This is a genomic window from Rhizobium sp. AB2/73 (assembly GCF_020871915.1).
Classification (GTDB): Bacteria; Pseudomonadota; Alphaproteobacteria; order Rhizobiales; family Rhizobiaceae; genus Rhizobium; species Rhizobium dioscoreae.
Window position 1 is genome coordinate 745,536 of record NZ_CP067072.1, and the last position, 57,371, is coordinate 802,906.

The following is a 57,371-nucleotide window of genomic DNA, read 5'->3' on the forward strand; positions in this document are numbered from 1 at the left end:
GGCAACGCCAGGCCATGAGCGAAATGATTGGCGACGGCATGCGCAATCTTGCGCAGCTTTTGCGTATGAGCCTGCCCTGCTTTTACTTCCGACGCCGACTGCCACCTGATCTTGCCATCGATGGCGGCGAAAATCCGTTCGAGAAGGGCGGACTGTGCGGGCGATATCTCCGTTGCTGCCCAGCGGCTGTTAAGCATGGAGACCAACTCGTCCGCCCGCTTCGACGGAACGGTGACGGCGCTGTTATGACCGGTTTCGACAAACCACGACGGTTGCGGAAACGCACCGAGATCGGTCAAGGCAGTCCGTTTGCGGCGCTCGTTCAGCCAATTCGCATAATGAAGCTCATAGCGATCGATGCCGGTGGGCGTCGGGCAATGCGACCGTTCCATCAATCGCGAGATGTCCATAACGACCGGCTTCATCATTTTTTTCTTGCCTCGAGCATGTGGATGACCTGTGCCAGCCAGCGCCGCCGCGACGGATTGGGAGCGATGCCTTGGCGGGAACGATAGAGTTCGGCGACCACGTCTTCCGCCTCGCACGAAAGATTGGTGATGTTCGACCAATATCGCGGATAGAGGATGAGTGTGCCGGCCACGAGGGCGTCGAGCGTTAAAGCGCGCTTTCGCCGCAACGAAACGACCGAATCCCGTGTGAGGCCCCAGCCGGCATAGAAGGGGAGACCGTGACACCATACCGGCTTTTCTCGCAGCAGGGCTTCGAACCCGATCTGCGATGTTGCGACATGAACCTCGTCGACAACGCCGAGGAGATTATCCAGATCAACATTGCCGATGACGAGATCGGCGGCTTCCGCCTCCGCCGGTGGCCATGGAGGCGGATGACGGCCAGCCGCCTTCGCCAGAAGATCGGGGTGTTGTTTGTAGATGATGAATGCCGCAGGTCTTGCGCGCCGGACGGCTTTGAGCAGTTCGATATCGGATGGATGACTTGCCATGCCGAACCGCAGCGAGGCGTCGTTCGGCACCTGCCCGGCCACCAGAACGATGTCGCGGTTTTCGGCGAGAGCACGATAATCCGGCGCCGGCTGCGGCGGCAGATTGTATTTGGTAATGCCCATCGAGACGATGGCTTGCCGCAGGCGCTTTGCGCGCGCAAGAAGCGCATCGTCGAAATTCGCCCCGTTCAGGATCGTCTCCAGCCGGCTTGGAGCGGAGGCATCGAAATAGATGCCTTGGTCGTCGAAGCAGAGCGAAGATGGGGGCACCAGCGAGCTGCCGAGGCCGGAGGAGCGAATGAAGCCATCTTCAACCCGAATGATCGGCAATCTCTTGCCCTGCTTCCACAAAATGGATTCATCGGGAGGAGTGGCGTTCCCCCAAAGGACGATGGTGTCGGCACTCTGGATCTCCGAGGCGCTCGGATTGGTGGCGAACTGCACCTGCGACCGGGGGCTGCTTAGATAGCGGCGCATGACCGCGCGTTTGTGAAGCGAAAAATTGACGCAAAGGTAACGGCCGGAGAGCGATCGGGCGCGCGTGCGCCATTCCAGCAGCCGTTCGACTGCCTGCTCGGCCGTGATCGGGCTGCGCGAGACGGGATCGACATAACGGGAATATTGAAAGAACGCAGCAGCAGCAAACTCGTCTATGCTGACATGGCGTCCACGACGCGAGCGCGCCGTCGTTGCGACGGTGCCCACGGCGCGGTCCGCAGTCAGTCCCCAGCCGGCATAGGCGGGCATGCCGAAGGTAGTGACGGGTATTTCCCGCAGAAGCGCTTCCAGCCCGAGTTGACTTGATACGGTCCAGACCTCATCCACCATATCCAGCAGGGAATGTGTCGAGACAGGGCGGTCCACAAGCTGCACGCCTGCCGTTCGGGCGTGGGGTTGAAGGAAACCCCGGGCCCGGCCCGCGATGACGTCGGGATGGCATTTGACGATGATATCGGCATTTTCCACGGCAAGAGCCGCCGTCCACATTCTTGCGAAGGTCGCGGCATCGGCACCGGCGCTTTCCACAGCGTGATTTCCCATCACCTCGTCGACAAGCAGGATGCGCCTGCGACGGCTTTGGCGAAGCGAAATGGTCTCGTCCCGCAGCTGATTATCTTGAGACAGCCGTTCGCGAATGATCCATCGCCGCAGATCGCGGGCGCGCTGAATATCCGTGTCGGATGGCGCATTTTGAAGCAGCGCTTCCAATCGGGAGGGCTGGCGGGCAGAAGAATGAATACCGAGATCGTCTGCGACGATGGAGACCGGCGATGTGGCGTCCTGACCGGTCGATTGCAGGAAGCCGCCCGCCACCGTCCAGAAGGGCAGACCTTGCACCTGCGCATAGAGGCGTGCCAGGCGGGCAAGCGGCCCGCCTCCCCAACTGACGACACCATCGGCGGCACCCATCGTCAATTCGATCGGCTTGAGCGAGGCGGAGAAGGCGGGGCCGATGAGAGGAAACCGTTGACGTGTCGGAAGGAAAGCAAGCAGTCGTGCGTTGATCGGGGGCAACCAGGACGGCTGCTCGTCTGCCTTTGTCGAGGACCGCGCCTCCTGGGGAAAAATCGTCGAATCTATGTGCATATAAGTCCCCCCAAAAGATGATCGCTAAGAGCGATGGCTCGCGCCTGAGCGAAACAGCCCGCGATGTCTGCTCACGGCCGGTTGCATGAGCGGAACCGCTTTGGGAGACATGAAACGCAACGGTAACTGGAGGACATCTTCCGGTATCGAAAATGGGAGGCTGCGCCGCCTACCCAGGAGAAGTTTCAAGAGGCTTCGGTCGATGAGCAGGTCTATACGGCCATCCGAGGCAAGGTTACTGCCGATATGCTGCAAGATGCCTCCGAACTTTCCCATTCCGAATTCCTTGAACCAGCAATGAGGGTGAAACGGCTAATCGAATGGCAGTTATCGCCGCCACAATTCGGCCTCGCCATACGGATCGCGTCGCCAAAGTATTAATTGCGACAGAAGGCAAATTATTCTTGTTTCTGTATGTAAAAATTTCGAAAGCGCGGAAATATATTTGACTTTCTAAGGATATATGGGAATCTTTTGCAAAGTAAATTGCCATCGACATCGTCGTGCCCGTTGTTCGGAATGGCGAGCCGACACGATGGAAACCGGCTGACTGCGGTTGCTCGATCGGAGCTCCGGAAGGGCAGCGGCGGAGTGGTCCTCACCATTCCAAGAGAGATTTGATGGTCCCAAATGAGCCGTATCGAGAATAACAAGGAATTCACTGATTTCGTTAGGCTGGTGAATGCACGCTCATCCGGCGTTGTCATAGGTCAACCGGTTTCCTGGCCGCGTTCTGTCGCGCAATGGGCCCGATCGCAATTGCTGCTATTGCTGATCGTCGTCGTTCCCGGCTTGCTCGGGGCGATTTATTACGGTTTCATCTGCTCCGATCAGTATGTTTCCGAAACGCAGTTCGTCGTGCGCAGTCCGAACAGGAATGCCGCGGGGCTGCTCAGCGGGTTCCTGCAGAGCACCGGATTCGTTCGCGCGCAGGATGACAGCTACATCGTCACCGAGTTCATCAAGTCGCGCGCCGCCGTCGACGCCTTGGTAAAGAGGGATGGTCTGACGGAAATCCTCTCTCGCCCCGAAGGAGATCTCCTCAGCCGCTACCCGCTGCCTTGGGCGGAAGCCAATAATGAGGAGTTGTATCAGCATTATCTTCGTTTCATCAATGTACACACTGATAGCGGCAGCGGCGTGACGACACTGGATGCACGCGCATTTCGTGCCGAAGACGCCTATCGCCTGGCCAATGCCCTGGTTCAGCACGCGGAAGAACTCATCAACCGTCTTAATGATCGAGCGCGCGAAGATGCCGTCCGTTACGCGCAGATCGAGGTGAACGACAGCCAGATAAGGCTGTCCAACATGCAAAAGAGCCTTACGGAATTCCGCAATCGCGAAGCGCTAGTCGACCCGAGCAAGCAGTCGTCTGCTGCCTTGGACATGATTGCCCGGCTTTCGGATGATCTGGCCGACAGCAAGGCGCGTCTTTCTGCGCTGCAAGAACAGGCGCCGCAAAGTCCGCAAGGGGAGGCGCTGAGCGCGCGCGTGGCGGCGATGGAACGGCAGATCAGCGATGAACGGGCACGTATCGTTGGGAGTGACGGCTCGATGGCGCCTCGTATCGCGCAATATGAGCAGCTGTTGCTGGAGAGAGAAATGGCAGCGAAGATGCTGACATCGGCGACTGTTTCCCTGGAAAATGCCAGGATTGATGCGCAGCGGCAGCAATTGTATCTGGAGCGAATCGCCGATCCGAATTTGCCCGATCATGCGCTGTACCCGAAGCGCCTCGGTTCGTTTCTGATGCTGCTTGCGGTTTGTTTCGCGACTTTCTGGATCGTGCGCTTCTTCATGATCCAGGTACACGAGCACGCGACTCAGCAATGACCGGTCTCCCTTCCAGTCTCACGCAGATCGCCTCCCCGGGCGCGCCGGCGCCGAAGAGCGAAATACCCTGGCATGAAGATGGCATTGTCGGCGTGTTCGACCTCGTCAAGGAATATGAGGTGCATGGCCGGATGCGCCGCGTGGTCGACGGCGTGACATTCAAGATTGGCCGCGGTGAAAAGATCGCCGTCCTCGGACACAATGGGGCCGGCAAGTCAACGCTCGTGCGCATGATCGCAGGGATAGAGGAACCGACGTCGGGCAAGGTCGTGCGCAACATGTCGATGTCGTGGCCCATTGCCTTGAGCGGTGGCTTCGGCGGTTCGATGACTGGCTACGACTGCATGCGCTTCCTGTCGCGCATCTATGACAAGCCGTTCGATGAAATTCGCGATGTGGTAGAGGATTTCAGTGAGCTTGGCCGTTACCTGCGCATGCCTCTCAGGACTTATTCCTCAGGCATGCGAGCGCGGCTCGCCTTCGGCATGTCGCTTGCCATCGATTTCGATTGCTATCTCATCGATGAGGTATTGGCGGTTGGCGATAAACGCTTCCAGCTCCGCTGTTTTGAGGAGCTTTTCGTCAAACGCAAGGATCGCTCGATGATCATTGTGGGACATAATCTCAATGTGATCGGCGAGCTGTGCAAGTCGGCGCTGGTGTTGAAGAATGGCCGCGGCCGCGTCTTCGACGACATCGAAGCGGCATTTCGCATTTACTCCACATTGTAAGCCGGCCGACGGCTGGTTGTGTGGATCGGCAACAGTAGTGCACGCCATGTTTGCAAATTGACACAATATCAAGCGGCAGAATGCACCGCGTTTAAGCGCTTACCGGGACCCGATCGTATATAGATAGCGGCATTCCGGGCGCTGAGGCAGCGCTCTTAGCTAAGCCCCATCATGTATTAGAATAATTGAAATGAATATAGCGCGCGGTTTGTTTTAGCCGCAAGCCAGCGTGGCCGCTTGGCTACTCCTTTTTCCAGCGGACCTTGTGCATGCAACAAACCCTCCAACAATTCGATTGAGGTAAATTAGTAACTACTTCTGCAACCTGTGCCCGTAGACATGTCGAATATGTTTGCCGAGAGCGATTAATTTGTCCGATATCGTCGCTCGACATTTTCAACCTGTGGCCGCGCTACGAAGAGGTAGGATTCTGTATAACATCGTCACTATCTGTACTGTCTCGCTAAAATTCATCGTGCTAATTTAATTGTAAGTAATGCAACTTGCGATGAATGGTCTTGCCTCTCGAAGTGGGCGCGAGAGCAAAGGAATGGAGTCGTCAAAACGAACGCTAGAAAAAAGTGGCCTAGATAGAAATCACGTCTTAGCGATTGCTAATATACAACCTGAGATTTTGAGTAGGATTAGCGGATGGCGATGTTGGAAAGAGTTGTCGAGCAATGCGTTGGCACTTTCGAGGTGTATTCCCGGGATGCAATCATACGCAACCTTGACATGCTTGAACCAAACTGGAAATGGGCGGTTCCTTCGGAAACCTCAGGCGATTATTCCTTCAAATTCAGCAAGCAACCGCTTCAGTCGGCCTCGATTATAAGCGCCGAGCATTCGGCCGGCCTCGAGGGGACCGCGAAGCAGGACTTGCCGCGCGTCAGCATCGTATTTGTTCTCGCGGGGGAAATAGAGATCAATCACCGGCGAATGCGCAAGTCCTTGCGCATTCCTGCCAATTATGTCGCCAGCATCAGCGATCGGGCGGGCAAGCGGCTGGAGATCAAGCCGCGCAGCTCCTGGCTGCTGTTTCAGATCCCGGAATCTGTAATCCGTCAGCATTTCGAGGAGCTGACCGGCAAGCCCTATGTGCAGGAATTTGCGCTGGCACCCGTGAGCTTCCGTCAAGGCGGTGCGCAAGGACTCTATCAAACGCTGCGCCAGGCCGAGAAGGACTTGACGACCGCTCGCCAGACCGAACGGATGATGCTCGCCAAGGCTTACAGCGAGCTCCTGCTGGTCAAGCTGTTCGCCAAGCTGCCGCACAATCTGTCCGATGCCTTCAATCGCGGCACGCTTGAAAACGCGCCACGGCAGCTCCTGAGGGCCGAGGCCTTCATGCGCGACAATCTGCACAATGCGATCATGTTGGAGGATCTCGCAAACGCTGCGAGCTGCAGCCCGCGAGCGCTGCAACGCATGTTCAAGACCTACCGTGGCGATACGCCCATGGGAATCCTCTGCAACTACCGGCTGGCTGCGGCGCATGGCGCCATCAAGGGTGGTCAGGCCGAAAGCATCACCGATCTCGCCATGAGCCTGCAATTCTCCAATCCCGGGCGATTCTCCGTGCTCTACAAACACGCTTATGGCTCCAGTCCTTCGTCGATCCTTCGTTTTACCCGGGAGCGCAGCGACGATGCCGGAACGGCCTAGCCTGCCTCGCGCGAGAATGCCTCGCCAAAACTGCCTCCATGCCATTCAGGATCGTCGATGCCGTTGAAGTTCGGATTGTTGTGCGTTCTCGCCTGCGTTCTTACGGGCTGTGGACTACCGGAGGCTGGCCCCAAGGCCTCCCGCATATTGGAAGAAGCGGCCGCGCGCGCCATGCCACCATTCGCGGTTGTCGATGTGACGTCGACGGCGATGGTCAAGAGTGTCGCTCGACCGGTAGCCAGCTTCGCGGCATATTTCGGTGAGGGCGCACGGGATCCCGGCCTCAGGATAGCGGTTGGCGATGTCGTTTCCGTCAGCCTTTGGGAAGCGCCTCCGGGGAGCTTGTTCGGGATGGCGTCGAGCGCTTCGGGACAGCAACAGGCGACGGGTAGTTCAGTGACGATCCCGCCGCAAACCATCAACAGCGATGGCACAATCAGTATTCCTTATGTGGGCCGGATCACCGCCGCTGGCCGCACTCCGGCTTCCGTTGAAAAGGCGGTAGTTTCCGGCCTGATGGGCAAGGCGGTGCAACCACAGGCGTTGGTGACCGTCCAGCAAAGCTCGTCGAATACCGTCACGGTTACAGGCGAGGTGGCCGGCGGCGCGCGCGTCGCGCTTTCGCCCGCCGGCAGCCGAGTACTCGATGCTATTGCCGCCGCGGGAGGACTGCGCGCCGGCGTCAACGATAGCGTCGTCTACCTGACGCGAGGCGGGCGAACGATGCATCTGCCTTTTACCGCGATTGTTCAAAATCCGCGCGAGAACGTGAGATTGCGGCCCGAAGACGTCGTTACGGTCGTGCGCGAGCCGGTTACTTACACGATTCTTGGCGCATCAGGTCAGAATGGCGAAGTCCCCTTCAGCGTTCAGCATTTGACCATGGCGAATGCCGTCGCACGAGCCGGAGGCTTGCAGGATAGCCGCGCCGATGTTTCGGGCGTCTTCCTTTTCCGCTACGAGCCGTTTGAGGTTGCCCGCCGCATCGTTCCACCAAGCAATCCCTTGCTGCGCCGCGGCGGACCTGTCCCGATCGTCTATCGGTTCAACCTGAAAAACGGCTCGACGCTGCTTGCCATGCAGAACTTCGAGGTTCAGCCGCGAGATATAATCTATATCTCCAATGCCTCGTCGATCGATATTCAAAAGTTCATGGGCCTCTTCCAAGGTGTCACCGGAACGGCTTTGTCGGCAGCCTCGGTCGGCATCTCCGCGTCGGCAGCAAACTGAAGACGGCAGAGCAAAGGCGAGGGACAGGCCGGAGGCGGATAATCTCGCTGCGATCGAGGGAGTTTCCTGATGTTGCCCGGCCTGCGGAATGCGTTACGGGCATGCAGGAACGAGAGAGGTACAATGAGTTCTTCGGCACTGCTACATCTTCATGAATTGATGGCGTTCGATCGGCATCAGGCCGAAACGGCCATCTTGCAGCGCGTGAACAGCGCCTACCTCGGAAACCACACGGCCTTGGTGCGCGTACTCGGTCGCTACAAACTTTATGTAGACACTCGAGACAGAGGTTTCGGATCCCATGTTCTTCTGGACGGTTTTTGGGAGATCTGGCTGACATTGTTTTGCGCGCGCAACGTCAAGCGCGGTATGACCGCGATCGATGTCGGCGCGAATTTTGGCTATTACTCCCTTCTGCTTGCCGAGCTCGTCGGCACAAGGGGCGAATTGATCGCCGTCGAACCAAATCCCCATGCCGCCGATTTCCTGCGTCGCAGCGTCGAACTCAACGGGCTGCTCGGACGGACGCGGATCGAAACATCGGCGCTCGGCGCAACGATATCGGGAGAAGCCTCCTTATATGTACCCCATAACGAGCCGAAGAATGCGCTGATCGTTTCGGAATTGTTTCAACCTCGCTCGCAGGATGGTGTCATCATCAAGGTTCCCGTGACGACCCTCGACGGGATGAGCGCCTCCTGCTCGCGCGTTGACTTCATCAAGATCGACGCGGAGGGGGCGGAGGAGGTGATACTCGAAGGAATGGCCGAGACCATTGCCCGCCATAAGCCGATGCTCGTCGTTGAATTCAATCCTGCCCGCTATGCCGACGCATCCGGTTTTCTTGAACGGCTCGCCGGCATCTACGGGACAATGCGACGTCTCGATTTCAGCGGTGAGGCGGTTCCCATCACTAGCGAAGACCTGCTTTCGAAATATGGGGCCGACGATTCGCTGCTCGTCCTGTCGCGTGACAAGCCGGCTTGAGAGTGACGAGGGATTTTCAGATGCTGAAGGAGAGATGGGAGTGAGCCAGACGATCCTTTACGACGGCCTCAATCTTTCTCTGCAAAAGGGCACAGGTGTTGCGACCTACACCCGTAGCCTGCTCTCGGCTTCCCGTTCGCTTGGTTATCAGACCGGGGTTGTTTACGGAATTCCGGGGAAGGTTCCGAAGGACCCGGTATTGCGGGAGGTTGTTCTCTTCGATGCATCCGGCGCCCGCCCGCGCGGAGCATTATCCGAAGCTCGGCATTGGCTGCGCCGTCGCATTGCCGCGCCCTTCGGTGTGAGGCCGGTTCCGATCCCACTGGGCGGGACGGTTATTCTTAAATCTCTTCAGGCGCAACTCGGCGATGCGGCCCTGGCCTATGCTTCCAGCGACTTGTTCCATCTCGCGCGTCATCATTTCAAGCGCTACGGCAATAATCTAACAATGAAGTTCGAGGCACGGCCGGATCTTCTCCACTGCACCTATCCGATGCCGATCGCGGTTAGGAAGGCGCTGAATATCTATACGATCCATGACCTGGTGCCCTTGCGGCTGCCCTATCTGACCGAGGACGACAAGCGCTATCATTACAAGATGCTGCGCTCCCTGGTCCGGCGAGCGGATCATATCGTGACGGTATCCGAAACGTCGCGGGCCGATATCATCAAGGTTCTCGGTGCCGATGAGGCGCGCGTCAGCAATACCTATCAGGCCGTTCACGTGCCGGAGCGACTTCGCGAGAAACCGGTCGATGTGGTTGCGGATGAAGTCGCCGGCATCTTCCATCTCGATTGGAAGGGCTATTTCCTCTTCTTCGGCGCTTTCGAGCCGAAGAAGAACATTTCACGGCTGATCGAGGCCTATCTCGCCGCAAAAACATCCAAGCCGCTTATCATCGTCGGTGCTCCGGGATGGAAAGGCGAGGAAACGCGGCAGCTCATCGATGATGACCGGTTTCGCTTCTATCTTCGCGCGGAAGACCGTATCTTGCCGCAACGGCAGATCCAGCGCTTCGATTTCGTATCCTATCCCTTGCTGATCAGCCTGATCAGGGGAGCGCGGGCGGTGCTGTTTCCTTCGCTTTATGAAGGTTTCGGCCTGCCGGTGCTGGAATCCATGCAGCTTGGAACGCCGGTCCTGAGCTCCACGGAGGGATCGATCCCCGAAATAGCCGGAGATGCCGCGCTGCTGGTCGATCCTTATGACACGGAGGAGATGCGCAAGGCGATCGTCAGTCTGGATCAGGATGACGGGTTGTGCGCCTCGTTTGCCAGGTCCGGTCCCAGGCAGGCCGCCCGTTTTTCCACGGATCGATATCAGCAGAAGGTGAGCGCGCTTTATGACAGCCTCTTCAACGGATAATCGCAGAAAGAGCGGATCATGACCATCCTCTTTGCATTCGGGATGCCGGGCGTCATGTCCTCGTGGGGTGTTGCCGCGGTGCATGCCCTGGCCCGCGAAGCCTTCGGCGATTACGCGATCATCGCAACCGATACGGTGGAGGACCTCAAGCAGCATGTCGTAACGCGATCCGGCATGCATGCGGTTCTCGTCTCGCAATTTCCGGAAGCCAGGCTTTCGGAGTTGATCCTCAGGGTCAATGTGCCGTTTCTGTTGTTTCTCGAAGATCCGCTCGACGCGGTCTCATATCTGGCTCGAGCGACCGAGCAGCGGGATATCGGCTTGGTCAGGGCCGTCTCGGCCAGCCTTGCCTGCCTCGAGCCGCTGGCAGGCGCTTCCGGAGCGCTGGTCTTGCGTCGCAACGACATCGGTCAAAAGAGCAGCATAGATCTGCTTTTGAAGACGATAGACCGGCATTTCAGTACTGATCTCAAATTTGAGCAAATCGCGAATGCGCTGCTGCATGTCGGAATGGCGCCTGCCGGACAGCCGTCGCATGCCGAGCCGCCGAAACTGGAGGAGGCAGCAGCGGCGGTGATCGCGGGATATCTGATGCCGCAGGAGGCTGTCCCGGAGGTTAGCGAGGCACTGCGCGAGACGGCAAGGAAGGTTCTTCGCCCTCTGGAATTCGACCGCCGGAAAAGCTCGCGCGCCACGATTTTCTGGCCGCAAGAGACATTTCTGTCAGGCGACAGCCTGGGGCAGGCACTGGACGATCTTGTCGACCTCACCGGAGGAGCCCGGTGCCTCATCTATGGTCCCTATCTTCACCTGCCTCCAGGCCGCTGGAATGCGAAATTTGCCTTCGATGTCGACGAAGATTGTCAGGGGCAGATCCTCACCCTGGAGGTACATGCCGCCGAATTGCTGGGGAGGCTGCGTGTCTGCCCGGAAGGCACTGGCTCTTTCGAGGCGGCGGTGCCGGTCAATATTGTTGACCCACGTACGCCGATCGAAATTCGGCTGATGATGGACAGCGGCGCCATTGAAGGGCGGCTTTCCGCCTGGAGCGTCGAATGGCTGCGAGCGGCTTGACAGCCGGCTTGCGGATTGGCTTTGACGACCGCGGGTGAGCAACGGCTCTCGACTCGTTGATGCGTCATCGGCAGCGGTTTCCGTTTTCCGCGCATTATTTTGTTACCCAATATTTCCAGCATCGGGAATTTTGTAAACGAACGTTTCTCGGTCAGATTTTTCCGTATTGGCGCCGCAAAACCCTTCTTTTCAGGCAATCCATAGTTTGTATAAGAATTGAGAAAACGGAATGAATCCTATGAACGCGAATGCCGCACCCGATGTTCTGATAGTCGATGACGACCACGAAATACGCTCCCTCTTAAGCAGATACCTCGAGGAGCAGGGTTTCCGCGTATCGACGGCAAGCGATCTGCGCGGATGCAACGATGCGCTCAACCGACGTCATCCCGATCTCCTCGTCCTGGATGTCATGCTTCCCGATGGGTCTGGCCTCGATCTTTGCCGCGATCTGCGAAATCGCCGTCCTCGGGTGCCAGTCATTCTCCTGACTGCCCTGAAAGAAGATATAGATCGCATTCTCGGTCTCGAGATCGGCGCCGATGACTACCTCGGCAAACCGTTCAATCCGCGCGAACTGGCCGCGCGCATCCGTGCGGTCCTACGCCGCACGAACGAGGATTCCTCATTGGAGCCCGAGCAGAGGCGCTATCAGTTCGCGAACATGATGCTCGATCCGCAGCTTCGTCGGGTCAGCAGAGAGAGCGGCGAGGCGATTTCGTTGACAGGCGCCGAATTCGACCTTCTGAAGGCGTTCCTGGAACGTGCCGGCCGGCTCCTGTCGCGAGATCAGCTGCTCGACCTGACGCAGGGACGTGATCGCGATCCGGCCGATCGCTCCATCGACGTCCTGATGAGCCGGTTGCGCCGCAAGCTTGGAGAAACGGTAGAGGAGCCCATCTTCAGGACGATCCGCAATGGAGGCTATCAGCTCGTCGTTCCGGTAACGGCCATCAAAGGCGATTCATGAGGTCGCTCGGCGCGCGCTTAGCGCTACTTTTGATGACCGCCATCGTTCTGGTGGTCATTTCCTCGTCTTTCGTAGCAAGCCTCGTCATGCGCGGGCCGCGGCCGGACATGACGATCGAACGGATGGCCCACCAGCTTTCCATTCTCGCCACGTTCGCAGAGAAAGATAGAACCACTGCGGCATCGGCGGGATTGGTCGTTACCCCCGGACCCGCTGAAGGCCAACGCGACGAAGAACTGTCCCGCTTCCTGATGGAAGCCCTGCTTCGAATATCCGGCATGCGCGAGGCCGTCATAGTACGCCAGTCGACGGGCGAGATGATCGCGTCGCTGAAGCTTTACGACGGCAGCTGGCTGATCATGCCGATGCCGGACCATGGCCCGCCGCCGGGCGGGTGGAAAATCCTTGTGGGATGGCTCGGTCTTATCATCATCGGCAGCGTGCTCGTCTCCATCTTTGCCGCCTCGAAGATCATGAAGCCGCTGCGTCTGCTGGAGGAGGCGGCGGCGGCGATCAATCCCGACGGTACCCTGCCGCATATAGCGGAAAGCGGACCGGGAGAAATTCGCGCGACCGCGCAGGCGCTCAATGGCCTGTCGGCGCGAGTGAAAGCCGCCACGGAAAGCCGTATGCGGCTCGTTGCCGCCGCCGGACACGACCTGCGGACGCCGATGACCCGGATGCGCCTGCGGGCCGAGTTCATTCAGGATGATGAAGAGCGGCGCAAGTGGTTTGCCGATCTCGAGGAGCTCGACAGGATCGCCGACAGCGCGATAGGGCTAGTCCGGGAAGAGATTTCCAAGGACAGTCTGGAGCAGGTCAGGCTCGACAAGATCGTCGGCGATATCGTCACTGAGTTGAAAGCGATCGATATGAACGTCACGAGCGGCGAACTGGAGCAGGCAACGATCAGCGCAGGCCCTCTCGCCGTCACCCGAGCCTTGCGGAATCTGCTCATCAACGCGGCAACGCACGGCCAGTCGGCGACGGTGACGGTGACGCACCTTGGCAATAGAGCCGTTGTGCGAATTGTCGATACCGGGCCCGGTATTCCGGAGGATCGGCTCAATCAGGTGTTCGAACCCTTCTTCCGGATCGACATCGCAAGGCAAAGGTCTTTTCCGGGAGCCGGCCTTGGCATGGCCATTGCGCGCGAGATCGTTACCCGATTCGGGGGCGAGATCACGGTGCGTAACCGTCAGCCGTGTGGATTGGAGCAGGTCGTGTCGTTCAAGAGCGCCGAGGCTAAAGTCGCAAGCTAGAGCGTTTCCAGGAAAAGGGCACAGCGGTTTTCCGTCAGGAATTGCGTGAACCAAAGAGATAGAGCGGTTCAGAGATTCCGTGAAGAGCTGAACCGCTCCAGCACGAGCGAGGTGACTCACATCATCGTGGCATCGCAGACTTGGCCATCCCCTGCGGGGATGGGATCAGCTGACGGAATATCCGCGCTGTCAAACAGGCTTTACTTACGTAGAACTCTTGAAAATTCTACATAAACCAATATTGAAAGTAAGATTACAGAACTTATCGAATAGTTCGCGCCGGCGGAAAAGCCGAGACATTAAATATCGCCAAAATGCCTTGTTTCAGCAACATTCAGAAATGTCAGTGCCGGCAACTGATGTAAAATCGTGGTCGATCAGCAGCTTGGCTCGAGCAGGCTTTGGTCGCCCCGCATACCCGGCTTCGCCATAACGCCCCCAACACGAATGGCGGAGCCGGATTGCTTTCCGGCTCCGCCGTTGATTTTTCCCAGAAATATCAGTCTCTTGATAATGCCGCGACAGGGTCCAGCAACGATGCGTTGCGGGCCGGCAGGTAGCCGAAGGTCAGGCCGATCGCGCAGGAGCATGCGAAGGCCAGAATGATCGAACTTGCGGAATAGACGAGCGTGAAGTTCGATCCGAAATAGTTGAAGGCGAAGCCGAAGCCAAGCGCCGTCGTAATGCCGAAAGCACCGCCCAGCAGACATACGAGGACGGCTTCGATCAGGAACTGCTGGAGAATGTCATGACGTCTCGCGCCGACTGCCATACGTACGCCGATCTCGGCAATACGCTCGGACACCGAGACGAGCATGATGTTCATGACACCGATACCTCCGACCAGCAGCGATATGACGGCGATCGCCGAGACGAGCAGGGTCATCGTCCGGGTCGTGCTGGTAATGGTCTGGCGAATATCGTCGGTATTGAGGATAAAGAAATCCTTGGTGCCATGGCGGAGCTCCAGAAACTGGGAGACGGCCGCCGCCGCGGCAACACTTTCGGTATTGTCGGCGACCCGTACCGTGATGCTGCGCAGCGACATATCGCCCAACAGGCGGGCCTGGACACTGGTATAGGGTAGATAGACGGAAAGATTGTCACTTGAGCCGAAGCCGCCTTGCTGGGAGCCAATGACGCCGATGATGCGCGCGGGAACCTTGCCGACGAGAATGGTTTGCCCGAGCGGATCGAGCCCCTGATCGGCGAACAAGGTCGTCGCCGTGTTCTGATCGATTACCGCATCCTGCGACAAGCGTTTCACGTCGTCCGCGTCGAAGAACCTGCCCATGATAAGTTTCGATCCTTTCACGGAAAAATACGCGTCTCCCACGCCATTGATGAGGGCGTTCGCCTCCATCGAGCCGAATCGCACGGTGCTGCTGGTCGAGACGGTCGGTGTAACAGCCGCGACATAGGTCAATTTCGCCAAAGCATCGGCGTCGGCGACCACCAGGGTCTTGATGCGGCCTGAGCGCGTATCGCCGAAGCTCTTGCCGGGAAAGATTTCCAGCGTGTTGGTGCCGAGGCTATTGATATTTTCCAGAACCTTTCGCTGCGATCCCTCGCCGAGCGCGATGACACTGACGACCGAGGCTATGCCGATGACGATGCCGAGCATGGTCAGGAACGTGCGCAGCCGATGGGCCTTGAGTGCAAGGACCGCCATCCGGAAGGCTTCCGTCAGCCGGCCAGCCATCTCCCGCCAACCGGATTTGCCGAAGCCGGCCGCGGTAGCGGAGGCTCGCAATGCCGGAACTTTGCCGCCCGTACGCCGATCGGCAACGATCCGTCCGTCGGAGATCTCGATGATGCGATCGGCACGCGCGGCGACATTCATGTCGTGGGTGACGATGACGACCGTGTGGCCTTCGCCATGGAGCTCGCCAAGAATACGCAGGACTTCCTCGCCGCTCTGCCGGTCCAGGGCGCCCGTGGGCTCGTCGGCAAGAATGACGTTGCCGTTGTTCATCAGGGCGCGTGCGATCGAAACTCGCTGCTGCTGGCCGCCCGAAAGCTGGCCCGGGCGATGGCTGTTTCGTTCGCTCATGCCGAGCCGCTCAAGAAGCGCTGCCGCGCGCGCTCGTCTTGTTTCACCTGACTGCCCGGCATAGATGGCCGGTACCTCGACATTGCCGATCGCCGTCAGCTCGGAAAGCAGATGATAGCGTTGAAAGATGAAGCCGAAATGCTCTCTGCGCAGTTTGGATAGCGCATCGCTGTCTAGGCGATGCGTCTCTTCGCCGGCGATCGCATACGTGCCGGAGGTCGGGCGGTCCAATAGACCGATGATGTTCATCAGTGTGGATTTCCCCGAGCCGGAAGGCCCGACGATCGCGACCATTTCGCCTTCGGCGATGTCAAGATCGACGCCCTGCAAGACTGCGATCGTGCGGTCCCCGGATTGATATTCGCGGCGCACGCGCTTCAGTTCGATAATCGGAGAAGGCATGGGTCAGAACCCCATTGGAGGGGGAGGGCCGCCACTGCTGCTCTTGGTGGTCGCCGTGCTTGCCTCGCCGACCACGACATTCTCTCCTTCGGAGAGACCAGAGAGGATTTCGGCAGAGACGTTGTCGTTGAGGCCGACCATGACGTTGCGGCGGATCCTCTTGCCGTTGTCGCTCACGACCTGAACCGTGCGGGATCCCTCGGCGGATTTGCCGCCCAATGCGGAGGAAGGGATGGTGAGCACATTCTTGGCCTGTCCGAGAACGATGTGAACCTCCGCCGACATGTAGGTGCGAAAGTAATTATCGGGGTTCGGCACTGCAAACACACCGTTGTAGTAGATCGCCGAGGTGGAGGATGACGATGTCGTGCTGCTGCTTGATGACGCTGTTGTGGACGATGAGGTGATGCTGCTGTCGCTGGTGATCGATTCAGGTGCCGGCTCGATCGACTGCAATGTGGCCTCATACCGGGTATTCGGATCGCCAAGGATGGTGAAATAAACCGGTTGCCCCACCTTGACCTTGACGACATCGGCTTCGGAGATCTCCGTGCGAACGATCATCGTATCGACTTGTCCGAGGATGACGATCGTCGGCGCCGATTGCGCCGCGTTCACCGTCTGGCCCTGCTGGTTGACGATGGCGAGCACCGTGCCATCCATCGGCGCCGTGATGTGCGTATAGGAAAGATTGGCGCGCGCGGTTTCCACCGCGACTTCGGCCGATGTGATTTGCGCGTCGAGAGCGGCAATTTGGGCAGTAATCTTCTTGACGTTCGCTTCCGCACTGTCGAGGTCCGCCTTGGAGCCTGCCTGGTTGCGGAATATCGTCTGCTGGCGGACAAGCGTCGTCTGTGCGTTTTCAAGATCGGCCTCGCTTTCCTGGCGCTGTGCCCTAACGTTCGCCAGGGAAGCTTGAGCGGTCTTCAGGTCGTTGCTCTGTGTGGTCGAGTCGATTTCGGCAACAAGGCTGTCTTTCTTGACGGTATCGCCAAGCTTGACATGAAGTGCCGTGATCCGACCGGAGACCTGTGCACCGACCGCGACCAGCTTGATCGGCCTGAAGGTGCCGGATGCGAGCACGGCTTCCTCGACATTGCCCCGCATCACCCGCGCCGTGATGGCCGATGCCGTCTGCCGGTCGGAATAGCCGTATCGGAAAGAAAGGAGACCGACTGCGGCAAGGGCAAGGAGACCTGCATAGAGCATGTATCGCGGTCTAATGCTCCGCTTTGGCAGCGCTCTGGCGGGAAGAGGGCTTGCGTCCTTGGCCCGTTTCGGATTGACGGTCGGCGGTGCCTTATGTTCCAGGGTGTTCAGCATGAGATTATTGGACCTTGGCCAGATGGGGACCGGTATCGGCGTCAACGACGACAGGCGTGGAGACATCGACTTGTCCGTCCCAGCCTCCACCCAGCGCCTTGTTGAGGGAAATGTAATTTGAAGCAATATTTGCGGTGCTTTGGATAAGCGAGCTTTCGGCGCTATAAAGTGAGCGATCCGCATCAAGCACGTTAAGGTAATCGACTGCGCCGGCCTTATTTAGCTCGTGGGACAAGTCTGCCGCCTTGCGATAAGATGCGGCGGAAGTGATAAGCTTGGCGTTTTTCAGTCTCTCTTGCGTCAGTGACACAATGCCATCTTCGACATCCTGCATAGCCGTCAAGACCGCGGACTGGTAGGCGATATAATATTGGTCGCGTTGTGCCTTGGCGACATCCACCGCAGCCTTGAGCTGACCACCCTGGAATATCGGTACGGTGAGCGATGGGCCGAACGACCAACCGATCGTTGACTTCTTGCCAAGGTCCGAAATGCTTGTGGCAGATGATGAGATGCTGCCCGTCAACGAGACTGAAGGATAGCGATCTGCCTCGGCCTGACCGATCTTGGCGGTATATTGTGCGAGTTGACGCTCGGCACCGCGAACGTCAGGACGGGACAAGAGGATATCGGCGGGAATACCTGCCGAGACATCAAGCTTCGGTCGTGGAATGGCACCGCCGGTTTTTAGACGTTCGTCGAGGGCTGCTGGCGGCTTGCCAAGGAGTACGGCGAGCTTATGAACTGCCTGCGCATAGGAGGTTTCATAGGTTGGAATATCTGCCTCAGTGCTGGCCGCCTCGCCTGCTGCTTTCGCAGCGTCAATGGCTGTTGCTGTCCCGGCCCCGAATTCAGCTTGAGTGAGTTCCGCCGTCCTTCGCTGTGAGACGCCGGTGCGGTGCGCCAGGTCACGCAAGGCCTGATACTCACGGGCCTGAACATAATAGGAAGCAACATCCCCAACGAGCGTTACCAGCGTATCGCGCAAATCCTCTTCCGCAGCATCGACGCCGTATTTCGCAGCTTCGGCGGCACGTTTGTTGCCGCCGAACAGGTCGAGTTCCCAGCTTGCATCGAATCCCGGCTCGTACTCATTGTAGACGCTGGCAGGGGTGCCGTCAGAGGCAGCCGTTCGGTTGCGGGTTGCCGATGCTGTCCCCTCAACGGTTGGAAAAAGTGCGCCTCTTTGCTCGCGATAGGTCGCGCGAGCTTCGCGTATCTTTGCTTTCGCTGTTGCGACATCGAGATTGCCTGCGACGGCCTCCTCAACCAAAGCATCCAGCGTGGGATCACGAAGCTGTTTCCACCATTGCGACAATTGCGGGGTTTGCGGGGGCTTGCTTGTGGCCTTGCTGCCCCAATGCGTCGGCACGGCAAGGGCGGGTGTCTTATAATCCGGCCCTACGACACAGCCTGTCAATGTTCCGACGAATATGGCGGCAATGGCAATATTCGACGGTCCCTTGTTTGAGCGCAAACATATCGGCAAGATTTCCATCCCTGGTTTGTTGATGCAATGCACTGGCCTCGACTGGGGCCAGGAAGACGCGCAGCGTGAGGGAGACCATCGCTTTTCCTCTGCGAAGAAGGAGTGGCGGCGCTCACACGCCATTGGTCCGGGAGCGCCGGGCGGGGCATTCCCGGACCAATCGGCCCGGCGAAGGGCCGCTCCTTCCAACCAACAGGAGCGTCCGGCGGGATCTCGATTGGCTGGAAGCGGAGAGGAAATGGTCTGTCGTGGTGAGGTGGAGGGTTTCGCCCAGAAAGACCCTCCATTGATGATCAGTGGAACGGATGCGGGCCGGGAACGAGCGAGCGCTCCGCGTCCGCCAGTTTGGTGAGCTGATCGGCGTTCAACATGTTGCGCAGAGCCACAGCCTTGTCCTTGAGAGCCTTGGCCTTCGCGGCACGATCCAGCACGCGATCGGCTAGGCGCTCTCCGAAAAGTTGAGCTTGCCCGTCGCTCTGATGGGCAGCCTGGGACGCGGCATCGTCGCCGGGCGCCGGCAGGTCTGGCAGCTCGTTCTTTGCGGGAGCCAAGAGATCGATCAGGGCGCTGGTATAATCCCGCCAGGCGTCGAGCTGGTTACTGCGGACGCCGATCAAGGTTTCGAGCGCTGACAATTTTTCCGCGATCATCAGGGCGGGGTTCGGTCTATGCGGAGGCCCCGGGGGCACGGGCATACCCCCGCCAGAGGCCATCATCGGCCCTTCGGGATGACGGTCCTGGAAATACCAGCCGTCCGATGGCGGGCCGACCGGCCCCGGTTGCGCGGTCTCCGCGCCTGCAGGCTTTTGCTGCTGGGATGCGATTTCTGCACCGGCTGCATAAGCCGAAGCGGTTGCGCCGCCGATTGCCGTTGTCAATAAAGCCGCGACGATAAGTCGTTTGTTCATAATCAATGCCTTCGCTACGAGTAACTGCAGCAAAAGCTAATGCGACCTTATGAATGCAATACGTCGATATGTTTCCTAACTTTTCCCGCAAGGGGAATATTGCGAACGAAGTTTGCTGACGGCCTGGCAGCAATACTCCATTACAATTTCCTTTATTGTCGCCTTAAAGTTCGACTTGCAAGTGTAACAGCAAGCGACATTCGGGGTCGATCGCAGGTCGCAGATAGAGAGAGCTGTCGCTTGGCGACGGCTCTCTCCACAGTGTTCGCTATTCCTTGCTTCCGGAAGCAGCAGATGTCGATTGATCCGCCTCCTTCAACGCGGCCGCACATTCCTCGCAGCACACTTCCACCGATTTGCCGCCGAGATTGACCTTGATGGTCTCGGCGCCGAGTTCGCAATCGCAAGCGGCACATGTGGTTCTCTTCATCTCGTGATCCTTTCCTGATCGATCCCCTTGCCAGGGCAGGATCATGAGAGCATCGATCATCATGTCGGCGCTGTCGGAATCTTTAGCGAACCGCGTAGCGCTTGGGCTTCAGCTGTGCGGAGCGCTGGAATTCCGCTGGCGTCAGGCCGTAGGTCTGTTTGAACGCGGCGCTGAAATGGCTATGGCTGGAAAACCCGAGATCGAGCCCGAGCATGGTCAGGTCGTCATAGGAAGCGAGGAGATCGAGCGCGCGTGCCAGCCGAAGCCGCAGCTGGTAGCGGTAAAGAGGGATGGCTTCTACCTGCTGGAAGACCTGTGTCAGGTAGACGGGCGAGACGCCGACATCCCTGGCGATCTCTGCAAGCGTCCAGCGCCGTGCAAGATCGGAGGACAGAACGAGCTTTGCCCGGTCGACGAGCTTCTGCCGGCCGGAACTTGCGCCGGCCGCATGCGACGTCCGCTCGCCCAGAGAACGGCGCACCAGAGTCAACGCCAGTGTTTCGCCTTCAAGGCTCTCGGCTAAATTACGGCTGAGCCCATGGCGAAGCATAGCCACGAGTGCCTGTGCGCGGGGATCGATGCGTCGGCGCTGGCGGCGAAAGATAACGCTTTCGCCGGATTGAACCTGTTCCTTCGGCGCAAGCTCCTGAAGAACGCTCTCGTCTATACTAAGATCGAGACAGGAATCACCGCCGTCAACAGGATGACTGATTCGATATTCCTGTCCGTTGTTGAAAAACAACACCTGGTTTGCTTCCGCAACGGTATCACTCTGGCCGACGTGGCGCTTGAAAACGCCACGATAGGGATAGACGAGGCTCGTCTTGTGGGCGCATTCCTCTCCGCTCTTATGCCGGCATTCACCGTTACAGACGATATCGCGGATGACGACGGTTTTCGTCTTCAGCAGCAAGGCGGTCGAAATTTCTGACATGCCGAACTTCCCCATCCCGGCGTTAATGCCCGTCGCACCAGCGGAGCTTAGCACATCCTGCGCCATTTTTAGTAGCGACTGTAAATATGAACATCGCTCCCCTTCTGACCACGGGAAAGGCCAATGTCCTTCAACTGATCGTCCGAAAGTTCCAGAAGCGCATTGCGGTTCCTGCGCTCGACCATCTTGCGTGCGAGCATGCGTGCAAGGTCCTGCAGCGCCGAAAAAGGCTGGCGTCGAGCCTTGCGGAAAGCGCCGGCCGGTTCGGGAGAGGTGATGATGTTTGTAGCTTGCATGGCGATACTCCATCGGTTGCTTCGATGAGAGCAGTGAACCACTGGAGCCGTGTTCGCGCTGTCAGATAATTTAGCAATCGAACGGCGGCAGCCTTTCGGGAAAGTGATTATATTTGTATTTTCCTTGTCGACATGAGTCTTGCAGCAACGATAGTGTCGGCGCTGCTCCGCATGATGCGACAATCACACTATGCAGGGCGACGATCATTAAGGAGAGTAGGAATGTCGTGGCAACATCCAGTACCCCGGATCACCGCGGAGGAAAGACAACAGCGCCTTTCGAGTCTTCGAAAGCTGCTCGATGCAAAGGGATTGGCCGGCATGTTGCTCGGGCCGACCGAAAGCCTCCGCTACTTTACCGGTCTGGTCTGGCACGCGAGCGAGCGCTTTCTCGGCGCGCTGGTGACGCCCACGGCGCTCTATTACATCGTCCCCGGCTTCGAGCGCAGCAGGGTGGAAACCCTGCCGCATCTGCCGGCGGAAATTGTTGAATGGCAGGAAGAAGAGAGCAGTGCGGCATTGATCGCCCGCTTGCTCGGAAATGCCGGCATCTTGGCGCTGGACGATAACATGCCGCTTTATTTCTACAACGCGCTGGCCGCCGAGCTTGGAGCTGAAAGACTTGTGAATGGCGGGCCGACCATCAATAGTCTGCGCCGCATCAAGTCTCCGGCCGAAATTGCGCTCATTCAATATGCCATGAACCTGACGCTGGACGTACACAGGCAGGCTCATGCCTTACTCAAGCCGGGAATTCGCGCGTCGGAAGTCGTCGAATTCATCGACCGGCGGCATCGCGAAGCGGGCGCCGATGGAGGTTCGACCTTCTGCATCGTGTCCTTCGGCGAAGCCACGTCCCTGCCGCACGGCGCCGACGGCGACCAGACGCTTGGCGAGGACGACGTCATCCTGGTGGATACGGGTACCCGCATCGACGGTTATCATTCCGACCTGACGCGGACCTACAAGCTGAAGAGCGGCGACAGCGCCTTCGAGGATGCATGGGCGATCGAACGGGAGGCGCAGCAGGCCGTTTTCGACGCGGCAAAGCTGGGCGCTGCCTGCTCCAGCCTGGATGATGCGGCGCGCGCGGTGCTGGCGAGACATTCGCTTGGCCCCGACTACAAGCTGCCGGGACTGCCGCATCGCGCCGGTCACGGCCTTGGCCTCGAAATTCACGAAGAGCCTTATATCGTGCGCGGCAACACGACGGTGCTGCAGGCCGGAATGTGCTTCTCAAACGAGCCGATGATCGTCTTTCCGCGGAAATTCGGCATTCGGCTGGAGGATCATATCTATGTGACGGCGGACGGTCCGCGTTGGTTTACGCAACCATCCAGCGGCCCCACGAAGCCATTTGCGAGCTGAGAGTCTTAGACAGGGCGGCCGTCAAGCCGCCCTTTTTCCACCCTCATCGAAGACATGCAGATGCTGCGCCGGGAAGGAGACGTTCACTTGCGTTCCCATGCTCAAAGCAGTGCGATCGAGGGTGAATACCTTGAACGGAAGGCCGTGCAGCGAAAGATGCAGGATGATGCCGAAGCCGGTGGGTTCGATCAGTTCGACATTGGCGGTCATGTCGGACGGGTTGGACGACAACACGACATGTTCAGGCCGAATGCCGAGCGTGATCTTCGCAGCGGTTGCCAATTTGAGCGGCGCCGGAAGCGAAACGAACGTGCCATCCTTGAGCTTGACGGCATTGCCCTCGTAAGTCGCATCGAGGAAGTTCATACCGGGTGAGCCAATGAAGCCGGCCACGAAGAGATTGGCGGGACGGTCGTAGAGTTCGAGCGGGCTGCCGACCTGCTGAACCACCCCGCCGTGCATGGCGACGATCCGGTCCGCCAGCGTCATCGCCTCGATCTGATCGTGGGTGACATAAATCGACGTCGCTTTAAGATCTCCATGCAACTTCTTGATTTCCGCTCGCATCTGCTCGCGCAAGCGGGCATCGAGATTCGACAGAGGCTCGTCGAACAGGAAGGCTTTCGGCTGGCGCACGATGGCGCGGCCCATGGCGACACGCTGGCGTTGGCCACCGGAAAGCGCCTTCGGACGGCGTTCGAGCAATGGATCGAGGCCGAGCTTGGATGCCGCGCCCGCGACAGCCTTAGCAATGCCATCCTTAGCCACCTTCCGCAGCCGCAGGCTGTAGCTCATGTTGCCCGCGACATTCATATGCGGATAGAGCGCATAGGATTGGAAGACCATGGCGATGTCGCGGTCTTTCGGATGCAATTCGTTGACGCGATTGTCCGCAATGCGGATTTCGCCGCCGCTGATATCCTCGAGGCCGGCGATCATGCGAAGCAGGGTGGACTTGCCGCATCCGGAAGGGCCGACAAGAACGACAAACTCGCCATCCTTGATCCTGAGATCGATGTCATGCAGCACCTGCACGTGACCGTAGGCTTTCTTGACGTTCTGAATATCGATCGATGCCATATGACTAACCCTTGACCGCGCCGGCCGTCAGGCCTTGCACGAGATAGCGTTGGATGAGCAGGAAGAAGAGCGCAGCTGGAATGAGCGCCATGACGCCCGCCGCCATCATCTGCCCGAAATCCACGGAGAATTTCGAGACGAAGGTGAGAAGGCCGACCGGGAAGGTCGCTGCCTGATTGCCGTTGATGAGCATCAGCGCGAAAAGCAGCTCACTCCATGCCGCCGTGAAGACAAAGCCGAGCGTTGCGGCAATGCCGGGCAGGGTCAGCGGGAGGATGATTTGCCGGAAGGCGGTGAACTGCGTCGCGCCGTCGATCATGGCTGCCTCCTCCAAATCCTTCGGAATGCCGTCAAAGAAGGACTGCATCAGGAAGGTGGCGAAAGGCACATTGAAGGCCGTGTAGACGATGACGAGGCCGGTCAGGCTGTTGGTCAGGTGCAGCGGCGTCAGGATCTTGAAGATCGGCGCCACCAGCATGACCAATGGAAACATCTGCGTCAGCAGCATCAGGGCCACGATCCAGTATTTGGCGCGAAAATTGAAGCGCGAGAGCGCATAGCCGGAGAGTGATGCGCAGATGGTCACCGCGATCGCCGTCGAGGCGGAGACGATCAGGCTGTTCTTGAAGAAGGTCGGAAAGTCGCTGTGCTGCAGCACGAAGGCATAATGTTCCCAGGTCGTGCGCGACGGCCACATGCGTACACCCTCGGTGTAGAGCAGATCATTCGGCGTCACGGAGACCTTCAACAGCCAGAAGAGCGGGAAGAGCGCGAAGACCACGTAGCAAAGAACGGCCAGACGATGGGCGATGGTAGGAAGGACGGATCGTCTCATGGCTCAATCCTTGTTCAGCAGGGTCTGCCGCAGCAGGATGATCAGCATGGAATAGGCAAGCAGGAGGACCAGCAGCACCAGGGCAATGGCCGAGGCATAGCCGAAATCCAGCCGCTTGAAGGCCTGGGTGAAGATATAGCTCGCAACGATCTGCGTCCGATCCGCCGGGCCGCCGCCCGTCATGACAACGATCAGATCGGCGAAATTGGAGATCCAGACCGTTCGCAGGAGGACCGTGATGGCGATGGTCGGCGCCAGGAAAGGAAGCGTGATCGAGCGAAAGCGCTCGAACCAGCCGGCGCCGTCGATCGAAGCCGCCTCATAGAGATCGCGCGGGATCGCCTGAAGGGCGGCAAGGAGTGTGATCGCGAAAAAAGGAATGCCCCACCAGACATTGGCGACAATCGGCCCCCACATCGCGTAGTTTGGATCCGAGAGAATATTGCCCGGCTCGCTTATCAGGCCTATGGCATAGAGCCAATGCGGGATCGGTCCGATGACCGGGTTGAACAGCCAGGACCAGTTGAGGCCGGCGAGGAAAGAAGGAACGGCCCAGGGCAGGAATACCAGCGCCTGAACGATCGATCTGCCAAAAAACGGTTTGTCCAACAGAAGTGCCAGGATCAGCCCGAAGATGAACTGCAGCACCACGGAGGCGCCCGTCCACCAAAGTGTATTCTTCAGAGCCCAGTAGAAGGCCTTATCCTTGGAGAGATCGCGAAAGTGTTCCAGGCCGATGAAGCCGCCGGAAAACGGATTGAGCAACTGAATATCGCGAAAGGCGTAGGATATGCCGATTGCCAGCGGCACCAGCATCACGGCGATGATGAGGATTAGGGCAGGGGCGCTGTAGAGATAGGGCTCCGAGGCGTCGGCGAGGCGCTTTAGCCACGGCCTGCGGTCGTGACGCCTGTCGAGCGTGTCGGTGATCGAAGTCATCTGCAAGAGTTCCCGTTCGCGGCGTTCGAACGCCGTCTGTTTCAATTGGGCAGAGATGGCGGCGGATCGCTCCGCCGCCGCGTGTGCGTTCTATTTCTTGGCCAGGAATTTCTCCTGGGCCTTGGTCAGATAATCGGCCCATTGGTCGGCCAGATCCTTGGCCGAGATATCCCCGAGCAGCGCCTGCTGCGACGTCTTGATGGCAAGCGAATCCTTGAAGAAGGCGAATTCCTCAAGATAGGTCGGCATGACGGTGGGAACGGTGTCCTTGTCGGCCAGTTCCTGGAACCAGCCCTTGAACTGATCGCCGGCGTAGAAGGGGTCCTTTTCCGCGGCGGTATAGGCGGGCAAGGCGCCGATCTTCTTGTTCCATTCCAGATTGCCTTCCTTGCCCTCAAGGGTCGCGATCAGCTTCCAGGACAGATCCTTGTTCTGGCTCGTCGAGAACATCGACCAGCCGGCATAGCCAATGGTCGGGAAGGACTTGCCATCCGGACCCTTCGGCAGCGGCGCTACCCCGAAATCGTCCTTCTTCATGCGCTGGGCGACTGCGATCAGGGCGTCCGGATCCTGATCGAGGAAGGCGCAGGTGCCGGAATAAAAGCCGGCGACGACTTCGTTGAAGCCCCAGTTGACGCTATCCTTCGGCGCATAGCCCTTCTTGTAGAGATCGACCATCCACTCGATGCCCTTGGCCCAGCCGGGGCTGTTCATCGTCGATGTGCCGTCATCCTTGAAGTATTTGTTGTCGCCGGCCATGGAGGCGGCAAAGATCATCCAGCCGTTGAGACCGCCCGGACCGCCACGCATGCAATAGCCGTACTTGCCGGGCAGCTTGGAGATCGCCTCGGATGCCTTGACGAATTCGTCCATCGTCTTTGGCGGCTCGGCGATGCCGGCGTCCTTCAGGATCTTCTTGTTGTAGAACATGGCGCGCAGGTAGAAGCCATAGGGCAGCATATAGGCGGTGTTCTTGACATCCCGGCCGAGCTGAAGCGCGCGGGGCGTCAGTTCACTCGTATGTTCCCACTTGGCGAGGTAAGGCTCGAGGCTTTCGAGCATGCCGTTATTGCCGTAGAGCGACAGCCAGGTGTCAGGCATTTCCATCACGTCGGGCGTATCGCCGGCCGAGACCATGGTGGCGAATTTCTGGAAAGCCTCGTTCCAGGGCAGGGAGATGATGTCGACCTTGGTGCCTGGGTTCGCGGCTTCGAACTTTGCGACGATCGACTTGAGAGTCTCGGTGCGCTCCGGGCTCGTGATGACTTCCACGAGCTTCAGAGTCGTATCGGCAAAGGCGGTGCCGCCCATCAAAGCGGTAAAGAGTGCTGCCGTTATCAGTCTTTTCATGTTGGTTCCCCTTTTTGGATTTTCCTCTCAGATTGACGATGTCACGAGGCGGCGGCGATTGCCTCCTCGAGTTCCTTCCACAGGGCCTCGGTTCCTTCGAGGCCGACATGGAGACGTACGGAGCGCGGATTGATGCCAAAAGTATGCGCCGAATTCGGCTGCGCCTTCTGCTGCAGCACGACTTCGCCCGGCACGATCAGGCTCTCATGTCCGCCCCAGCTCACACCCAGCTTGAAGAGCGTGAGGCGATCGGCAAAGGCGCGGATATCGACACCCTCGCGGAAGATGAAAGAAAACAGGCCGGAAGTGCCATTCAGGCCGGGTGGCAGACGGTTGGCCAGGCCCGGGTGGCAGACCTGCTCAACGACATCGAGCTCCTGCAGGCGTTTGGCGATGGTCAGCGCCGCCGCCTCATGCGCCTTCATGCGGATCGGCAGGGTGCGAAGGCCGCGGATCAGGAGCCATGCGTCGAAGGGCGAAAGCTTGCCGCCGAGATAGGGGTAGGCTTCGGCTTTCAGGCGAGCGATCATCTCCTTCGAGCCCGCAACGACACCCGCGACCACGTCACTGTGCCCACCGAGATATTTGGAAGCGGAATGGATGACGAGATCGACGCCGAGCTTCAGCGGCTGCTGGAAACAGGGAGTTGCCCAGCTGTTGTCGATCATCGAGACGACGCCGTGCTGTTTGGCGAGTGCAGCGAGCGCGCCGACATCATGCGCTTCCATGACCCAACTCGTCGGGCTTTCCATGTAGAACACCTTGGCGCCGGGAAGCGCCTTGGCGACAGCTTCTTCGTCGCGACCATCGACATAGGTCACGTCCACCTTCATGCGCTTTAAAACCGTGCCGAAGAGGCGGAAGGCATCGGGATAGACATGCTTAACCGCAACGATCCGATCGCCCGGCTCGACAAAACTCAGCACTGCAGATGAGATCGCCGCCATGCCGCTGGCAAAACCGAGCGCATCCTCGCCGCCCTCCAGCTTCGCCAGCATCTCCTCGAACATGCGCACCGTCGGGTTGAGACCGCGCGTATAGATCGGCCGCACCTTTTCGCCGCGATAGGAGGCGATCATCTCGTCATAGTTCGAGAAGGTGAATAGCGATGTCTGGAAAATCGGCGGTACGACGGCTTCGGCAAAATTGCCGTCGTCGTGAGCGGTGATGAGGGATGCAAGTTCGAACGGCTCTAGCCCGTCGGTCATTGGGACATTTCCTTGATGTCTTCCTCGACGACGTCGAGAATTTTCAATGTTTCGGCGCGCGCTGCCTCGGGATCCTGGTCGACGATCGCGTTGAACAGCGTGCGGTGATAGGGAAAGGAGCGGCGAGCAAAATCCTGCCGATCGAAGGGATGCTCCCAGAAGCGCTCGAAGGTTTCGCGCATCTGTTCGAGAAGCTGCCGGAACAGTGGATTGTGCGTGGCGTCGTAGACGGCAAGATGAAAGGCCAGATCCTCGGGCCCGGACGTGCCCTTGGCCATGTGAACGCGCTCCATCTCATTGAGCTTCTCCTCGATGATGACGAGGTCTTCATCGGTGCGCTTCCTTGCAGCCGCCATGCCGGCCTCGCATTCAATGCCGCGGCGGACCTCCAGCGTCTGCAGCAGTGCATCGCGCAGATGTGACGGGTTGAAGGAAAGCGGCATATGGATCGTCGCCTTCGAAACCGGCTTCAGCAAATAGGTGCCGCTGCCTTTGCGGGTCTCCATGACGCCGAGCGCCTGGAAATAGGTGATCACCTCGCGAATGGTGGAACGTCCCACCGAAAGCGCCGCCATCAGCTCGCGCTCGGTCGGAAGCCGGTCGCCTGCCTGTAGCTTGGACGATTCGATGAAGGTCGACAGCGCCTCAATCACTTGCTGCGTCCGGTCGATGGAAGGAAGAGGGGTAAGCAAGGGTTTTATCATGAGATAGTAAATTGGTCTGACATCTGCCATCAGGTCAATATTTTTTTGTTGGCACGGTCATTTTTCCAGCCCTTAAATTTTTAGGACGGAAAGCGAGCGGTAACGAAGGTTGTTTGCGGCCTTCAAGAGCACCGGCAGCGCTGATAGAAGGAACGCATTGTGAGTCCCCGAGCAGGAAAAGAATGGCCGCAAGAGATCGATATTCACGCAAGCTGGAATGCGCGAAATGCGACCACACCGGCTTCGCCGAAGTGTCCGAAACTGACGATCGGCGGGCGACGAGCCGCGATTTCAAGATAGACGAGATGCCGCGCGGCTTTTCCACGGAACGGCCATCGGCCGATCCGCGCAAGCATATGGTGCGCTGCCGGTGCGGCTCGGTATTTCCTTTCGAGCAGGACACGATTTATGCACCGGGCGGCGAGCCGCGGCGCAGCAAAGCATAGGCCGAAAAGAAAAAAGCCCCGCACGGGCGAGGCTAAGCTTGTGTCGCTCCGGGGAAATCGGAAGCGACGCGGAATTGTCTAACGGTCGTCTTCTCTCCCGGCTAGGTCAGTTTTGCCGATAGCGGTACGCTCAAGTAAAAAAGCTCTTCATTCGTGGAATGAGATTGGTTTGCGGGCTCTCTCCTAGTGGCTGCAAAGATGCGAGGAAACTATCGTGCCGTGCAATATGTTCAGCCAGCGTTCATTTTTCCACGGGCAAAAAGGCAATCACCGCAACGCCTTGCGGTCGTCGAGGCCCGGCTTCCATTGGTTTTTGCGCCTGGCTGCCGGGCCTCGCAGATACTGAAAACTTGGATACCCACATGCGGTTGCTTCGCGCCTTCATCGATTGGATACGCCGCAGACGGCGGCCGGAACAGGAAACGATCCAACATTCCGCCGACGACCCATGGGTTCTGCAGCAGATCGAGAAATTCGAGAGAGAATTGAAGCGGTAGCAGGCTGCCGATTCGTAGTCCTGATGCCTGATCAGCCCCGCAGGACGGCCCCATCTTTGGCGACGAGTTTGCCTGCCTTGTAGACCGCGCGTCCTTTCGGCACTGCGACGACCGCCTCGGGAATATGCTCCGCCTTCAAGGTAACGAAGTCGGCTTTGGTGCCGATCTTCAAGCCATAACCCTCCAGGCGCAGAGCCTTGGCGCCGCCTTCCGTCACGACGTCGAACGCAACCTTCAATTCTTCGTCGGTATAGAAGCCGGACCGATAGCCGATCATCATGGCGCGGCCCAGCATGTCGCCGTCGCCATAGGGCCACCAGGAGTCGCGGATATTGTCGCTGCCGCTGAAAACGGTGACACCGGCAGCCCGAAGCAAGGCGACGGGCGGGAAGGAATGGGCGCCTGGCGCATTCGTCATGATGGAGACTCCGCTCTCGGCGATCAGGGCCGCAGCGCGCTTGGCCGCTTCAATCGAGAGATCGCCAAGTCCGTAGGCGTGGCTGATCGCGACGTGCCCGCCCATGGAAAGACTGCGTGTGCGGGCGCAGATTTGCTCGATGGTGAAGAGTCCGAGCGTGCCGCCGTCATGAAGATGGATGTCCACATCGACGCCATGCTTCTCGGCGACGCCGAAAACCACATCGAGATGTTTTTCGACATCGCGATCGAAGCTTGCCGGATCGAGCCCGCCGACGAGATCGGCCCCCATGGCGATCGCCTGATCCAGAAGCTCCGGCGTGCCGGGGCTCTTCAGAATGCCGCTTTGCGGAAAGGCAACAAGCTGGATATCAATCAGGTCGCGGTATTCTTCGCGCACGGCAAGCACGGTCTCCAGCGATTTCAATCCAACGGAACCGTCCACCATAACATGACTGCGCATATGCGTGCTGCCGTTGGCAATGCAGAGTTCGAGCTGGTTTCTGGCCCTTTCGTCCATCGGCGCGGCCTGCGCCATGTTTTGCGCCTGGAAGGCAACACGCTCGTGGACGTCGAAGCCGTTGGTGCACGGCTTGTGCGATATCCAAGCATCACCGTAAAAACTGGTGTCGAGATGAATATGCCCTTCGACGAAGCCCGGCACGACGAGGGCGCCTTCAAGGTCGATGAGCTCGGAGGCAGAGATCGGCGCTCCAGTCTCCGTGATCGACACGATCCGCCCGCCCGTGACGCCGATGTCCTTGATGGAGCCGTCGGCAAGCTTGGCCCGGGTAAAGAGAGTTTCGATCGTGCTCAATTTTTGCTCCATGAATCGATGGCCACCGGTGGCGCGCGAAATGCTTGGGCAGCGGGTGTCCTACCGCTCGAAAGCCTCTTTCAGGCCGAAGCTTTTGCGCTCACGTAGGTCAAGATCGGCTTCGATATGCGCAATATGATGCAGCATGAGATGACAGGCCGTGTCGACATCCTTGCGCTCCAGCGCGGTGATGATGTCCCCATGCTCGGAATGGCCGCAACTGGAGGCGCTTGACTGTCCATAGAGTGCAATCACCAGCGAGGAGCGAGCAACAAGCTCCTCCATGAAGCGCTGCATGATGAGATTGCCGGAAATGGCCGCCAGCATCAGATGGAAGTCGCCCGAGGCCTTGATTTCGGCTCTGCGGGCGGATTGACCCCGCTCTCCCATAAGGCGGCCTTCTTCCACGAGGAGCTGCCGGAGCTGTGCGAGCTGAGGTGCGGTGATATGTTCGGCTGCCGATCGCACTATCCCCGGCTCAACCAGGCGGCGCGCGGCGAATATCTGCCTGGCTTCCTCGGGCGATGGATAGGCGACGAAAGCGCCTCGGTTTTTCTCGACGCTGACGAGCCCCTCATAGGAAAGGGCCTGCAGGGCAGCACGTGCCAGTGTCCGGCTGACGTTGAAGAGAGCGCCAACATCGCTCTCCGACAGTTTCGTGCCCGGCGCCAGCCGGCGCTCCACGATCGCGTCGCGAATGGCCTCGCGGATTTGTTGCGCGCCGCTATCGGTGGCGTCGCTGGGCGTCAAAAGCGCATCTGTTGAAGAGTTCATGATCGGTAGCCTGAGTAACTGGCTGCGATGATAGACAGGTTTGGCGCGGAAGTTAAACGAAATCTGATGCAAATGAGCCGGTAGAAGGTATACAATGTTTTGCATAAATCGCGCACAATAGCCTATTTCCTGTGCAGATCCGCAATTGCCCATCAGAAGGCAAAATTTCTTCACTAAGAAAAAATTCAGAAATTCCAGTCAGTTAGTCGACCCCGGCAAAACTGGCACGATTGATGCAGTGTCTTTCCCAAACCAAAGGGGAAGATGATGTCGAAAGCGGCAGAGATCGATATAGTATCCGTTTCGAAGGTCTACGGCACGACCACGGCTGTCCATGCGATCAGCCTGAAGATACCGGCGGGTTCCTATTGCTGTTTCCTCGGCCCCTCCGGCTGCGGCAAGACATCGACTTTACGCATGATCGCAGGCCATGAGGGCATTTCCTCTGGCAATATCAGGCTCGGTAATACCGTTGTCACGGACTTCCCTCCCGCCAGACGCGGCACGGCGATGATGTTCCAGTCCTATGCGCTGTTTCCTCATCTGGATCTTATCGACAATGTCGCCTTCAGCCTGAAGATGAAGGGCGTTGCCAAGGAAGAGCGCCGCGCCAAGGCGCTCGAAATGCTGAAGCTGATGCAGATGGAAGCCTATGCCACGCGCCGTCCGGCCCAGCTTTCAGGCGGCCAGCAACAGCGTGTCGCGCTTGCTCGCGCCCTGATCACCGATCCGGAAGCGCTGCTGCTCGACGAGCCGCTTTCGGCGCTCGATCCCTTCCTGAAGATCCGCATGCGTGCGGAACTCAAGAAGCTGCAGAAGTCGCTCGGCATCACTTTCGTCCATGTCACGCATAGCCAGGAAGAGGCCATGGCGCTTGCCGATATCATGGTCATCATGAATGACGGCCGGATCGAACAGGCGGGGTCGCCGCGGGAGGTGTTCGAACACCCAGCGACAGCCTTCGTTGCCCGCTTCATGGGTGATCATAATGTCTTGTCCGGCCGCGTAACGTCGAGCGAAGATGGCTTGATCACCATGACCGTGCCGGAAGGGCAGGGCTTCTCGGTAAACGGGTCAGGCCGCGCCGTCGGCGAAGCCGTCGATATCGCGGTCCGCACCGACCGCGTCCGCCTTTCGCCGCCATCGGACAAAGGGTTGGGCTTCAACGGCGTCGTCTCCAATATCGAATATCGCGGCGCAACGCTGAAGATCACCGTTGTCGGTGCCGGCAGCGATGATTTCACCGTCGTCGCAAGCAATGACGACGATGCGACTAGATCGATCGCCGTCGGCGATGCCGTCTCACTGAGTTGGGTTCAGGAGGATGCAATCCTTCTCGGCCGCGTATCCGCATGAAAATCCGAAGCATTAAAAAAGGGGAACTGACATGACGACTGAAACCAAGACTGAGAAGACCACGAAGGGCATTTCCCGCCGCTCGCTGCTCAAGACCGGCGCTGCCGCTCTCGGCGCCATGGCCGGCTCCGGCGTAATCACCGGTTTCCCGACCATCTGGGCGCAATCGAATATCACGCTGCGCCAGTTCGGAACCGGCGTTTCGAACATCAATGCCATTGCGGAGAAGTGCAAGGCCGATCTCGGCATCACGCTCGAGATGACCGCGACCGATTCCGATGCTGCCGCACAGCGTGCGGTGACGCAGCCGAACAGCTATGACATCGCCGACGTCGAATACTGGATCGCCAAGAAGGTCTTCCCGACCGGCGTGTTGCAGCCGATGGACGTCAAGAAGCTGAAATATTACGACAAGATCGTACCGCTCTTCATCAACGGCAAGCTGAAGGCCGATAGCGTCATCGCGCAGGGCACCGCACCGCACACTGTCGGCTTCGTCGAAGGGCAAGGCTCCAAGAAATTCGCCAAGGAGCCGACGCAGTGGATGACGATGGTTCCAACCATCTACAACGCCGACACGCTCGGCATTCGTCCCGATCTCACCGGCCGGCCGATCACCAGCTGGGCCGATATTCTCGATCCCGCCTTCAAGGGCAAGACAGCGATCCTTAATATCCCGTCGATCGGCATCATGGATGCCGCGATGATCATGGAAGCTGCCGGCAAGATCAAATATGCCGACAAGGGCAACATGACGAAGGCGGAAATCGACAAGACGATCGACTTCCTGATCAAGACCAAGGGCGATGGCCAGTTCCGCGCCTTCTGGAAGTCCTTCGACGAAAGCGTCAACCTGATGGCATCAGGCGAAGTGGTCATCCAGTCCATGTGGTCGCCGGCGGTTGCCGCCGTCCGCTCCAAGGGCATTGCCTGCACCTTCCAGCCGCTCAAGGAAGGCTATCGCGCCTGGGGCGGCGGTCTCGGCCTTGCCTCGCACCTCAAGGGTGCGCAGCTCGACGCGGCTTATGAATATATCAACTGGTACACCTCCGGCTGGGTCGGCGGCTACCTCAACCGCCAGGGCTACTACTCCGCCTGCATGGAAACGGCCAAGAACTTCATGTCGGCCGATGAATGGGGCTACTGGATCGAGGGCAAGCCCGCGCAGGGCGATATCCTCTCTCCGGAAGGCAAGGTCATGGAGAAGGCCGGCGCCGTCCGCGACGGCGGCTCCTTCGAAACCCGCATGGGTGCGGTCGCCTGCTGGAACTCGGTCATGGACGAGGACCGCTACATGGTTCGTCGCTGGAACGAATTCATCGCTGCCTAAGCTGCGATCGATCATCTCCTCTCCCTGTCCGAGACGGGGGGAGGATCCTATCAATGGAGAAGCCGGACCATGGCGACAATCGCTTCCTCGGATGCGGAGCAGGAAACTCAGAACGCCCGACGCGGCTTTGCCGTGCCCGGCTGGGCGGTTGCCTATCTGCAGGCAACGCCGCTCTTTCTCATTCTCGGCTTCTTCTTCCTGCTACCGATCGCCATGATCGGCATCGTCAGTTTCTGGGATTATGATTTCGCGGGCCTTTATCCGGCGTTCCTGACCACGAATTATACCGATACGCTCGGTTCGTGGGTTACGTGGAAAACCTACCTCAACACGTTGAAATTCACAGCAATTGTTTGGGCGCTAACGCTCTTTATCGGCTTCTGGGTCGCCTATTTCCTAGCTTTTCACATTCGCCGAACCTCGACGCAGATGATCCTTTTCCTGGTCTGCACTGTGCCCTTCATGACGTCCAACATCATCCGTATGATTTCGTGGATACCGGTCCTCGGACGCAACGGGCTGGTTAATTCGACGCTGATCGAGATGGGCCTCATCCCGCGGCCGATCGAATGGCTGCTCTATTCCGATTTCGCCGTCGTACTCGCGATGGTGCACCTCTACACGCTGTTCATGGTGACGCCGATCTTCAATACGCTGATGCGCATCGACCGCTCGCTGTTCGAGGCAGCGCGCGATGCCGGCGCCACCGGATGGCAGGTGCTCTGGAATGTGGTCATCCCGCTTGCCAAACCCGGAATGGCGATCGGCAGCATCTTTGTCATCACGCTCGTCATGGCGGATTTTTCCACCGTGCAGGTGATGTCCGGCGGCCAGAGTGCGTCTATCGCGCTGATGATGAAGAACCAGATGTCGCTGCTGCAATATCCGGCAGCCGCCGCGAATGCGGTGGTGTTGTTGATCGTCGTGCTGCTGATGGTTGCCGCCATCCTGCGTATCGTCGATATCCGCAAGGAGCTCTAGGATGAACCGTGAAAAGCGCAGCCTGGAATTTTATGTTCTCGCGATCTTCTTCACGATCTTCGTGTTGTTTCTCTATGGTCCGCTGTCGGCGGTCATCATCCTGTCTTTCCAGGGGCCGGATGGCGGCTTGACCTTCCCGTTGAATGGCGTCTCGCTGCATTGGTTCGCCAATCTTTTTGAGAAGCAGGCGGTTGGCGATTTCGGTGCCTCGTTCCAGCGATCGCTGATCCTCGGCGTTATGGTGATGATCGTGACCGTTGTCGTCTCGCTGCTGGCAGGGCTCGCCTTTCGCCGCCGGTTCCGCGGATCGACATTCCTGTTCTATGCGACGGTTGCGAGTCTCGTCGTCCCATCCATCATCATCTCGCTCGGGATCGGCGTCGTCTTCCAGCAGGGCGGCATTGCGCCGGCGTGGTATTCCTCTGCCTTCGGCGCGCATCTGACCTGGACGTTGCCTTTCGGCGTGCTGATCATGTTTGCGGTCTTCAACCGGTTTTCGCCGGCCTATGAGGAGGCCGCTCGCGATCTTGGCGCCAGCTCCTGGCAAACCTTCCGTCACGTTGTACTGCCGATGATTGCCCCGAGTCTGATCGGCGTCGGTCTCTTCGGCTTCACGCTATCCTATGATGAGTTCGCCCGCACCCTCATGACATCGGGTACATACAATACCCTGCCGCTCGAGATCTACGGGATGACGACCAACGTCACGACGCCGGTGCTCTATGCGCTCGGGACGGTGACGACGCTCTTTTCCTTCACCATCATTCTGCTGGCGCTTGCGGTCATGACCATGCTCGGCCGCCGCCAAGCCAAGAAAAGTTGAGATCATGCGCCTGCTGCTCATCAATCCGAATACGACCGCTTCCATGACGGAGAAGGCGGCAATCGCTGCGCGTGCCGTAGCAGGTCCCGGCACGGAGATCATCGCCGCCACCTCGCAGATGGGGCCGGCGTCGATCGAGGGCTATTACGATGGAGCTATCGCCGTGCCCGGCATGCTGCGCGAACTGAGGGAGAGGCAGGCCGAAGGCTATGACGCGGCGATCATCTCCTGCTTCGACGACACCGGCCTGGAGGCCGCACGCATGTTCTGCGACGTTCCGGTCGTCGGTCTCTGCGAAGCGGCCGTCGCGACGGCCGGCTTCCTGGCACAGCGCTTCAGCGTGGTGACGACGCTCGAACGCTCACGCATCCTGATCGACAATCTTGTCCATCGTTATGGCATGGGCGCGCGGGCAAAGGTTCGCGCCTCCGACATCCCTGTGCTCGAGCTTGAAGATTCGTCTTCGGGCGCAATCGGAAAGCTGCGCGCGGAAATCGAGCGCGCGCTTGCCGAAGACGGAGCAGAAGCCATCGTCCTCGGCTGCGCCGGGATGACCGATCTTGCAAGAGAACTGCAGTCGATCTACGGCGTCCCGGTCGTGGATGGTGTCGCCGCAGCGGTCAAGCAGGCCGAAACTTTGGTGTCTCTGGGCCTATCCACCAGCAAGCGCAGTTCCTACGCCTCGCCATTGCCAAAGCCCTTTTCGGGGGCAATGCAGGATTTTGCGCCGACACCGGTATTGGCCTAATCCCATCACAATCCAACGGTACGACCTCCACTGATCGCTAAGCGTTGCGATTGGCATATCTTCGCTGCCGGGACTACAATGTCTCGGTAAAGAACGAGAGTCGTGGATTTGGCACAGAGAGCCGGCAAAGCTGATCTTCCCCTGCATGGCGGCCGCGTACCGCGCTGGCTTGGCGATCGCATGACACGCCTGGGTGCCGTCATCACCGAAGCAATCGTGCAGCATTATGGGCGTGACGAGCTCTTTCGCCGTCTCGCCAATCCCTTCTGGTTCCAGTCCTTCGGCGCTGTCATGGGCATGGATTGGCATTCCTCGGGGATCACGACAAGCGTTCTCGGTGCCTTGAAGCGCGGCCTGACGCCGCTTTCGGGCGAGCTCGGCATTCATGTCTGCGGCGGCCGCGGCGCGCATTCGCGCAAGACGCCGGACGAGCTCATTCATATCGGCGATCGAGTCGGCCTCGACGGCGCGTCCCTTGCCATGAAAAGCCGGCTGATCGCGAAGGTGGATAGCGCGGCCGTGCAGGATGGCTTCAATCTCTATCTGCATGGTTTCATAGTCGCCGATGACGGCAAGTGGGTCGTTATCCAGCAGGGTATGAACGATGAACGGCGGCAGGCGCGGCGGTATCATTGGCTATCGGAGGGTTTGACGAACTTCCTGGATTCACCACACTCTGCCATCGAGGGGCGCGAGCAGGGCGAAATCATCAATCTCGCCGATCGACGCGCCGACCGCTCCCGCAACGGTCAGCTCGATTTGCTCGCCTCCTTGGGGCCAGATAAAATCGTCCGGGAATTCAACGCCCTGGAAGGGAAAATTCCAGCGATCGGCGAACAAGAAGCGCAACCGATGCTGCCATATCTTATCATGCCGGCACATCACGATGTGCGTCAGGAAGACGTGAACATGCGGCGCCTGCACGGAAATCTCGCCGCGGCTGCCGATCGTGGTCCGGTGGATTTCGAGGATCTGCTTCTGACGCCCGGCGTCGGCGCACGCACTGTAAAGGCTTTGGCGATGGTTGCCGAAGTCGTTCATGGCGCACCTTGCCGCTTCTCCGATCCCGCGCGCTTCTCGCTCGCCCATGGCGGCAAGGACCGGCATCCCTTTCCGGTGCCGCTGAAGGTCTACGACGAGACCATCAACGTGATGAAATCAGCGGTCAGGAAAGGGCGTCTCGGTCGCGATGAAGAATTGTCTGCGCTGAAGCGCCTGGATGACCAATCGAGAATACTGGAGCGCTATGTCACCGGCCCCGATCTCAAGGAGATCGTTGCGGGCGAATTCGACCGCTCCTTCTCCTATGGCGGGCGCAGCGTCTTCGGCTGGGAACCTCCCGTGGATGTCGGGGATGATGGCGCTGAGGATGGCCTCCGCTCTTCGAAGAGCTAAGCCGGGCTTTTTGGCAGAAGAGAGCGGCTTAGCGCCGCTCCATCATGGGGTCATGGCAGCGTATAACCGATCACATAGTCGCCCGGTTTCGTTCCAACCGAGCCATGACCTCCGGCCACTATGACGACATATTGCTTGTTGTCGCTGGCGGTATAGGTCATCGGCGTCGCCTGGCCACCTGCCGGCAGACGCGCCTCCCAGAGTTGTCTTCCAGTCGTCACGTCGTATGCCCTGAGATAATCGTCCACGGCTGCCCCCAGAAACGCTACTCCGCCCTTGGTAACGATCGGCCCGCCAATGCCGGGAACGCCGACCTTGAAGGGAAGGGGCAGCGGAGTCATATCGCGGACGGTGCCGTTCTTGTGCTTATAGGCGATCTTGCCGGTCTTCAGATCGACACCGGCGACATAGCCCCAAGGCGGTGCCTGGCAGGGGATGCCGAGCGGACTGACGAACGGACCCATATAGACGCCGTAGGGTGAACCTTCGTTTCGGTTCAGGCCTTGTTCGCTGCCCTTGTCGCCGGCTCCCTTCGGCGGAATCTCGGCGCGCGGCACCAGTCGCGAGGTGAAGGCGAGATAAGTCGGCATGCCGAACATGATCTGCCGTTCCGGGTCGACGGCGACGCTGCCCCAGTTGAAGGTGCCGAAATTGCCGGGAAAGATGATGGAGCCGCGCAGCGACGGGGGCGTGTAGCGGCCTTCATATTGATGCTGATGGAAGGCGATACGGCAGGCGAGCTGATCGAACAGCGAGACGCCCCACATGTCCTTTTCCTGCAAGGGCGGCGGCGAGAAGGTCAGATCGGAGATCGGCTGTGTCGGCGAGGCATGGTCTTCCGGAATGGTGCCGCCGGGAGCGGGGATTTCCTTGAAGGGAATGATCGGCGCGCCGGTGCGGCGATCGAGCACGTAGATATCGCCCTGCTTGGTCGAGGCAACCAGCGCAGGAACCGTGCTGCCGTCGGCCTTGGTCAGATCGACGAGCACGGGCTGGGCCGGCACGTCCATATCCCAGAGATCGTGATGGACGAACTGCTGCACCCATTTGAGCTGGCCGGTATTGATATCGAGCGCCACAACCGAGGAGGAGAAGCGTTCGACATTGGCGCTGCGGCCCATGCCCAGCTGGTCGGGCGTCTGGTTACCAAGCGGAACATAAACCATGCCGAGCTTTTCGTCGGCGCTGGAAACCGACCAGCTATTCGGTGAGTTGGTCGTATAGGTCTGCCCGGCAGGCAGCGGCGCCGTCTGATCGGGATTGCCCGAATCCCAGTTCCAGAGCAGTGCGCCGGTCCGGGCATCGAAGGCGCGGATGACGCCGGATTGCTCCTGGGTGGAGTAGTTATCGTTCACCGCGCCACCGATGATGATCTTGTCGGCGACGATCACGGGCGGCGATGTCGAATAGTAATAGCCCGCCGGATTGTATTTCATGCCGGTTTCAAGATGCAGGGTGCCCTGATTGGCAAAACTCGGACAAACCTTGCCGTTGGCGGCATCGAGCGCGATCAATCGGGCATCCGAAGTTGGCAGATAGACGCGATCGGCGCAAGGCGCGCCTGCGGCAACTGCCGTGTCATGGTAATAGGAGACGCCGCGGCAGGTCTGATGCTGCCGGTTGGGGTTCATGCCGGCATTGGCGTCGTAGCGCCATTTTTCCTTGCCGTCCGTCGCACCGATGGCGATCGCCAGGCTATGGGGTGTGCAGATGTAGAGCGTGTCGCCGATCTTCAGCGGCGTAACCTGATAGGTCGTCTCGCCAATGTCGTCTGGACGCTTCACATCGCCGGTCTGATAGCGCCAGACTTCCTTGAGGTTCGCGACATTCTGCGCATTGATCTGATCGAGGGGCGAATAACGTTGGCCGAAGGAGGTTCTGCCATACTGATGCCATTCACCATCCGGTACATCGCCGCCCATCGGGGCATTCGCAGCCATTGTCGTTGGCAGACTGCCGGAGAGATCATGTGGATCTGTCGTCATCGAATAGACGGCCACGAGGATAGCGATGATCAAGGGGATCGCGAGCGGCCAGGGATTGGCCCCGTAGTGAACGCCGTCCAAGCTGCGAAAGCCCAGCGGGCGCCGGACCCATGGCGTCAATAGCCAGAGACCGATCAGAATGATCAACCCGCCGCGCGGGCCGAGTTGCCACCAGTCGAAACCGACCTCCCATATCGCCCATCCAAGCGCTGCCAGCACGAAGATCGCGTAGAACCAGAGCGCGGCGGCTTTCCGCATATAGAGCAGGACAGCGGTTACCAAGAAGGCGAGACCGGCCAAGAGATAAAAAAGGCTTCCACCGAGCAGTGCAAGCCACAGCCCACCACCGCCGAGCGCCAGACCGATGAGTGCGAGGATGATCGATGTAATTACGAGGGCCATGATCTGCTCCAGTCTAACCGTCGATGAGACAGTGATTACTCGAAGGCTTGCAAACTCGCGCGAGGTCCCTTCGGACCTCGACGGCTGGCTATAACGAAATCGGTGTCTGCAGTTTCGCCGGCAACGAGAAGAGCCACGCCCAGGGCGATTTGGATCGGTTCATCAATCCCCCTAATCAAATCAGAGACTGAACGTCACGATTACGAGAATGTTCCAATCCACTCACCCGTTCAAGCTTTAGGATCTGTGGACTGATTTGATTAACGAACGTAGTTAATTTTTTAACAATTGTTGAGATACTAATGGAACAGATATTGGAATCAAGGGTTTCCGTGCAGAGCCGGAGGACTATAAATGAATATGAAGATCGTGACTGCCCAATCGGAAGTAGCAACCGATGATACCGGAACCTATCCGGATGGCATGATGGAACGTATTCTGGTCGAGTTTTCCGCAAGCTCCGAACGGCAGCATCGCAAATCTCACGAGCGTGATTACGGCACGCACAAGGCGCTACGGCCGATCCCGGTCGGGCTTGCTTGAGCGACCGGAAACCCGCTTCGCTAGATGTAGAGCGGCGCCATGCGCCGCCATGCGCCTGCCTGATGGGCGCGCCCATCCCATACATGCAGCCGATGATCGATGCCCTTGTCAGCCAGCAGGTGGCTCAGATACCGATTGTTGTCGAAGAAGGGATCGGCATTTCCGATCGCCATCACGATGTCGATCTGGCGCAGGCTCTCCAACCGCCATTCGCAGGCAAGTCTCGGCAGAAAATGCGTCGGGGTGTGAAAATAGATATCGTCGTCGTAATAGCCGTCGAATAGATCCGTGAAGGATTCGACCTTCGTCGTTAAATCGTAACGGCCGGAAAAGGCGACCAGCTTGCGGAAGAGGTGAGGGTGGCGAAAAACCAGGCTTGCGGCCTGGAAAGCGCCGAGACTGCAGCCGTGAACGATGGTGCACTCGTGCCCGTTCTTCTGCGCCATCAGCGGCAGGACTTCGTTGAGAATATATTCCTCGAAAGCATTGTGTCTGCGAATGCGCTCGGCCGGAGGGCGATGAAAACCGTAGAAGGTTTCGGTTGCCAGTCCCTCGACGCAGTAGAGCTGAAGCTGTCCGGCATTCAGCTTGTCCGCGAGGCTCGCGACGATGCCGACCTGCTCATATTCCCAGAAGCGACCGTCGCGGGTGGGAAATACCAATACCTTGGCGCCGGCATGGCCGAACACCAGCAACTCCATGTCGCGATGCAGCCGAGGACTGTACCAGCACAGGTATTCGCGGTTCATAGCACCTTAAAGAATTGCCCGACCTTGTCTCGCAGAATTGCGTTCTGCTGTTCGCCGCCAGCATAATCGAAGTGACCGGCATCCAGAATGAAGATTTCGTTAAATTTCTGCAGTGCATTTGCGACAGCGAACTGGCAGGGTGGTGCGACGGCGGGATCAAAAAGCGCCGGTGCGACAAGCATCGGCACAGTGATACGCCGCGCGGCGATCGCAGCATCGAAGAACCGCAGTGTCTCGAGAACGCTGCCGTGCTTTTCCTGATAGGCCTGCACCGATTGGGCGCTGCCGACGGTTGGCAGTGTCAGCCATAGCTGCCGGTGGCCAAAAGTCGGGACGATGAGATGGCCGCGCCTGATCCGCGCATCGAAAGGAATTGCCAGGGCACCGATGCCGCCACCGAAACTGATGCCACTATAGCCGATATGGCCGGCAAGCCAGGGATAGAGGGTCTCCAATGTCGAGACGGCGAGCCAGATGTCTTCCACGCAGCCGCCGATAACATAGGTATCGCGGTTTCGGATACCGCAAAGGACATGGCCCGATGCGTCCGAAGGGATTTTTGGGCTGGCACTGAGGGAAAGCCCACGGCAGCAGGGGAAAAGGATCGCCGTTTCTTCTACCGGCCAATCGAATTCCGGCTGGTCTCTTCCGCCATATCCGTGCCCGACAATGAGGCCGCGCCGCACCTCACCGCTGCGAGGAATGAGTAGCCAGCCATTGATCTGAAACGACCCTGTCGACGCGTAGCTGATATTAAAGACGTGCCAATTATCGTGGCGCAGCTTTCTGTGGCGAAGCCTGGGTTGCGGATCGACGTCGACGGCTGCCCTGTAGCGCTGCTGCCAGAAATCGTCGAAGCCCGCCGGGGCTTCCGGCGTCTCTATCGCCTGCAATTGCGCAAGCTGCATGCCGTAGGTGGGATCGAAGTCGAAAGGGTGGGATGTCGGTATGCTCATGGCAAGTTTTTCGCTTAAGAGCACGGGTGAGACAAGAACGAAGAATTGCCGATCCGCAGCTTTCGTCACGGCTTACTTCTGTTCATTCGTGGATTTCCTGCTTGGGGCGGTCGATGCGATAGAGCACGTGCGGTCGCAGAATATGGCCTGGCGGCACGGTGATGTCATCGAAATCACCGCCCTCGATATAGACCATGCCAATTTTCTCCATCACGCGGCGGGAAGGAATGTTGATCGCCGACGTATAGCCGATCACGCAATCAGCCTGCAGCTCTTGCCAGGCGAAATCCAGGCAACGCCGGCTGATTTCCGCCGCATAGCCCTCCCGCCAGTATGCACGCCCCAGAATCCAACCGATCTCCAATGGAAAATTGCCCGGAACCTCCGGACCAGGGCGTGAAAGACCCGCGCCGCCAATCAGTGCGCCGTCGGCTTTCCGCTCTACGGCCAGGAAGCCGAAACCTTCGTTGGCCAACTGCGCGTTGGCTTCATCGATCAGCTCATCCGTCTCGGCAGCCGTGAGCAGGCTCGGATAGTAATATTGGCGAACCAGTTCATCCGCGTTTACGGCTGCAAAAGGAGCGGCGTCGCTATCCTGCCAAGGCCTGAGAACGAGCCGGGAGGTTTCAAGAGTAAGCATCGTTCTCCCAGGGACGAACTGATTGATCTCGATGGCGCGATGGCACGCAATCTTTGGCGAGGGCAGCAGGCTGCGTCGCATCTCCATCCATGAATTCGCCAGGAAAGTCCATGTCTGCCGGCTGATGTTAGCCTCTGTGATTTCTGCCACACAGCAGGAAAGATGACGCAAATAGACTTGGTTTGTTGCGAACTGCTGTCGCTTCCTTGCCTTCGTTGAGGTATAGTGGAAGCATGATCAGGGTCCTAACGATACTTGCGGGAATTTCGATTGCAGGCTCCGCAATAGCAGGTCAAATCACTCAAAGCACCTACAATGTTCAGGATTGCTCGAGTGCGGTGGATCAGGTTCTGTCGACGACCAAGGGACGCCTCCTATCCGTCAAGCCTCGCGAGAATCGTTGTATCGTGACTGTGATCGTTCCGCATGGCGAGCAACGACCGGAAAAAGTCGTGGTTCGTGTCGACTATAACAATAATGACGACAGCCAGGAAAATGGCCAATAACCGAAAGCGGTGAAAGGGACCGCGTGACAAATGGGCGAAGTCATCCAGTTTCGGCCCGCAGCGGGATACGGCAAGCACCTTGATGCGCAGGCTCGCATGGAAAGGGAGTTGCAGCTTCCCCTTGCAACAGCGGATCAAGTCACCAGAGAGGCCATCCGCGAGAATCCGCCGGATACGTCGACGGCTCCCAAGTCAAAAATTGGGCTTCCCATTAGCGGCATCGTCATCGTAGTCGGCTCTATCCTGGTCTATGCGCTGGTAATATCCCATGTCGTCGGCCAGCCACATTATTCGGCCCGCGCCAACCTGATGCCTTCGATTTTTCTCCAAAACTAGACTTGCCCGGCAAGAACGCTTGATGAAGCAGGTTCGCTATCAAGCAGATGCGATAAGCGCCGCGAACGCATTTTCGGCACTATTCTTTCCTGTCGCATGCGCGGAGGAGCACGACGCCGGCAACCAGCCGCAATATAATTGCGGCTCAAGATCGACAAAACCATCATCCCGCGCGCAAGACTGTCATGTCAGGCCGACTGTTCGGATATGCGGACTTAAAGAACATGAGAAAGATTTAAGCCTGTTCGTTAAGTGAAGATTCCATCAAATCTGATGTAATCCGCGATAGACGGTGATTTTGGAGAGCATTTATTGTCGCAGCTTAAAATTCAACAGCTACAATGGATCGGCGCGGTAGCTGTTATCATGGTTTGCTTGATGATGGCGGGCTCGACGATTGCCTTCAGCCTGTCGGATTATCTCAACTACAAGCGCGGCGTGATCGAATTCGGCCGTTTTCATACTGCACTGCATGCGGCCGCGACGATATCGAGAGAACGCGGTCCTGCAAACAGTCTGATGGGCGCTTCGGAGGGTGAGCAAGCACAATTTACCGCCGATCTGAAAGCAAGCCGCGAAGCAACCGACAAGGATATCGCCAAGCTCGAAGCGCTCTTTAAAACGGAAATAGACCAGTCCGCGGAAATGCGCAGCGCATTCACGGCGCTTAAGGCTCAGCTGGAGAGCGGCCGTCAGGCGGTCGATGCAGTGACCGCCTTGCCACGCGGCGAGCGCAGCGGCGCAAGGATCGCCGACGCCATACAGGCGATGTTCTGTGCAGCGGATCGCGCCCAGGATTACCGGGATGTCGCCGGCCGCTCGGTCATTGCGCTGGCGCCTGAGACAGCCGCCGAAGTCATGCTGACCTCGATGGCCGGAACGCTCAGAGAGCGTGCCGGAAGGCTGGGCTCCTATGTCGTCATAATGCTGGCCTCGCAGGGGCAGGCCCGTTCCCACTATAGAGCTGCGTTCGACAACGAGTTGAACCGGCTTTTTGAAGTGAAAGCGCTGCTGAAAACCTATGCGCCCGCTACATTGCACTCCCAGGCTCTGGCAAGACTGTTGGATCAGGTGACGGTCAGTTACTTTGCCGGAGCGCTGCCTTACGCTCAGCGCGTCGCCTTTGATCCGAATGCGAGCGATGCCCTCACACCCGGAGAGTTCACAGCGAAATACGTGCCTGGAATGAAATCGACCGAGAAGCTGCGTGAGCTCATCGAAACCGCGGCATTGAATTCTCTTGGAGAAGTACAGCAGAAATCCTTGAGAGCTATGCTGATCTCCGCACTGCTTGCCGTCATGGCGGTATCGGTTGTGATTGGGCTGGCCTACGTGCTCAGGCGTTCGCTCTTTCGACCGATGCTGGCCGTCATGCGACAAATCGACGAGATTGCCGTCGGCAACCTTACGACGCCGCCACCGATACCTCACGCCGGACGTGAAATGCGGGAGCTGTTCCTGCGTCTCGACCTTTTGCGTGAGCAGCAGCGCTTCAAACGGCACCTGGAAATGGAGCGCAAATCGATGACGGAAGAGTTGAGACGTCTCTCCCAGACGGATGCACTCACTGGCCTTCTCAATCGGCGCGCGTTGGAGGATGCGGTGGAGGAATTGCTCGCGACCCCGACAGCGGGCTCCCGAGGCTTCGCAATCATCATGTTCGATATCGATCATTTCAAGTCGATCAATGATCGGTACGGTCACGCCGTCGGCGACGTGGTGCTGCAAAGGACGGCGCAGATTCTAGGCCCCTGCCTGCGCGCCGCCGATCTATTCGCCCGCTACGGCGGTGAGGAATTCATCGTTGTAATGGGCGACGTCACCGAGGCCTCGGCGCGTTCAACGGCCGAGCGGCTGCGGGAAACATTGGCGCAAGCCGTCGTCAGCGATGAGCATGGCTTGAAGGTGACCGCGAGCTTCGGCGTCGATTGGCAGGCGCAATGCATGTTCGAAAATTGGGAAAAGCTGGTCGTCGTTGCGGACAACCGGCTCTATCAAGCCAAGCGCAACGGGCGCAATTTGGTCTGCTCGTCCGAGAAGACGACTGGACAGACGGCAATCTCCGCCTCGAGACGCGGCCAGAGCGGCGCAAGCGCGGCCTGACACGCTTCGCTGTGACCGAGATCATCCGAACCTGCTTGTTGGAAACTCGTGGTCAGTAGGTGAGCGTCACCACGACGGTATCGGTGTAAGTGCCTGGGGATGGTGTGGTCTGCGGTGGCACTCGGCCGTAGACCGTCAACAGTTGAGCACTGCCGGTTCCGGTTCCGGCGACGGTGCTGCCCGGCGTATTGGCATCGCCCCAGGGCTGCGACCGGCTGATATCCTTATAGAGGCCGTAGATCACCGTCTCCGAGCCTTTCGCCATCTTTCTCGCCGTCGGCGGAGCATTCGCGCCGCCACCGCTCAAGGAGATCGTATAGGTCGTGCCCGGCGTACAGGTTGCCGTGACGGAACCCGTGGCATCGACATTCGTGCTCAATACGCCTTGTGTCCCGAAATCGATGTTCTGGACAGTGACGAGGCAATTGGCGGCGACGGTTGCATTGACGCTGAACGACGCGGTTCCAATCGTTCCAGAGGGAGCAGAACAGGTAGTCGCACTACTGTAGCTGTAATAGAAGGAGGTGTAGGTCGATGTGAAGCTGGACGTAAACGACCCCGGTACTGCCGTCGACGGAGAGCCGAGCGCAGCTCCATAGACCGTCATGCTGCCGGTTGCGCCGATCAACGAGCCATTCAGCAGGGCCATTGTCAGCGCATAGACCGGTGCGCGTGATGGATAGGACCAGCTGCTCGATCCCCACACCACGCTTCGGCCGTTGTCGGAATAGAGCTGATAGTTCAAAGAACTGCTGCCGTTCAACATCTGGCGCGCCGCGGCCGACGATGCTCCTCCACTGCCGGCGCCGATGTCGGGGCAAATCAGAAGCCGCTTGCCCAGGTCCAGGAGCCCGCCGGAACAGGATACACTTATCGTAGATGTCGAATTGACCGGGGTGCCCGATAAGGTATCGACCGCGCCAAAGTTCATATTGGTAGCCGAGAAGTTGCAGCTTTGTGCAGCGCATGGCGAAGGCAACAACAGTGCGAGCAAAAGAGTGAGCGAACGCAGCATCTTTTCAACTCCCTTTTAAAGGCACCTGACGTCATCGATGACGACCTGTTCGCCTCGCTGCGGCTTGTAGGCGAATTCGGCATGGCACTTCGTTCCGTCTTCAAGTGATATGTCGATAGCGTTCCTTGCGTGCAGTCCGCGAATGTATGCCTGTCCGTCATAGCCGATGACGAAATCCTCGCTTGATCCTTGTAAGGTGCCGCCGAGCCCGGCACGCAGCGGCACCCCGTTCTTGTCCTTGATCGTAATCAGAGCGGCTTGCGGTGCTTCGGATACACCGAACTTGACGACAACGCCGCTGCGATCCGCCGGCACGACGATTTCCTTCGTTGCCGGCACGTCGGCGTCGACGGGCAGGTTCTTGGGATCGATGGATAGGGTATTCGGTTCATAGGAATTGAGATTGGGCACCAGGATGCGGCCGCTCGAATTGGTCTTGCCGGCAGGCCGGTTCTGCTGCTGAACCTCAACATCGGGAGCGCCGACATCGACGACGGCAAAGGCATCGTCAATCCTATTGGTGGCAAAGACGCCGCCGCCTGCAACAGCGATGGCACCATCGACGCGAGCCGTGGCGTTGGTCCGATGATCCTGCTGTTGAAGACCTGCCTCGACCTGCGCGAAGGGAGCCCGATAGCCGATTGCCGCCTCGCGATAGGTGTCTTCGCCTTCGGAGGTGCGTAGGCGCCAGCCGAAGCTGTTGTCCTCCTGCTGCATCGACTTGGAAACGTCGGCCACGACGCCGAGGCCGTTAGGCCCGCCTTGTACGCCCGTATTGGCCGTGACGTTACCACCGAAGGGGATGGAGAGGCCGGCAAAGAATCCGAAATTGCTTCGGTCGTCGAGATCGGTGAAGGCGGTGGCATAGACTGTCGCACGCTTGAAGGTCTGACTGTAGGAAAGACCGGCGATCTTGCTCCTGCTGCCATCGGCGCTTTCGAGGTTGGTGTAGGAGAGGTTGAGGCTGGAAAGATCGAGTGGCGTTGGCACGCTCAGCGTGACCTGATCGATGGCTCGCGGTACACCAGCGCTGAGAATGCTCACATCTCCGGCAGTGCTGGTTGTCGGCCGCGCGGAGACCGAGGCTATGTCGTCATAATCGCCAAAGGTCCGCTGCACGCGGGCATAAAGAGCCCATCTGTCGTAACTGAGCTCGAATGCGGCATTCATCAGTGCGCCGGAACGCGACCCGCTTTTGCTTGCCGCGCCCGCTACCGACGCTACACCGAACGAGCTGATCGGAAAGGCGGCTCCCGCACCGCCATTCAGAAGATCGGCACCGCCCTCGAAATGACCTTCCAGTGTCAGCCAATCGGTCAGGCCGTACCTTGCTGTGGCGGCGCCCATAATGCGGCCATCATAATCATTGGAATCCGTTCCGAAATTCAGACGCGGCGTGCCGAGTTCGGCGGAAAAATCCAACAGGCCCCGGCGCAGAAGCCAGTTGGAGGAATAGAAGGGCAAGATCTGCGTCGTTTCCCGCCCCAGGCTGTCACGCAGCACGACGGTCGCTTGCCCACCTCCGGAAAAGACCGGCAGGTTGGTGACTTCGAATGGTCCGGCGGGGACGTCGCTGGAATAGGTGCGAACGTTCTGTGTATAGATATCGAGTGTCGAAGGGACGGCAGCTGTCCCGGCAAATGAGGGCAGCGGTTCGGTCACCAGGTCCGAGCGCAGTGCAAAATTGCGCTGAAACTGAATGCCGCCAAAATAGACTGGGCGTGTCCATGACAGGCCGCCGGTGGTCAGGTCGCCTGCGCGATAGGTAACGAGGCTCTTCGGATCGGAGTAGCTCCAGGTCGTGTTGAGGCGGGTTATCCCATCGAGGCTACCTTCTGAATATCCGGCGAGGAAGGACTGGCTGAGCGTGCCGTACGGGCTGAAGAGCCGGGCATCGAAGGATCCGGATATTCCCTGGAACAGATTTGAATTGCCTTGGAAGAGACCGTTGGAACTTGCGTAGAGGGAATAGTTCAAGACGGCGCCGTAGCCGGTCTGGGGTGCCGGGATCGTATTTTCCTGCTGCTGCCTGACATTGATGACGCGAGGTGCGCGCCCCTTATCCGTCGTCTGGACATAAAGGCGCTGCGTTTCATTGTCGACCTGATAAGACAAGCCGGGCAAGGTGCTGAGCTCGATCAGCTTATCGTCGTCCGCGCCGGCGGGCGGCTTAATGCCGACTTCGCGCAGCTCTTCCGCGGTTGCCGCGAGGGAACCGTTCGGACGTTGTTTGAAATTACCAATCATCTTCATCGATGCATTGTTGATGAATACTTCGAGGTAGACGTCCAGCGTGGCCGCCGGTTGGCCCGCCACGGCTGCATTTGCCGGCAGATCGGGCACTTCCTGAGCACGCAGCGCCGAAACTGAGAAAAGCATGCATATGAGAACGGTGCCGGCACTACCGTTGATTAACGGCGACTTCAGCATCGAACGGCCCAAGATCGCTCTGGCCATGGAGTGTTACTACGCTGCCGGCGAGGGGTCTTGCTGTTCCCATCGGCCATTGCATCGTCGCGCCAGCAAGTACGTATCCGACCAGCCCGTTGCGGCTGCCGATCTTCGTTGTGCCCTGCGCCAGGGTTACGTTCGACAGACGGAAGCGGCTGCCGCCATTGTTTCTGCCGGTCAGGGAAAGGGTGTTGCCCTCTCGTTTGAGGCTCCAGACGATAACGGCGGGTTTTACGTCCGGCCGCTTGAAGAAGACTGGAATAGACTGGCGCATGATGAGGGTGACTGTGCCGGCGCGCGCGCGGGCAGGGTCTGGCAGCTCATCGACGATAACACGATAAGTCTCTTCGGCCCTGACAGGCGCCTTGCTCGTACGAACCACTCTGATCACATACTGAGCATTGGGATTCAGTCTCGCAGCGGGCGGGCTGGCAACGACATCCCGGGTTGGTTCCAGGGTTTCTATGCCGCCCGCCTGGCTCCACTTGAAGACACGTATCTGGACGTTGATCGGATGATCTCCGTCATTGGCGAGATTCAAGACTGTGGCAGCGGCCGGCGCCGTGAGCTCAAGACTTGTGGGTGCCACTCGCAGAGATGCCGCGTTCAAGCCGCAAGCACCGAGCAGCAAAAGCATAGTCGCGGCAATGCATGGCAACATGCGTTGCATGACGGCCTCCTGGATCTGTAAGTTTTCAGTAGGTGACGGTAACCGCCACGGTATCGGTGTAGACGCCTGCGGCCGGGGTGGTCTGCGGGGGTACCCGGCCATAAACATTTATATTCTGGACTGCGCCATTGCCTGTGCCCGAAACCGTATCGGTGCCTATTGTGGTGCCCCAAGTCTGCGTTCGGTTGGCATCGCTGTAGATCGCATAATTGATCGTCGCACTTGCCGGGCCTGTCATGACACGGACAGCTGTCGTCGCTCCCGCCCCAGCGCCAGCACTCAGGCCGACATTGTAGGTCTGCCCGGATGTGCATTGCACACCGATGGTGGTTGCCTGATCGATATTGCTGGTAATGACACCGTTGGTGCCAAAGTTGAGATTATTGGCGCTCTGTACAAGGCACTGCGCCTGGATGGTGATGGTGACCGTCATATTGGCGGTTGCAGTGGCAGCCATCGCCGGCGATGCTGCCATGGTCATTGCGATACCAGTCAGGACGGCACCGCAGAGCATTCTCAGCATTCACATCCCCCCTCGCATATGCTTCCGAAAATATCAGAATATAATAAAATAAGCACATATATGCTTCGCTGGCAATTAGGCGGGAATGCGCTTGGACGGACGCGACAGCATCGAAAGAATACCTCCAAAGTATAGTTTGATTTTACTCAGCGAATACCCACAGATAATTAATAGTTTTAAAAAACATGGTTAATAATGTTCGATACAATCCACCTGCAGCTAGGATAAGTGCGGCGAGAATATGAGATTCAATTTAAGCGAATCAGCGACTTTGAGGGGGCCATCCGCCCTGAATGATTCGCCATTTCGATCACATAGCTGCAGCAGAAACATCAATTCTTGCCGTATGTTCGCAGCCGTTTGACTTATACTCGCTATCCGCGAACTCCGACCGATCATTGAGCCCGGGCCTAAAGCACGTCGCGATCTTTCAGATCCGCTTCTTGTGCTTTAGGTCGTTGATTTTGCGCATGTCGTTCTCGCAAAACCGCTACACACTTTTGCGCGACACGCTTGTCTTATGACTGTGCCTGCTTCTTGTGAGAAAAAGAAGCACCGGAGAGGACGGCCATTTAGTTTTTCATCGCAGGTCTTCCGATGGTCTTGTGAAGCGGAATGTTAGCCTGATCTCAAGCGTGTCGAAGAAATCATGCCGGCATTGATGCATACGAACCGCAGCAAAAGTCACCGGATTTACGGCAGGTTAAATGGCGGCCCTTGAATGCGGCTCATTCCATACCGTCCGAATACGCAAAGTGCATTCGTCAACATTTCTTTGCAAAAGGTCTGCAATTGGCCATGTTTCGGCAAAAGCCGCGCCACAGTTCACATGAAAATGGCTATCCGGGATTTTGTCAAAAGGAGCGGTCCGTGGATACGCAGCCTATGAGATGGTGGAATGGTCAAAGCGAGACGACCCGAAGGCTGGGTTCCGGGCTTGCTGTTTGCGGCACCGTTGTCGGTGCTCTTTATGTCATTGTTCAAACCGGCCCCGTCGACCGCACCATAGAGTTCATCGATAATAACGGCCGCATCGTTATCAATCGCCCAGCACCCGCACCGCAGCTTGCCGTGAACCATTTACAGTTAGCGATTGATGCGAGCCCGGCAAAGCCGCAGATGACAGTGCCAATTCCGCAACCTTCGCCGCTTGCTGCCATGACCAAGACCAATCTGCCGGTAAAGCGCATTGCGTCGCATTCCGATGCCGCAAAGACCAGGATCGCGTCATCCGGTGACGTGGAACATTTCGACCGCTGCCTGCCGCAATGCGAAACACAGGACCCGCTGATAACAGGTCACCCGGAATATGCTGAGGCAACTCCGCCATTTGCAAACGACGATCCGCCTCCCGAACTGGAGGAAAGGGTCGGATTTCATCCACTTGCCGGCGCGCGTAACCTTTTGAACAGAGCGGCGGATGCCCCTGGCATGATGTTGCGCCGCAGCCGGCAGATGATCGACAATGTGGCCCGCGTAGACTGGTAATTGCGACGCATATCTGCGCCCATTGCCGATATCGAGGCAACGGGCGCAGACTTTAATTCTCGAGCGAAGGGGTTGAGATACCCGACGGAAAGCCGCCTATAGGCCGCCGGCGCTCGCCGTACTGCGCAGCAGCCGGCAAAGGCTGACGAGACCAGCATCGAAATTGCCGGATGCCGTCACCTGACGACAGGCAATCAACATACGTTTCTGTTCAGCACTCGACATGGTACGGAAAGCGGCAAGCGTGCGCGTGCTCGATCCCGTGCCGGAATTGCCCGAGCCCAGCCCGAAGCCGCTCGTGCCGCCTGTGCCTCCGGTTGCCATACCGGTTCCGCTGGAGCCGGTACCCCCAGTCGAGCCAGTCCCGCCGCTGCCGGTTCCACCGCCGCTGCCGCCTGAACCGCTCCCACCGATACCAACACCCACGCCGACGCCCACTCCGGATCCGCCGACGGAGACGCCAGCGCCGGCATTGACACCACTTGAGCCTCCAACCGAAGCGCCGAGACCAGCGTTGACGCCATTGCTGTTGGCCGATGCGCCCACGCCAGCATTGACTCCGGCGGAACCGCCAACGGACGCGCCGACGCCCGCGTTGACACCACTCGTTCCGGATACGGAAGCACCCGCTCCGGTGTTGACTCCATTCGTGCCTCCGACCGATGCACCGACGCCGGCATTAAGCCCATTCGAGCCAAGCCCGGCGCCCAAACCGGCGTTGATGCCGCCGACCGACACGCCAACACCCAATCCAGTTCCGGATCGGCTGCCACCGTGATCCGTCCCGCCGCCGGGTTCTGCATAACTTGTCGAGGTCAATAGAAGAAGAACGGATGCAGCGATTGCCATCCGTGAAGATTGTATTCTCATGACTAAACTCCGTTTCAGTTTAGGCTTTTGTCAGCCTGTTTCTGATTGTCGGAGCGCGCGCACCATAGAATTGGAATGAAGGGACCTGTCTATTCTCCTTTCCTCCCAAAACCAAACTACAGAATAATCTAATTTAGTAATGCTTCAATATAAAAATTCGCGGATGGCTTGCATAATGACAAGGAGATTGGCTCCGAACAGACCAAAATGGCCTATTTCGCGACAGGGTTACTAGGCTTTTATAGGATGAACGAGGTTTTTTCTCGAAAGCTTTCAGGAGCGCTCCGCCCACACCTTGGCCAACTCTACAAGCGTCTTTACGGCTCTTTCCATATCCTGCCGGCTTACCCATTCCAGCGGCGAATGAAAGGCATGCCCGCCGGCAAAGATATTGGCGCAGGGCAGCCCCATGAAGGAAAGCCTGGAACCGTCCGTGCCGCCGCGAATGCTGCCGCGCACTGGCGTCATGCCGGCGCGCCGGATGGCCTCGACAGCATTTTCGACGATTTCCGGATGGCGATCGAGGATCGTCTTCATATTGCGATACTGATGCCGAACGGTGAAGGTGTGCGAAGAGCCGGGATAGGATTTCATGACATCCTTGACGATCGCCTCCAACATAGTCTCCTTGTCAACAAGGCCTTGCTCGTCGAAATCGCGAATGATGAAGCCGAGCGAAGCCTTCTCCATCGAGCCGCTGATGCCGGTAGGGTGGATGAAGCCGTCGCGACCGTCCGTCGTCTCTGGAGCTATGTTCCTCGGCAGCCTGTCGATGATCGCGCCGGCAATCCTGATGGCATTTTCCATTTTTCCTTTGGCGAAGCCTGGATGGATGGCGACGCCATGGATGATAACCTCGACACTGTCGGCCGAGAAAGTCTCGTCTTCTATATGCCCAGCCGTTTCTCCGTCAACGGTATAGGCGAATTGCGCTCCCAGCTTCTTCAAATCCACCTTGTCGACACCACGCCCGATCTCTTCGTCCGTCGTGAACAGAAGCTTGATGGTGCCGTGGCGGATATCGGGATTGTCGACGAGATATTTGGCGGCTGCGACGATTTCGGCAAGACCGGCCTTGTCATCCGCGCCAAGCAGCGTCGTACCGTCCGAGGTGATGATGTCGTTGCCGATCTGATCGCGCAGGGCAGGGTGTTCTTCAACGCGAATGACCTGCTGCGGGTCGCCGGTGAGGCGGATATCACCGCCGGAATAGTCGCGCACGATCTGCGGTTTGACATTCGTGCCGGTAAAATCGGGCGCTGTGTCCATGTGGGAACAGAAGCAGATGACGGGAACCGGTTTGTCGGCATTCGATGGAATGGTGGCATAGACATAGCCGTGCTCGTCCAGATGTGCATCGGCAAGCCCGATCGCCAACAATTCCTCAACCAGGATGCGCCCGAGATTCTTCTGCTTCGCAGTGGAAGGCTGCGTGACCGAAGACGGGTCCGATTGCGTGTCGACGACGACATAACGAAGAAAACGATCGGTGACGGTATCGGTCATGAATCTGGCTCCGAAGAATCTCTGGGTTTACATAGCTATAGCGCCGCGAGGGTATATGGATAAACCGGTTTTGCGCGGAAGGCGCCGGTCTGCGAAGCTGGCTGTCACCGCCCCGACAGAAAAGGCCGCTCCAGCGCCAGGCAGGAGCGGCCATATTCAATGGTCAAGACTTTAAGCAAAACACTCAATCGACCGACGTCAACGTGACCGACGTACCGGTAGCCGCAACGTTCAAGCCGAGCTGACCCGTAACGCTCACGGTCTGAAGATGAATGGAGCCGGCGGTGCCACCGACAAGGATGTTCGTGCCCACGCCGGCACCGACAGTGGCTTCAACGGTAGCACCCTGATAAAGGCCGCTCAGAGAACCACGATGGTAGCCGGCTGTCGGCGCGAAGACAAGCCAAACGAGCCGGCTGCGGGTCGTAAAGCCGAGATCGACGCCCATCTTCCGGATCGCGCCGGTATAGTGATCGACACGACGCGAATGCCCGACTGTCGAATGAAAGGTGCAATCCATTTCCTTGGCAGAGCCGAGGACGTAGCCGACGCCGCCGCCGATATCGCATTCGAGATAGCCGATTTTCACGCCGTTGCGATCATCGGGCTCCTCGTTATAGGTCGCCGGCATGTCGGCCGCGCGTGCTGCGGCGGTGCCCGCAACGATCAACGACGCCGCTGAAAACGCCAGGGTCAGGATTTTTCTCATCTGTTTTCTCCTTGTCAGAGTATTATGGGTGGGCAAACACCCTCGTGGTAGAGCCGATAGAATCAACCCTCATTTAACGTTCGTACGCGCAGAACGATCCCAAAATTAAGGCGGCTATCGTCATGATCCACTTCACAATATAGGGAAGTCTTTCCGCCACGGCACCCTTTGGCCATTTCACGTTTTGCAACCGACTGAATCGCGTCGTACAAAATCGAGGATTTGCAGGGCAAAGTTCGCGCTGCCTACCGTCAACCATGTTGAAGCAAGACTTCCTTGGCGGCAAAGGCGAACACATCGACCGGTTCTCCAAGCCCCTTGAGAGGGAAGGAGCCGAGGCTTTCCATATCCCGCCTGCAGCCGGCCATGTCGACGAAGGCTTTGGACAGAAGTACCGGCCGCTTGACCTCCTTCGTCAAGGACTCCAACCGTGAGGCGATATTGACGGCCGGACCGATGACCGTGAAATCAAGGCGAGTGCGCGAGCCGATATTGCCATACATTACGTCACCGACATGCACGCCGACACCGTAGCGCAGAATTTCACGGCCATGCTTGCGGTTTTCCTCATTGAGTGCGGCAACGCTTGCCTGCGCCTCGCTGATGGCAAGAAGCAGATTGTGACAGGCATTCGGATCGCTCAACGGGAAAATGGCCAACAGGCCGTCGCCCATGAATTTAAGGATCTCGCCACCATGTTTTTCGATGGGGTCGACCATCGCGTCGAAATAGCCGTTTAGCAACTCGATGACATCGTCGCGCGGCCACATGTCCGAGATGGTCGTGAAATCACGCAAATCGCAAATAAGGATCGCTGCACCGACGGTGGTGCCGCTGCCGCGCGTCGTGGCGCCGGCCAGGATCTTCTCGCTGGCATGCGGTCCGACATAGGTCCGCAGCAGCGTGCGGGCCATGATGTTCTTCAACCGGATCTCGGTCACCATTGTCAGGGCCGGCAACAGGTCCTTCAAGAAGGTGATGTGCTGTTCGGTAAAGCCGCCCGGAGCATCCGAGGCAAAGGTCACGATATGGCGCTTGCCGAGCGTGTGGTAGATCGGCCAGGCGATATAGTCGGTCAGTCCTTCCGCCTGCATTTCTTTATATAGTGGATATTTCAGCTCCGACTTTTCACAGACCTCGAGATTTTTCCGGACTTCCGTCGCGCCATTGAATATCTCATTGATAGGGCTTGCCAGAAATTGCGGCGTATTCTCGACTCCATAGCTGAAGGTCGCGATATCGGCCTCCTTCATGCCGGTGCGCCAAAGAATTCTCGCCCCCAGCCATTGCGGATGCAGCGTTCGGAAGTGCATCGTCGCTCTTGCGACCGGAACTCCGATTGCCTGC

The 57,371-nt window shown here is 58.5% G+C and carries 52 protein-coding genes (2 of these 52 cut by a window edge); 23 read left to right on the top strand and 29 right to left on the bottom strand.

What is annotated here, in order from left to right; translation table 11 throughout:
• Both I8E17_RS23075 and I8E17_RS23080 read right to left on the bottom strand, forming a co-directional pair.
• On the bottom strand, positions 1–428 hold the 5' portion of the coding sequence (locus I8E17_RS23075; protein ID WP_229002142.1) for a glycosyltransferase family 1 protein. 940 nt of this gene lie to the left of the window's left edge; the window shows 428 of its 1,368 coding nt (coding positions 1–428); the start codon lies at positions 426–428; its stop codon lies off the left edge, out of view.
• Complete coding sequence (locus tag I8E17_RS23080; RefSeq protein WP_069615521.1) at positions 425–2,548, bottom strand: capsular polysaccharide biosynthesis protein; 2,124 nt, start codon at positions 2,546–2,548, stop codon at positions 425–427. Before I8E17_RS23080 ends, I8E17_RS23075 begins: the two co-directional genes overlap by 4 nt.
• A gap of 768 nt (positions 2,549–3,316) precedes the next feature.
• On the opposite strand from I8E17_RS23080, the gene I8E17_RS23085 reads away from it, so the two are divergent.
• The 9 genes from I8E17_RS23085 (at position 3,317) to I8E17_RS23125 (ending at position 13,669) form a co-directional block, all read left to right on the top strand.
• Positions 3,317–4,384, top strand: a complete 1,068-nt coding sequence (locus tag I8E17_RS23085) for a capsule biosynthesis protein (RefSeq protein WP_229002143.1) — start codon at positions 3,317–3,319, stop codon at positions 4,382–4,384.
• Between the two features lie 83 nt (positions 4,385–4,467).
• Complete coding sequence (locus tag I8E17_RS23090) at positions 4,468–5,115, top strand: ATP-binding cassette domain-containing protein (protein WP_069615690.1); 648 nt, start codon at positions 4,468–4,470, stop codon at positions 5,113–5,115.
• Between the two features lie 735 nt (positions 5,116–5,850).
• The gene (locus tag I8E17_RS23095) at positions 5,851–6,780 is read left to right on the top strand and encodes an AraC family transcriptional regulator (RefSeq protein WP_229002144.1); all 930 of its coding nucleotides are present in this window, start codon (positions 5,851–5,853) and stop codon (positions 6,778–6,780) included.
• A 57-nt stretch (positions 6,781–6,837) separates the two neighbouring features.
• Positions 6,838–8,010, top strand: a complete 1,173-nt coding sequence (locus tag I8E17_RS23100) for a polysaccharide biosynthesis/export family protein (protein ID WP_069615525.1) — start codon at positions 6,838–6,840, stop codon at positions 8,008–8,010.
• A 123-nt stretch (positions 8,011–8,133) separates the two neighbouring features.
• Positions 8,134–8,997: an FkbM family methyltransferase gene (locus tag I8E17_RS23105; RefSeq protein ID WP_069615526.1), complete on the top strand. Its 864-nt coding sequence runs from the start codon at positions 8,134–8,136 to the stop codon at positions 8,995–8,997.
• 34 nt (positions 8,998–9,031) lie between these two features.
• Positions 9,032–10,363: a glycosyltransferase family 1 protein gene (locus I8E17_RS23110; RefSeq protein ID WP_069615527.1), complete on the top strand. Its 1,332-nt coding sequence runs from the start codon at positions 9,032–9,034 to the stop codon at positions 10,361–10,363.
• Between the two features lie 18 nt (positions 10,364–10,381).
• Positions 10,382–11,437, top strand: coding sequence for a hypothetical protein (locus I8E17_RS23115; RefSeq protein WP_069615528.1), 1,056 nt, complete (start codon positions 10,382–10,384; stop codon positions 11,435–11,437).
• Positions 11,438–11,675: 238 nt separating this feature from the next.
• The gene (locus I8E17_RS23120; protein WP_069615691.1) at positions 11,676–12,407 is read left to right on the top strand and encodes a response regulator transcription factor; all 732 of its coding nucleotides are present in this window, start codon (positions 11,676–11,678) and stop codon (positions 12,405–12,407) included.
• Complete coding sequence (locus I8E17_RS23125) at positions 12,404–13,669, top strand: ATP-binding protein (protein WP_069615529.1); 1,266 nt, start codon at positions 12,404–12,406, stop codon at positions 13,667–13,669. The genes I8E17_RS23120 and I8E17_RS23125 overlap by 4 nt, the downstream gene beginning before the upstream one ends.
• Before the next feature lie 499 nt (positions 13,670–14,168).
• On the opposite strand, the gene I8E17_RS23130 is transcribed toward I8E17_RS23125, so the two are convergent.
• From I8E17_RS23130 to I8E17_RS23160, 7 genes are all read right to left on the bottom strand, one after another.
• Complete coding sequence (locus tag I8E17_RS23130) at positions 14,169–16,124, bottom strand: MacB family efflux pump subunit (protein WP_069615530.1); 1,956 nt, start codon at positions 16,122–16,124, stop codon at positions 14,169–14,171.
• 3 nt (positions 16,125–16,127) lie between these two features.
• Entirely contained in the window at positions 16,128–17,333 is a 1,206-nt protein-coding gene (locus I8E17_RS23135) for an efflux RND transporter periplasmic adaptor subunit (RefSeq protein ID WP_113366739.1), read from the bottom strand.
• Between the two features lie 118 nt (positions 17,334–17,451).
• Positions 17,452–18,930: an efflux transporter outer membrane subunit gene (locus I8E17_RS23140; RefSeq protein ID WP_229002189.1), complete on the bottom strand. Its 1,479-nt coding sequence runs from the start codon at positions 18,928–18,930 to the stop codon at positions 17,452–17,454.
• Between the two features lie 299 nt (positions 18,931–19,229).
• Complete coding sequence (locus I8E17_RS23145) at positions 19,230–19,844, bottom strand: hypothetical protein (protein ID WP_069615532.1); 615 nt, start codon at positions 19,842–19,844, stop codon at positions 19,230–19,232.
• Between the two features lie 268 nt (positions 19,845–20,112).
• On the bottom strand, positions 20,113–20,274 hold the full coding sequence (locus tag I8E17_RS23150; RefSeq protein ID WP_168192587.1) for a hypothetical protein: 162 nt from the start codon (positions 20,272–20,274) through the stop codon (positions 20,113–20,115).
• Between the two features lie 82 nt (positions 20,275–20,356).
• The gene (locus I8E17_RS23155; protein ID WP_069615693.1) at positions 20,357–21,208 is read right to left on the bottom strand and encodes an AraC family transcriptional regulator; all 852 of its coding nucleotides are present in this window, start codon (positions 21,206–21,208) and stop codon (positions 20,357–20,359) included.
• A 68-nt stretch (positions 21,209–21,276) separates the two neighbouring features.
• Positions 21,277–21,504 carry a DUF1127 domain-containing protein gene (locus I8E17_RS23160; protein ID WP_083258339.1) on the bottom strand — a complete coding sequence of 76 codons (228 nt, stop codon included), beginning with the start codon at positions 21,502–21,504 and terminating at the stop codon, positions 21,277–21,279.
• 222 nt (positions 21,505–21,726) lie between these two features.
• Here I8E17_RS23160 and I8E17_RS23165 point away from each other — a divergent pair, with 222 nt between their 5' ends.
• On the top strand, positions 21,727–22,872 hold the full coding sequence (locus I8E17_RS23165) for a Xaa-Pro peptidase family protein (protein ID WP_069615534.1): 1,146 nt from the start codon (positions 21,727–21,729) through the stop codon (positions 22,870–22,872).
• A 21-nt stretch (positions 22,873–22,893) separates the two neighbouring features.
• Here the strand turns inward: I8E17_RS23165 and ugpC are convergent, their stop codons facing one another.
• The 6 genes from ugpC to I8E17_RS23195 all read right to left on the bottom strand — a co-directional run bounded on the left by ugpC (position 22,894) and on the right by I8E17_RS23195 (position 28,988).
• Positions 22,894–23,952 (bottom strand): sn-glycerol-3-phosphate ABC transporter ATP-binding protein UgpC, encoded by a 1,059-nt coding sequence (gene ugpC / locus I8E17_RS23170; protein ID WP_069615535.1) that lies wholly within the window; start codon positions 23,950–23,952, stop codon positions 22,894–22,896.
• 4 nt (positions 23,953–23,956) lie between these two features.
• Complete coding sequence (locus I8E17_RS23175; protein WP_069615536.1) at positions 23,957–24,787, bottom strand: carbohydrate ABC transporter permease; 831 nt, start codon at positions 24,785–24,787, stop codon at positions 23,957–23,959.
• Between the two features lie 3 nt (positions 24,788–24,790).
• Positions 24,791–25,726, bottom strand: coding sequence for a sugar ABC transporter permease (locus I8E17_RS23180; protein ID WP_069615695.1), 936 nt, complete (start codon positions 25,724–25,726; stop codon positions 24,791–24,793).
• 90 nt (positions 25,727–25,816) lie between these two features.
• Complete coding sequence (locus tag I8E17_RS23185) at positions 25,817–27,076, bottom strand: sugar ABC transporter substrate-binding protein (protein WP_069615537.1); 1,260 nt, start codon at positions 27,074–27,076, stop codon at positions 25,817–25,819.
• Positions 27,077–27,117: 41 nt separating this feature from the next.
• Positions 27,118–28,284 carry a PLP-dependent transferase gene (locus I8E17_RS23190; protein ID WP_069615538.1) on the bottom strand — a complete coding sequence of 389 codons (1,167 nt, stop codon included), beginning with the start codon at positions 28,282–28,284 and terminating at the stop codon, positions 27,118–27,120.
• The gene (locus I8E17_RS23195) at positions 28,281–28,988 is read right to left on the bottom strand and encodes a FadR/GntR family transcriptional regulator (RefSeq protein ID WP_112723181.1); all 708 of its coding nucleotides are present in this window, start codon (positions 28,986–28,988) and stop codon (positions 28,281–28,283) included. The genes I8E17_RS23190 and I8E17_RS23195 overlap by 4 nt, the downstream gene beginning before the upstream one ends.
• Before the next feature lie 182 nt (positions 28,989–29,170).
• Here I8E17_RS23195 and I8E17_RS23200 point away from each other — a divergent pair, with 182 nt between their 5' ends.
• Both I8E17_RS23200 and I8E17_RS35310 read left to right on the top strand, forming a co-directional pair.
• Entirely contained in the window at positions 29,171–29,434 is a 264-nt protein-coding gene (locus I8E17_RS23200; RefSeq protein WP_069615540.1) for a hypothetical protein, read from the top strand.
• A 362-nt stretch (positions 29,435–29,796) separates the two neighbouring features.
• A complete protein-coding gene (locus tag I8E17_RS35310; RefSeq protein ID WP_257714007.1) occupies positions 29,797–29,931 on the top strand; it encodes a hypothetical protein in 135 nt (44 codons plus the stop codon).
• A gap of 31 nt (positions 29,932–29,962) precedes the next feature.
• Here the strand turns inward: I8E17_RS35310 and I8E17_RS23205 are convergent, their stop codons facing one another.
• A complete protein-coding gene (locus tag I8E17_RS23205) occupies positions 29,963–31,165 on the bottom strand; it encodes an amidohydrolase family protein (protein ID WP_083258340.1) in 1,203 nt (400 codons plus the stop codon).
• A gap of 60 nt (positions 31,166–31,225) precedes the next feature.
• The gene (locus tag I8E17_RS23210) at positions 31,226–31,939 is read right to left on the bottom strand and encodes a GntR family transcriptional regulator (protein WP_069615696.1); all 714 of its coding nucleotides are present in this window, start codon (positions 31,937–31,939) and stop codon (positions 31,226–31,228) included.
• A 267-nt stretch (positions 31,940–32,206) separates the two neighbouring features.
• Here I8E17_RS23210 and I8E17_RS23215 point away from each other — a divergent pair, with 267 nt between their 5' ends.
• The 6 genes from I8E17_RS23215 (at position 32,207) to I8E17_RS23240 (ending at position 38,572) form a co-directional block, all read left to right on the top strand.
• Positions 32,207–33,295 (top strand): ABC transporter ATP-binding protein, encoded by a 1,089-nt coding sequence (locus I8E17_RS23215; RefSeq protein ID WP_219511671.1) that lies wholly within the window; start codon positions 32,207–32,209, stop codon positions 33,293–33,295.
• 31 nt (positions 33,296–33,326) lie between these two features.
• The gene (locus I8E17_RS23220) at positions 33,327–34,625 is read left to right on the top strand and encodes a PotD/PotF family extracellular solute-binding protein (RefSeq protein WP_069615543.1); all 1,299 of its coding nucleotides are present in this window, start codon (positions 33,327–33,329) and stop codon (positions 34,623–34,625) included.
• 69 nt (positions 34,626–34,694) lie between these two features.
• Entirely contained in the window at positions 34,695–35,606 is a 912-nt protein-coding gene (locus tag I8E17_RS23225) for an ABC transporter permease (protein ID WP_113366732.1), read from the top strand.
• Between the two features lies 1 nt (position 35,607).
• Positions 35,608–36,429, top strand: a complete 822-nt coding sequence (locus tag I8E17_RS23230) for an ABC transporter permease (RefSeq protein WP_069615545.1) — start codon at positions 35,608–35,610, stop codon at positions 36,427–36,429.
• A 4-nt stretch (positions 36,430–36,433) separates the two neighbouring features.
• Entirely contained in the window at positions 36,434–37,177 is a 744-nt protein-coding gene (locus tag I8E17_RS23235; protein WP_069615546.1) for an aspartate/glutamate racemase family protein, read from the top strand.
• 108 nt (positions 37,178–37,285) lie between these two features.
• Positions 37,286–38,572, top strand: coding sequence for a DUF763 domain-containing protein (locus tag I8E17_RS23240; protein ID WP_069615547.1), 1,287 nt, complete (start codon positions 37,286–37,288; stop codon positions 38,570–38,572).
• A gap of 50 nt (positions 38,573–38,622) precedes the next feature.
• On the opposite strand, the gene I8E17_RS23245 is transcribed toward I8E17_RS23240, so the two are convergent.
• Entirely contained in the window at positions 38,623–40,959 is a 2,337-nt protein-coding gene (locus I8E17_RS23245; RefSeq protein ID WP_113366733.1) for a glucose/quinate/shikimate family membrane-bound PQQ-dependent dehydrogenase, read from the bottom strand.
• Positions 40,960–41,313: 354 nt separating this feature from the next.
• Here I8E17_RS23245 and I8E17_RS23250 point away from each other — a divergent pair, with 354 nt between their 5' ends.
• Positions 41,314–41,502, top strand: coding sequence for a hypothetical protein (locus tag I8E17_RS23250; protein WP_069615549.1), 189 nt, complete (start codon positions 41,314–41,316; stop codon positions 41,500–41,502).
• Between the two features lie 20 nt (positions 41,503–41,522).
• Here the strand turns inward: I8E17_RS23250 and I8E17_RS23255 are convergent, their stop codons facing one another.
• From I8E17_RS23255 to I8E17_RS23265, 3 genes are all read right to left on the bottom strand, one after another.
• Complete coding sequence (locus I8E17_RS23255; protein ID WP_069615550.1) at positions 41,523–42,251, bottom strand: alpha/beta hydrolase-fold protein; 729 nt, start codon at positions 42,249–42,251, stop codon at positions 41,523–41,525.
• Positions 42,248–43,207, bottom strand: a complete 960-nt coding sequence (locus I8E17_RS23260) for an acetylxylan esterase (protein ID WP_069615697.1) — start codon at positions 43,205–43,207, stop codon at positions 42,248–42,250. The genes I8E17_RS23255 and I8E17_RS23260 overlap by 4 nt, the downstream gene beginning before the upstream one ends.
• A gap of 82 nt (positions 43,208–43,289) precedes the next feature.
• On the bottom strand, positions 43,290–43,847 hold the full coding sequence (locus I8E17_RS23265) for a GNAT family N-acetyltransferase (RefSeq protein WP_069615698.1): 558 nt from the start codon (positions 43,845–43,847) through the stop codon (positions 43,290–43,292).
• A gap of 233 nt (positions 43,848–44,080) precedes the next feature.
• Between I8E17_RS23265 and I8E17_RS23270 the strand changes: the two genes are divergently transcribed.
• The 3 genes from I8E17_RS23270 (at position 44,081) to I8E17_RS23280 (ending at position 46,792) form a co-directional block, all read left to right on the top strand.
• Positions 44,081–44,353, top strand: coding sequence for a hypothetical protein (locus I8E17_RS23270; protein ID WP_113451333.1), 273 nt, complete (start codon positions 44,081–44,083; stop codon positions 44,351–44,353).
• A gap of 30 nt (positions 44,354–44,383) precedes the next feature.
• On the top strand, positions 44,384–44,689 hold the full coding sequence (locus I8E17_RS23275; RefSeq protein ID WP_069615551.1) for a hypothetical protein: 306 nt from the start codon (positions 44,384–44,386) through the stop codon (positions 44,687–44,689).
• Positions 44,690–45,001: 312 nt separating this feature from the next.
• Positions 45,002–46,792, top strand: coding sequence for a GGDEF domain-containing protein (locus I8E17_RS23280; protein ID WP_069615552.1), 1,791 nt, complete (start codon positions 45,002–45,004; stop codon positions 46,790–46,792).
• A 52-nt stretch (positions 46,793–46,844) separates the two neighbouring features.
• Here I8E17_RS23280 and I8E17_RS23285 read toward each other — a convergent pair whose 3' ends face one another.
• The 4 genes from I8E17_RS23285 to I8E17_RS23300 all read right to left on the bottom strand — a co-directional run bounded on the left by I8E17_RS23285 (position 46,845) and on the right by I8E17_RS23300 (position 51,451).
• Positions 46,845–47,723, bottom strand: a complete 879-nt coding sequence (locus I8E17_RS23285) for a spore coat U domain-containing protein (protein ID WP_229002145.1) — start codon at positions 47,721–47,723, stop codon at positions 46,845–46,847.
• A 99-nt stretch (positions 47,724–47,822) separates the two neighbouring features.
• Entirely contained in the window at positions 47,823–50,186 is a 2,364-nt protein-coding gene (locus I8E17_RS23290) for a fimbria/pilus outer membrane usher protein (protein ID WP_113366734.1), read from the bottom strand.
• 22 nt (positions 50,187–50,208) lie between these two features.
• Positions 50,209–50,928 carry a molecular chaperone gene (locus I8E17_RS23295; RefSeq protein WP_069615554.1) on the bottom strand — a complete coding sequence of 240 codons (720 nt, stop codon included), beginning with the start codon at positions 50,926–50,928 and terminating at the stop codon, positions 50,209–50,211.
• 25 nt (positions 50,929–50,953) lie between these two features.
• Positions 50,954–51,451: a spore coat U domain-containing protein gene (locus tag I8E17_RS23300; RefSeq protein WP_069615555.1), complete on the bottom strand. Its 498-nt coding sequence runs from the start codon at positions 51,449–51,451 to the stop codon at positions 50,954–50,956.
• Between the two features lie 798 nt (positions 51,452–52,249).
• On the opposite strand from I8E17_RS23300, the gene I8E17_RS23305 reads away from it, so the two are divergent.
• Complete coding sequence (locus I8E17_RS23305; protein WP_229002146.1) at positions 52,250–52,939, top strand: hypothetical protein; 690 nt, start codon at positions 52,250–52,252, stop codon at positions 52,937–52,939.
• A gap of 96 nt (positions 52,940–53,035) precedes the next feature.
• Here the strand turns inward: I8E17_RS23305 and I8E17_RS23310 are convergent, their stop codons facing one another.
• From I8E17_RS23310 to I8E17_RS23325, 4 genes are all read right to left on the bottom strand, one after another.
• A complete protein-coding gene (locus I8E17_RS23310) occupies positions 53,036–53,809 on the bottom strand; it encodes a hypothetical protein (protein WP_069615556.1) in 774 nt (257 codons plus the stop codon).
• Positions 53,810–54,082: 273 nt separating this feature from the next.
• Positions 54,083–55,315, bottom strand: a complete 1,233-nt coding sequence (gene pepT / locus I8E17_RS23315; protein WP_069615557.1) for a peptidase T — start codon at positions 55,313–55,315, stop codon at positions 54,083–54,085.
• A gap of 184 nt (positions 55,316–55,499) precedes the next feature.
• Positions 55,500–56,024, bottom strand: coding sequence for a DUF992 domain-containing protein (locus I8E17_RS23320; protein ID WP_069615558.1), 525 nt, complete (start codon positions 56,022–56,024; stop codon positions 55,500–55,502).
• A 251-nt stretch (positions 56,025–56,275) separates the two neighbouring features.
• A protein-coding gene (locus I8E17_RS23325; protein ID WP_069615559.1) for an adenylate/guanylate cyclase domain-containing protein crosses the window boundary here: on the bottom strand, positions 56,276–57,371 show its 3' portion. The gene runs 152 nt beyond the window's last position; the window shows 1,096 of its 1,248 coding nt (coding positions 153–1,248); its start codon lies beyond the right edge, outside the window; the stop codon is at positions 56,276–56,278.

Excerpts from the sequence above, each read along its gene's own strand:
- I8E17_RS23100 (WP_069615525.1), top strand. The coding sequence starts at position 6,838 with ATGCCGTTGAAGTTCGGATTGTTGTGCGTTCTCGCCTGCGTTCTTACG.
- I8E17_RS23120 (WP_069615691.1), top strand. The coding sequence starts at position 11,676 with ATGAACGCGAATGCCGCACCCGATGTTCTGATAGTCGATGACGACCAC.
- I8E17_RS23255 (WP_069615550.1), bottom strand. The coding sequence starts at position 42,251 with ATGAACCGCGAATACCTGTGCTGGTACAGTCCTCGGCTGCATCGCGAC.
- I8E17_RS23130 (WP_069615530.1), bottom strand. The coding sequence starts at position 16,124 with ATGCCTTCTCCGATTATCGAACTGAAGCGCGTGCGCCGCGAATATCAA.
- I8E17_RS23300 (WP_069615555.1), bottom strand. The coding sequence starts at position 51,451 with ATGCTGAGAATGCTCTGCGGTGCCGTCCTGACTGGTATCGCAATGACC.
- I8E17_RS23210 (WP_069615696.1), bottom strand. The coding sequence starts at position 31,939 with ATGAACTCTTCAACAGATGCGCTTTTGACGCCCAGCGACGCCACCGAT.
- I8E17_RS23220 (WP_069615543.1), top strand. The coding sequence starts at position 33,327 with ATGACGACTGAAACCAAGACTGAGAAGACCACGAAGGGCATTTCCCGC.
- I8E17_RS23270 (WP_113451333.1), top strand. The coding sequence starts at position 44,081 with ATGATCAGGGTCCTAACGATACTTGCGGGAATTTCGATTGCAGGCTCC.
- I8E17_RS23225 (WP_113366732.1), top strand. The coding sequence starts at position 34,695 with ATGGCGACAATCGCTTCCTCGGATGCGGAGCAGGAAACTCAGAACGCC.
- I8E17_RS23180 (WP_069615695.1), bottom strand. The coding sequence starts at position 25,726 with ATGACTTCGATCACCGACACGCTCGACAGGCGTCACGACCGCAGGCCG.
- I8E17_RS23190 (WP_069615538.1), bottom strand. The coding sequence starts at position 28,284 with ATGACCGACGGGCTAGAGCCGTTCGAACTTGCATCCCTCATCACCGCT.
- I8E17_RS23125 (WP_069615529.1), top strand. The coding sequence starts at position 12,404 with ATGAGGTCGCTCGGCGCGCGCTTAGCGCTACTTTTGATGACCGCCATC.
- I8E17_RS23145 (WP_069615532.1), bottom strand. The coding sequence starts at position 19,844 with ATGAACAAACGACTTATCGTCGCGGCTTTATTGACAACGGCAATCGGC.
- I8E17_RS23095 (WP_229002144.1), top strand. The coding sequence starts at position 5,851 with ATGCTTGAACCAAACTGGAAATGGGCGGTTCCTTCGGAAACCTCAGGC.
- I8E17_RS23150 (WP_168192587.1), bottom strand. The coding sequence starts at position 20,274 with ATGAAGAGAACCACATGTGCCGCTTGCGATTGCGAACTCGGCGCCGAG.
- I8E17_RS23250 (WP_069615549.1), top strand. The coding sequence starts at position 41,314 with ATGAATATGAAGATCGTGACTGCCCAATCGGAAGTAGCAACCGATGAT.
- I8E17_RS23285 (WP_229002145.1), bottom strand. The coding sequence starts at position 47,723 with ATGAACTTTGGCGCGGTCGATACCTTATCGGGCACCCCGGTCAATTCG.
- I8E17_RS23305 (WP_229002146.1), top strand. The coding sequence starts at position 52,250 with ATGTTTCGGCAAAAGCCGCGCCACAGTTCACATGAAAATGGCTATCCG.
- I8E17_RS23185 (WP_069615537.1), bottom strand. The coding sequence starts at position 27,076 with ATGAAAAGACTGATAACGGCAGCACTCTTTACCGCTTTGATGGGCGGC.
- I8E17_RS23230 (WP_069615545.1), top strand. The coding sequence starts at position 35,608 with ATGAACCGTGAAAAGCGCAGCCTGGAATTTTATGTTCTCGCGATCTTC.
- I8E17_RS23105 (WP_069615526.1), top strand. The coding sequence starts at position 8,134 with ATGAGTTCTTCGGCACTGCTACATCTTCATGAATTGATGGCGTTCGAT.
- I8E17_RS23310 (WP_069615556.1), bottom strand. The coding sequence starts at position 53,809 with ATGAGAATACAATCTTCACGGATGGCAATCGCTGCATCCGTTCTTCTT.
- I8E17_RS35310 (WP_257714007.1), top strand. The coding sequence starts at position 29,797 with ATGCGGTTGCTTCGCGCCTTCATCGATTGGATACGCCGCAGACGGCGG.
- I8E17_RS23275 (WP_069615551.1), top strand. The coding sequence starts at position 44,384 with ATGGGCGAAGTCATCCAGTTTCGGCCCGCAGCGGGATACGGCAAGCAC.
- I8E17_RS23115 (WP_069615528.1), top strand. The coding sequence starts at position 10,382 with ATGACCATCCTCTTTGCATTCGGGATGCCGGGCGTCATGTCCTCGTGG.
- I8E17_RS23265 (WP_069615698.1), bottom strand. The coding sequence starts at position 43,847 with ATGCTTACTCTTGAAACCTCCCGGCTCGTTCTCAGGCCTTGGCAGGAT.
- I8E17_RS23175 (WP_069615536.1), bottom strand. The coding sequence starts at position 24,787 with ATGAGACGATCCGTCCTTCCTACCATCGCCCATCGTCTGGCCGTTCTT.
- I8E17_RS23215 (WP_219511671.1), top strand. The coding sequence starts at position 32,207 with ATGTCGAAAGCGGCAGAGATCGATATAGTATCCGTTTCGAAGGTCTAC.
- I8E17_RS23195 (WP_112723181.1), bottom strand. The coding sequence starts at position 28,988 with ATGATAAAACCCTTGCTTACCCCTCTTCCTTCCATCGACCGGACGCAG.
- I8E17_RS23160 (WP_083258339.1), bottom strand. The coding sequence starts at position 21,504 with ATGCAAGCTACAAACATCATCACCTCTCCCGAACCGGCCGGCGCTTTC.
- I8E17_RS23245 (WP_113366733.1), bottom strand. The coding sequence starts at position 40,959 with ATGGCCCTCGTAATTACATCGATCATCCTCGCACTCATCGGTCTGGCG.
- I8E17_RS23110 (WP_069615527.1), top strand. The coding sequence starts at position 9,032 with ATGGGAGTGAGCCAGACGATCCTTTACGACGGCCTCAATCTTTCTCTG.
- I8E17_RS23165 (WP_069615534.1), top strand. The coding sequence starts at position 21,727 with ATGTCGTGGCAACATCCAGTACCCCGGATCACCGCGGAGGAAAGACAA.
- I8E17_RS23290 (WP_113366734.1), bottom strand. The coding sequence starts at position 50,186 with ATGCTTTTCTCAGTTTCGGCGCTGCGTGCTCAGGAAGTGCCCGATCTG.
- I8E17_RS23235 (WP_069615546.1), top strand. The coding sequence starts at position 36,434 with ATGCGCCTGCTGCTCATCAATCCGAATACGACCGCTTCCATGACGGAG.
- I8E17_RS23200 (WP_069615540.1), top strand. The coding sequence starts at position 29,171 with ATGGCCGCAAGAGATCGATATTCACGCAAGCTGGAATGCGCGAAATGC.
- I8E17_RS23295 (WP_069615554.1), bottom strand. The coding sequence starts at position 50,928 with ATGCAACGCATGTTGCCATGCATTGCCGCGACTATGCTTTTGCTGCTC.
- I8E17_RS23155 (WP_069615693.1), bottom strand. The coding sequence starts at position 21,208 with ATGTCAGAAATTTCGACCGCCTTGCTGCTGAAGACGAAAACCGTCGTC.
- ugpC (WP_069615535.1), bottom strand. The coding sequence starts at position 23,952 with ATGGCATCGATCGATATTCAGAACGTCAAGAAAGCCTACGGTCACGTG.
- I8E17_RS23080 (WP_069615521.1), bottom strand. The coding sequence starts at position 2,548 with ATGCACATAGATTCGACGATTTTTCCCCAGGAGGCGCGGTCCTCGACA.
- I8E17_RS23260 (WP_069615697.1), bottom strand. The coding sequence starts at position 43,207 with ATGAGCATACCGACATCCCACCCTTTCGACTTCGATCCCACCTACGGC.
- I8E17_RS23135 (WP_113366739.1), bottom strand. The coding sequence starts at position 17,333 with ATGCTCTATGCAGGTCTCCTTGCCCTTGCCGCAGTCGGTCTCCTTTCT.
- I8E17_RS23320 (WP_069615558.1), bottom strand. The coding sequence starts at position 56,024 with ATGAGAAAAATCCTGACCCTGGCGTTTTCAGCGGCGTCGTTGATCGTT.
- pepT (WP_069615557.1), bottom strand. The coding sequence starts at position 55,315 with ATGACCGATACCGTCACCGATCGTTTTCTTCGTTATGTCGTCGTCGAC.